This window comes from Gordonia lacunae (genome assembly GCF_002149015.1).
GTDB lineage: Bacteria > Actinomycetota > Actinomycetes > Mycobacteriales > Mycobacteriaceae > Gordonia > Gordonia lacunae.
In genome coordinates, this window is record NZ_NGFO01000003.1 from 57,672 (window position 1) to 114,177 (window position 56,506).

The following is a 56,506-nucleotide window of genomic DNA, read 5'->3' on the forward strand; positions in this document are numbered from 1 at the left end:
GGGACGGCACGGTCGCCATCAGATAGCCGACGTCGAGCAGCGGATCGCCGACCGTGGCGAGCTCCCAGTCCAGAACCGCGGCGACGCGTCCCGGCGCATCCGGCGCGATGACGACGTTGCCGATCCGGAAGTCGCAATGGATGAGGGTGCCACCCGATTCCGGCGGCGTGTTCTCCTGCAGCCAGCTGTCGACATCAGCGAATGCCTCGGGTACGAGACCGTCATCATCGGCCACCAGCCGGCGCATCCGCAGGAGGTGACGGGCGTTGAAACCCTCTGGGCGTCCCATCTTCTCCAGCCCGGCCGCGCGCCAGTCGACCGCGTGCAGCTCCGCGAGGGTGTCGATCATGCTGTGCCCGATGGCGCGCCGGCACTCCGGGGTGTCCAGCGGCGACGGTGTCGCGGTCGTCACCACGTGGCCGTCGGCGAAGCTCATGACGTAAAACGGGACGTCGAGCACATCACCCGCCTGGGCGACGGCGAGCACCTCGGGAACCGGAACAGGACTCGAGGACAACGCGGACAGCAGCTTCGCTTCCCGGAGCATGTCGTGCGCTCCCGGCGGGATCGGCGGGGGCGGCGGGCGGCGGACCACCACGCTGCGCGTCGCGTCGCTGACGAGAAACGTCAGATTCGAATGCCCGTCGCCGATGGGCTTGGTCGTGATGTCACCGCTCAGCACCTCGCGCTCCTCGAGGAACAACCGTAATGATGCGAGGGTCTCGTCGGTCCAGTCCCAGGCCATCCCGGTCACCGCCCGATGAATTCGGGAGCCCGCTTCTCCTTGAAGGCGGCCAACGCCTCAGGCATGTCCTCGGAGCGGGTGAGCAGCGCCTGGCCGCGGTTCTCCAGCTCCAGAGCGGCCTCGTAGGAACTGATCTCGGTGTTGCGCTGGATAGCGCGCTTCGACATCCGCACACCGCCGGGCGAGTTCTGCGCGATCTGCCGAGCCATCGCCATCGCCTCGTCGAGCAGCGACTCCGTCGGATGGACATGATTGACGAGGCCGATGGCGAGGGCCTCCTCGGCCTCGACGATCCTGGCCGTGTAACCGATCTGGGCGGCACGCGCGGGATTGACCAGGCGGGCGAGGTTATACGAGGTACCGAGTTCGCCCATCGAGAGGCCGACCTTGACGAAAGCCGCGCTCATCTTCAGCGTCGGTGCGGCCAACCGGATGTCGGCGGCGAGGGCGAGCGCCATTCCCCCGCCGGTCGCCGGTCCGTGAATGGCGGCGATGACCGGGAACGGCAGGTGCCTGATGGACTGGATACCACCGGTCGCGGTCTCCTGGAATTTCAGGAACTCGCGCACACCCATCTCGGTGATCACGTGGATCTCGTCGAGATCGAATCCGGCGCAGAAGGCACGCTCGCCGGCACCGGTGACGATGAGCGCACGCAACCCGCTGTCGCGCAGTGCACGACCGGCGACGAGGTACTCGCGGAACATCGTCACCGTCTGAGAGTTCAGCCGATCAGGCCGATTGATCCGGAGCACCCCGACACGGGGTTCGGGTTCGTCGAAAGTCAGGGTCTCCAGCGATGGGAACTCACATGCCATGATCGTCTACCTCGGTCGTGTTGGAACGGTGGATGCTCATCGGCCCTGGAAGACCGGCGCGCGCTTCTCCTTGAAGGCGTTGAGCGCCTCGGCCATGTCCGGACTCCGCGTCAGCAGAGCCTGTCCCCGGTTCTCGAGTTCGAGTGCAGCGGCGTACGACCCGACTTCGAGGTTCGCCTGCAGTGCGCGCTTCGACAGCTGGACCCCACCGGGGGAATTCGACACGATCTTCTCGGCCAGGGCGATCGCATCGTCGACGACGTCGCCGGCACTCACGGAGTTGGCGATACCGAGCTGCGCGGCTTCCTCGGCATCGACGATGCGCCCGGTGAAGCAGATCTCGCTGGTCTTCGCCGGGCCGATCAGGCGGGTCAGCAGCCAGGAGGTCCCGAGATCGCCTGCAGACAGGCCGATCCGGACGAACGCGGCGTTGAACTTGGCAGCGGCGCCGGCCAACCGGATGTCGGCGGCGAGTGCCAACGCGAGTCCGCCCCCGGCGGCCGGGCCGTTGATCGCGGCGATCACCGGCACCCGCAATGATCGGATCGCGGTCAATGCCCGGGCGGCGCGCTCCTGCTGATCCAGCATGCCCAATGCCCCGAGGTGGGGCAGGTCGTCGGCGTCGGCGAGGTCGTAGCCCGAGCAGAACGCCTTCCCGGCGCCGGTCAGGATGACGACACGACAGGCATCCTCGGTCTCGAGACCCCATGCAAGTCGCTCGAGCTCCAGGAACATCGTGTTGGTCATCGCGTTGTAGCGATCCGGCCGGTTGAGCGTGACGACCACGATCCCCGGCTTCACCTCCTCGACGAGGAAGGTCTCGAAGGTCTCGTCCAGAGTTTTCATCGCCTGGCTCCTTGTCGGTTGACGGTCGATGGCGGGTGTCGGTCTCAGGGGGCGTCAGCGGAACTGCGGTGCGCGCTTGGCGACGAACGCCGAGATCCCCTCGGCCGCCTCCCCGCGCTCGAAGAGCGACTGGATCTCGGAGACCTCGAATCGCGCGCCCTCGTCGAGAGGAAGGTCGAAGGCGGCGTCGACAGTGCGGACGACGGACAGCTGGGCCGGCAGCGAGGGACCGACGAGTTCGTCGGCGAAGGCGAGCGCGGCTTCGAGTACGTCCCCGTCGGTCACGCGGTCCACCAGACCGATGCGGTACGCCTCCTCCGCGCCGACCTGACGGGCGGTGAGCATGATGTCGAGCGCCCGGCCCCTGCCGACGAGCCGTGGCAGCCGTTGCGTCCCACCGGCACCCGGGATCAGACCCAGTTTCACCTCGGGCAGACCGAACTTCCCGCCGCTACCGGCGACCCGGAGTGTGCAGGCCATCGCGAGTTCGAGGCCACCACCGAGGGCCACACCGTCCACCGCGGCGATCGAGATCCACCCCGCTGCGGCCAGGCGATCGTTGACCTCACGCATCTTGTCGCCGTAGGCGGTGAACGTCTCCGCATCGATCGAGGAGAGGTGCTTGATGTCAGCCCCGGCGGCGAAGAACTTCGGCTGGGCCGACGAGATCACCATGACCTTGACGTCCCCGGCCTTCTCGGCGGCATCGATGGCGAGATGCATGCCGTCCAGCAACGGGATTCCCAGGGCGTTGGCGGGCGGACGGTCCAGGACGACCGAACTGATACCCGGCTTCGCCGTCGTCCAGGTGACAATGTCCTCGGCTCGCTCGGCCATCGATGATCCCTCACATCCGTCGCAGTGGTCGACCATCGACCGCGGTTCCTCCTGCAACGTAGCTATTGGCCACGCAGCAAGTCAACCATTATTTTGGTATGACCAAAATACCATGACCACACCTTCGCAGCTAGAGGTCGCGTACGCCCGTCGAGTGCTGTTACATTAGGTACGACCAAATGCACAGGAAGAAGGTCTCATGCCCGAGTCATCCTCGTCGAGCACGGTTGCGCGCCACCCCGTTCAACTCCAGCCGATGCAGGTACCCAAGGCATCCGATGTTCTCGCCAACGACCTCCGCGAACGCATTCTCCGGGGGGATTTCCCGTCGGGTACCGCGCTGCCGCCAGAACGAGAACTGGTCACCCAGACCCGGATGAGTCGGACGACCGTGCGCGAAGCGCTGCGAATCCTCGAGGTCCAGGGTCTCGTCGTCATCAAGACCGGCCGGTCGGGCGGCGCATTCGTGCAGCAACCGGGAGGTGACTCGGTCGCCACCTCGGTCAACCTCCTCATCCGCGGCCAGCAGCTGCGGTTGACCGCGCTCCTGGAGACTCGGGAGGCCATCGAGCCGGCGTGCGCCAGTCTGGCGGCCAAGTACCGCACCGACGACGACTTGGCCGCTCTCGACGCCGCCAACACCGCCCTGGGCGACACTTCCCTGCCGCTCGAGGCGTTCCTGCAGGCCAACGTCGACTGGCATCTCGCGGTTGCGGTGGCCAGCCACAACGAATTGCTCACCGGTTTCATGACGGCGTTGTCGACGGCGATCTACAGCTCCACCGAGAACACCGCATTCGTCGACGACGACGTCCGCAAGACCACACACCGCGCGCACAAGAACATCACCGACGCCATCCGCGCCGGCGATTCCGCAGCAGCGATGAGGCGCATGACCAAGCATGTCCACGGCTACGCCGAGGCAGTCGTGCAGGTCGAACAGCGAACCGAGATCGACCTCACCGACGCCTGAGCGGACCTGCGTCAGGACTGTTCGGTCGACAGGTGCACCCGCAGCCCGTCGAGGATCGCCGAGGTCGTCGCCCGGGTCTCCTCGTCGGACAGGCCCCACGGCGGCGCGATCAGGTCGAGGTGATCGAAGCCGTCGGGGATGCGGGCCAGGGCGTCCGCGAACTCAACCGGCTTGCACGCGATGGTGATCGTGTCGATCATGTCGTCGGTGACCGCCCGCACCAGTGCTTCCTCGTCGCGGTCCCGAGCGGCTTGTCGGATGACAGCCTGGTCCTTGCTCCAGCCGTGTAGCTCGAACAGCCGATCGTAGACCCGGGAAGCCGCGTATTGGCCGATGGCGAAAGCTGCTTGGCGACGCGCGAGTTCGACATCGTCGTTGATCGCGCACATTCGGATCCCCATGATGGTCACCTCGGCGGGATCTCGTTCGACGCCTCGCGCGCCGAGCGAGATCTCTTCCTGCACGGGCCCCCGGACGTACTCGGCAGTGAACATGGGATGACCCACGAGCCCGTCCGCGTGCCGGCCCGCGGTGCGCAACATGTACTTGTTCACGCCCGCGATCCAGATCGGGATCTCGGGCCGGATCGGCACCGGGACATCGGCAGTCGGCGCGACGTGAACGGAGTAGAAGCGCCCGTCGTGGTGCACGGGGCCTTCGTGCAGACGCCACAGGGCTTTCAGTACCGACAGCAGCTCCGCCATCCGCGCCGCGGGCGCCTCTCCGCTCACGCCGTGCCAGGCTTCCATCATCTTCGGGGTTCCGTTGCCCAGTCCGAGGATGATCCTTCCGCCCGACATCTCGTCGAGATCACGCGCCTCGGCAGCCCACATCAGCGGACTACGCCCGACGCCATAGGCGATGTTCGACCCGATCTGGATGGAACTCGTGCCGCCGGCGAGCGCGGCCATCGGAATCGTCGCCGAACGGCTGTAGAGTTCGCTCGTCCAGATCGCCGAGCAACCGGCCTCCTCGGCCTTCCGGGCGAGCTCGACCATCGTCGAGAACCGGCCCGGACCCGAGCCGGTACCGAAGGCGTTGATGCCGAACGTCGTCATGAGTGAGTGCCTTTCGCTGTCGGTCAGGAACGCCGGGGGAACTGATCGAAGTCCGGAGTCCGTTTTGCCTTGAAGGCCTCGCGACCTTCCTTGGCCTCGTCGGTCGAATAGAACAGGAGGTTGGTGTCGTGCGCGAGCTGCTGGATTCCCGCCAGTCCGTCCTCGGCGGCGTGGAAGCCGGCCTTCATCAGGCGCAGCGCCATCGGTGACAGTTCCAGCATCCGGCGGCACCACGCGACCGTTTCCGATTCCAGATCCGCCAGCGGCACAACGGTGTTGACGAGGTTCATCTCGAGTGCCTGCGCGGCGTCGTACTGCCGGCACAGGAACCAGATCTCCTTGGCCTTGCGGGCACCGACGATGTTCGACAGCAGACCAGCACCGAATCCGCCGTCGAACGAGCCGACCTGCGGGCCGACCTGTCCGAGTCGGGCGTTGTCGGCGGCGATCGTGAGATCGCAGACGATCTGCAGTACGTGTCCCCCACCGATGGCGTATCCGGCGACCATGGCCACGACCGGTTTGGGCAGTCGCCGGATCTGCACCTGGAGATCGGTGACGTGGAAGCGCCCGACCGCGCCCGGCCTGTCGGGTTCGGTCAGGTAGCCGGTGTCGCCGCGCACGCGTTGATCGCCACCCGAGCAGAACGCTTTGTCGCCTTCGCCGGTCAGCACGACCACGCCGATCGTGGGGTCCTCACGCGCATGGGTGAGCGCGTCGGAGATCTCGATCAGCGTCTGCGGTCGGAAAGCGTTGTGCACCTCCGGCCGGCAGATGGTGATCTTCGCGATCCCGTCCGCCGTGCGCGAGTAGTCGACGTCCTCGTAGCGACGAACCGTCGACCACTCCACAGCCACGTTGTCCACTCCCTTACGCCATCGTCAGGCCGCCGCTGACAGACAGGGTCTGCCCGGTGATGTAACCGGCCTCATCGGATGCGAAGAAGGCGACCGCGGCGGCGATGTCGGCGGGAGTCGCGAGCCGCTTCATCGGCACTGCCTTGGTCATGCCGCCGAGAACCTTGTCGGCGTCCTGGCCGGAGTTGTCGGCGAACTTGCGGAGAGCAGGGGTGTCGGTGGGCCCGGGGCACACGCTGTTGGCGGTCACTCCCTTGGTGGCGACCTCACGGGCGAGTGTCTTCGTGAAGGCGATGGTGCCGCCCTTGGCCCCCGAGTACACCGCTTCGAGGGACGAACCGACCCGTCCGGCGTCGGAGCCGATGTTGATGATCCGACCGAAACCGCGCTCGATCATTCCCGGGACCACAGCGTGGTTGACGCGGAGCGAACCCTTGAAGTTGATCTCGAGGATCTTGTCCCAGAAGTCCTCGTCGGTGTCGACGAACTTCATGAAGTCGTCCCAGCCGGCGTTGTTCACCGCGATCTCGATCGGACCGAGTTCGGCGGTCACCTGCTCGACGGCCGATGTGACCGAGGCGGTGTCGGTGACGTCGATCGGCACCGCGATGGCCTCTCCACCCGCGGCGACGATCTCCTTGGCCGTCTGCTGCGCGACCTCGAGGTTGAGGTCGGCGATCGCGACGCGGAACCCTTCGGTGCCGAGCTTGCGCGAGATCCCCTCGCCGATGCCCTGCGCGCCGCCGGTGACGAGTGCTACTCGGTTGCTCATGGTGTGTCCTTTCGGGATTGATGGGTGGTTGTTCGGTGACTGGCTAGCCGGTCGCGGACTGCACCGCTCGGGCGAGCGCATCGCGGAACTCCGGGGCCGCGACGTCGATGAGACGGCGGCGCCGCTCGGCGAGTGGTTGCCCCCGAAGATGCGCGACACCGTGCTCGGTGACCACGCAGTCGACGTCGGCGCGGGCGGTCGTGACCACGCCTTCGTCGAGGGCGAACTTGATGGAGGACTGGCCGCGCATCGTCGATCGGAGTGCGACGATGGATCGCTTGCCCGTCAACGCCGCGGCACGCGCGAAGTCGACCTGTCCGCCGACGGCACCCAGATAGGTCCCGCGACTCATCTCGGCTCCGACCTGGCCGGTGAGATCGACCTCGATCGCGAAGTTGACCGCGACGAGCGAGCTCAATCGCGACAGCACCGGCGGGGTGTGGGTGTAGCTGGTCGGCCGGAAGGACACCGGCAGTTCGGATATCCGCTCATAGAGTTCCGCGGACCCCAGCGCCGTACCCGCGACGGCCATTCCGACGTCGATCTGCTTGCGGGCGCCGGTGACGACGCCCTTCTCGATCAGGCGGAGCACTCCGTCGGTGACCATACCCGTGTGAATCCCGAGGTCCTTGTGACCGGAGAGCGCGTCGAACACGGCCGCCCCGGTCGACCCGATGCCCACCTGGATGGTGTCCCCGTCGTCGATGAGCGTCGCGATGTGGCCGGCGATCGCACGGTCGAGGTCACCGGCTGGTCTCCGATCCTCTTCCTGCAGTGGACGATCGGTCTCGATGGTGGCGGTGAAACGGCTCAGCGGGACCCGGGGCGACCCGGGGACCACCGGCATCTGCCGGTTGATCTCGGCGAAAAGCAGCGACGTGTGCTCGATCGCGTCGGCCATGTAGTCCACCCCGATCCCGAGGGAACACATCCCGTCGCGGTCGGGCGGCGCGACCTGCAGCAGACCGGCGTCGCAGGGCAGCCGGTGCTCGGCGAACATCCGTGGCAGCGCCGAATAGTGACAGGGCACGACGTCGAGCTGGTCGGTGGCGCCGAGCTCGCGGAGGGCGCCGAGACCGCCGTAGGACACCATCATGTCGGCCGGTGAGATCGAATGCGCGAGCTGGTCGTTCCAACTCAGACCGGTGAACAGGCGCAGCGGGCCCAACCCCGGCGCCTGCTCCAGCAGCCGGTCGACCAGGGGACGGGGTTCGGCGGCCGCCTGGCTCCACCACACCCCCATCCCCGGCCGCAGCCACTCGTCGAAGGGGATCATCAATCCACTCGCTCGATCAGCGTTCCGGTGCCCAGACCGCCGCCGCAGCACATCGTCACAAGTCCGAGCCGACTGTCCCGGCGCTCCATCTCGTGCAAGATGCTCGCGATCAACCGGGCACCCGTTGCACCGACCGCGTGGCCCAGCGCGATCGCGCCTCCGTTCACGTTGACCCGGTCCTCATCGGGCTTCAGCTCGCGCTGCCAGGCCAGGACCACCGACGAGAACGCTTCGTTGACCTCGAAGAGATCGATGTCATCGATCGTGAGTTCGTTGCGCTCGAGCAGTTTCCGGGTCGCCGGGATGGGCCCGGTCAGCATGATGATCGGGTCCACGCCGACCGTCGTCTGGTCCGCGATGCGCGCGCGGATTCGCAGCCCGTGACGCTCGGCGGCCTCGCGAGTGCACAGCAGGACCGCGGCCGCGCTGTCGCAGATGGGGCTCGACGTCCCCGCGGTGATCCGTCCGTTCTCGGAGCGGAACACGGTCTTCAGACCGGCCAGCGACTCCATCGAGGTTCCGGGACGAACGGTCTGGTCCCCCGTGCGCACCTCGCCGTCGAGTTCCATCGGGACCATCTCGTCGACGAAACGGCCCGCCTCGATGGCGGCGACGGCGAGTTCGTGCGAACGCACCGCGAACCGATCCATCTCCTCGCGGGACAGCTCCCACCGCTCGGCGATGAGTTCGGCGCTCTCGCCCTGCGTCACGAAGTCGTAGCGCTCACGCAACTCGGCCGGCCACGGTTCGCCATAGAGCTCGCTGATCTTGGCCGGCGAGTTCATCGGCACATGCCCCATGTGTTCGACGCCGCCGGCGATGACGATGTCGTGGACTCCGGACGCCACGAGCGACGCCGCGAAGTTCACTGCCGTCTGGGCCGACCCGCAGCGACGGTCCAGGGTGGTGGCGGGCACCTCGGCGGGATAGCCCGCCTGCAACCACGCGTTACGCCCGATGTTGCGGGACTGCTCACCGAACGGTGCGGTGCAACCGATCACGAGATCCTCGACTGCGCTCGGGTCGAGCCCTGATCGCCCGATCAGATCCTGATAGCAGGCCGCCAGCATGGCGTTGGGATGGATGTCGCGGAACCAACCCTTCTCGGGATGCGACTTGCCGATCGGCGTCCGTACCGCCTCGGCGATCACCACTTCCCGCCCCGAGGAGACGAACGGTCCTGTCACACGCGCCATCTCAGATCACCGTCCCGCCGTCGACCGGCAGGATCTGACCGGTGATGTACCCGGCCGCATCCGACGCCAGAAAGACGAAAGTCGGTGCGATCTCCTCCGGAAACGCCCAGCGCGCCAACGGGATACGGGCGAGGGTCTTGGCCGCCAGTTTCTCGTTCGAGCGGATGTTCTCGGTCATGGCGGTGGCGGCGAGTGGTGCGACCGCGTTCACCGTCACCGATTGCTTCGCGAGCTCGCGAGCCAGCGACTTCGTCAGCCCGATGATCGCCGCCTTGGCCGCACCGTAGTTCGCCTGTCCGATCGTCCCGGTGAGGCCGGCCGCCGAGGTCACGTTGATGATTCGGCCGGTGCCGTCATCGGGCAGGTGATCGAGGGCGGCATGGCTGCAGTGGTAGCTGCCCATGAGATGGGTGTCGAGGACCTTGCGGAACCTCGCCTCGTCCATCTTCGGGAACATCGCGGGAGCGATCACGCCCGCATTGTTCACGACGATGTTCAGCGTCCCGTTCCCGAGCCGGGCGGCGGCCGCCGCGGCATCGCGGGCACTGTCGCCGTCGCACACGTCGAGCGCGAACGGCTCGGCGACGCCGCCACGCGCGGTGATGCGCTGGCTGACCGTCGCCGCGGCGTCCTTGTCGATGTCGGTCACCAGGACTGCGGCACCCGCCGCCGCGTACGCCTCGGCCACCGCCGCGCCGACACCGCCGCCGGCGCCGGTGACGAGGGCGGTCCGGCCCGACAGGCCGAACACACCGGTGGCCACCGGGTAAGCAGTACTCAGGTCGTTCTTGTCGACTGCGCTCATCAGTAGCTCCTGGGAAGGCCGAGGACGTGAGATCCGAGGTAGTTCAGGATCATCTCCTGGCTGATCGGGGCGATACGCGTGAGGCGCGCCTCACGGAAGTAGCGGGAAACGTTGTACTCCTCGGAGTAGCCCATCCCGCCGTGGGTCTGCAACGCTCGGTCAGCCGCGTCGAATCCGGCGTCCGCACACAGGTACTTCGCGGTGTTCGCTTCCCGGCCACATGGTTTGCCGTTGTCGTAGAGCCACGTGGCCTTGCGCAGCATCAGTTCCGCGGCGTCAAGACGTGCGAGTGAGTCCGCCAGGGGGAACTGGATGCCCTGGTTCTTGCCGATCGGACGGCCGAAGACCTCGCGATCGTTGCCGTAGCGCACCGCGGCGCGCATCGCCGCGCGACCGATACCCAACGCTTCGGCGGCGACCAGCATCCGTTCCGGGTTCAGGCCGTCGAGGATGTACTTGAAGCCCTCGCCCTCCTCGCCGACCCGGTCCTCGACCGGGATCTCGAGGCCGTCGATGAACAACTCGTTCGACGTGACCGCGTTACGACCCATCTTCTTGATCGGCCGGATGTCGACCTTGTCTCGATCGAGGTCGGTGAGGAACAGGGTCATCCCATCCGTCTTGCGGGGCGACTCGTCGAATTTCTGCGTCCGCGTGAGCAGCAGGATCTTCTCGGACTCGACCGCCTTGGAAATCCACACCTTGCGGCCGTTGACGACGTACTTGTCCCCGTCCCGCTTGGCGAACGTCGTGATCTTGGTGGTGTCCAGCCCGGCGCCGGGCTCGGTGACTCCGAAACACACGTGCAGATCGCCACTGACGATGCGCGGCAACGTGCGCTGCTTGAGCTCCTCACTGCCGTGGACGATCACCGGGTGCATCCCGAAGATCGACAAGTGCATCGAGCTGGCTCCGTTCATCCCGGCGCCGGACGCGGCGACCTGCTCCAGCAGGATCGACGCCTCGGTGATCCCGTAGCCGTGGCCGCCGTACTCCTCAGGCGTGGTGATCCCCAACCAGCCACCCTCGGCAAACGCGTCGTAGAACTCACGAGGGAACTCGTGCGCCTCGTCCTTCTCAGCCCAGTACTGGTCATCGAACTTGGCGGCCAGCTCGGCAACCGCGTCCCGGATCGTGGCCTGATCGTCTGTCAGCTCGAAATCCACGTCGGTCCTCCGTCTCTCACTTATTCGCAACTATATCAATGGACTGACCAAATACAAGTGTGGTGTTCACGACGCCGGTACGCCGTCCAACAGCGCCGCGGCGATCCGCTCGTTCCATGCCTTGGGACTACCGAAGAGCGTCCGATCGAGCTTGGCCCGCTTGTAGAACAGGTGGAGATCGTGCTCCCACGTGTACCCGATCGCGCCGTGCACGGTGAGCGCCGTGTCGGCGAGGTCCGCGACCGATTTGGTGGTCTGGGCCTTGGCGACCGCCGCGATCGGTTCGACGTCCTCGAGGCGGGCGTCGACAGCTGCCGCGGCATAGAGGACGGTCGAGAAGGACGCTTCCACGGTGACCAGCATCTGCGCCGCAGCATGTTTGACCGCCTGGAACGAGCCGATGAACTGTCCGAACTGCTTGCGCTGCTTGCTGTAGTCGACGGCGAGTTCGAGCATCCGCTCCGCGCTGCCGAGTGCGTCGGCGGCCACCAGCACCGCCGCGAGGTTCGCGGTCTCGGCGAGACCGTCGACACCGCCGACGATCTCGGCGATCGATGCGCCGGCGAAGTCGACGAGGCCCGTCGCACGGGACCGATCGAGCAGATCATCCGCGGACACCGTGGTCTGCGATGCCTCGACTCGTGCGAATCCCGGGCCGTCGGGACCGTCGACCGGGACAAGGAACACGTCGGTTTCGGTGGCGCCCAGGACGTGCGCGATCGATCCGGTCAGGTTCGAACCCTTCGTCGCCACCGGATTCCAGCTGGGCACGCGGTCGGCCGGGATCGCCACCGTGAACCGGCGGTCGCCCGCCACCTGGGCGGCTAGTTCGTCGGCGGTCAGGAGCGGAGCTGCCAGCGCCGCGGCCAGCCACCGCGAGTTCGCGACGGCAGCGCGGCCGAACTCACGCGACGCCAGGGCCAGTTCGAGGACACCGCCGCCCTCACCGCCGGCCTCTTCGGCATATCCGACGCCCCACCAGCCCTCACCGAGCAGTGCGGCACCGAAGCTCGTTGCGTCACCCCCGGACTGCAGTTCCCGCACCGTGTCGGTCGGGAACTTCGCCCCGATCCACTCACGAAGGGACGAGGCGAACATCTCCTGTTCGTCGGACAACTCCCAGTGCATGCGCTCCTCCTCAGTTCACCGACGTGCCGTGCACGACGTCTCGAATCGCGTCCACCGCGTCGGGGTTCTCGGCGCTCGACAGATCGCCGGGGTCGGTGTCCGTGGCAGCCGCTCGGATCGCCCGGCGGAGGATCTTCGCCGACCGTGTCTTCGGCAGCGCGTCGACGATCCAGACCTGCGATGGCGCAAAGGGTTTGCCCAGGCCGTCGGCGACCAGTCGACGGAGCTCGTCGGACACGCTGTCGGTGTCGGCGCCGGCGCGGGGAACCCAGAAGGCCCACACCGTCTCACCCTTCTGCGGGTCCGGAATCCCCACCGCGGCCGCCTCGGCCACCGCCGGATGTGTGGTGAGCACCGACTCGACCTCCGCGGGTGCGAGTCGTTTGCCCGCCACGTTCATCACGTCGTCGGAACGACCGAGGATGTACCACCGGCCGTCGTCGTCCACCAGGGCGAAGTCCCCGTGGCACCACATGCCCTCGAAGGTCGACCAGTAGGACTCCAGGTACCGTTCACGATCACGCCAGACCCCACGGGTCATCGCCGGCCACGGCTGACGACACACGAGTTCGCCGATCGCGCCACGCAGCGGCGTCCCGTCGTCGCTCACGACGTCGACGTCCATGCCGAGTGACGGGCCGCCCAGCGAGCAGCTCGGGATCGGTTCCACGGGATAAGGCGCCAGGAACGAGCCGCCCACCTCGGTACCGCCGGAGAAGTTGATGACGGGGACCCGCCCGCCGAAGACCTCGGCCGCCAGCCAGTCGTAGGAGTCGGGGTCCCAGGGCTCGCCGGTCGAGCCCAGCACCCGGACCGAACTCAGGTCGTGCCGGCCGATCTCGTCCAGCGGCGTCGACTTCAGCGCCCGGATCAGGGTCGGCGAGACGCCGAGCATGGTCACCCGGTGGCGTGCCACGAGATCCCACAGCCGGGCCGTGTCGGGCACATCCGGCGAGCCCTCGTACAACACCAGGGTGGCGCCGTTGGCGTGCGTGCCGAAAGCCGCGAGCGGGCCCATCACCCACCCCATGTCGGTGATCCAGCAGAACGAATCACCTTCGGAGATGTCGAACGAGTACGCCACCTCGGTCGCCACCTTGATGGTGAAACCCGCGTGGGTGTGAACCGCACCCTTCGGTTTGCCAGTGGTACCCGAGGTGTATCCGAGCATCATGGTCTGCATGGCCGGGAACGGCCGGAATTCGTGGCCCGGCTTGCCGTCGGCGACCAGCGACGTCCACTCGGTGACGGTGATGTCTCGACCGTCGATGCCGAGATCTACTGCGGCGCCGATGTTGTCCACGGTGATCACCGATCGGACCGACGGGGTCTGCGCGAGCGCCTTGCCCAACTCACCGGACATCCCGACCGTCCGACCTCGCCGGACCGTGCCGTCGGCCACGACCACCGCGGCGACCTCGGCGTCGTTCAACCGGGACGCGATCGCCGGGGCGGCGAAGCCGGAGAACAGCGGCACGATGATCGCGCCGATCCCGACCGCCGCGTAGCAGGCGACGACTGCCTCGGGCACCATCGGCATGTAGATCGCGACCGCGTCGCCCTCGCCGACACCCAACTCGATGAGACCGGCTGCGACACGTCCCACCTGTTCGGCCAGCTCGGCGTAGGTCAGGGTGGTGACCGCACCGTCCTCACGCTCGTGCACGATGGCCGGGCGCTGCGCGCTCTCGGCCAGCCATCGATCGATACAGGCGTGCACCGCGTTGAAGGTGCCGCCGACGAACCATTCGGGGAACTGGATGCCCTGGGAGGTGTCGAGCACGGCCTCGTAAGGCGTTGCGAAGGGGATGCCGAGATCCCTCACCGCCGCGTCCCAGTACCAGGACACGTCCTTCGTCGATCGCCGGCGCAACTCGTCGATCGAGTCGATGCCGTGCTGTCGGGCCAACCGCAGGACGTTCGCGCGCTCGAGATGCTCGGCGGTGGGATTCCAGACGTAGGAACTCATGTCGCGACCTCTCTCAGCTGCGGGGCATCCCGAGCACACGCTCGGACGCGATGTTGCGTTGGATGTATGTCGAGCCGCCGGCGATAGCGGTACCGCGCGCTTGGTACGCGAGACGAAGCCACCGTTGCTGGACCGGATCAGCGGAACTGTCGGAGAGTCCGAACTGACCACCCATCTCACCCAGCGACAGTCCGAAATCGGCGATGTCCTCCACCAGGGGACAGAAGTAGAGCTTCCCGATCGATGCGACGGGGCCGGGCGGTTCGCCCGACGCCGCACCGGTGATGACCCGCTGGCCGATCAGGTAGTGGGTGAGCGCACGACCGTACAGATCGGCAATCGTCTGCCGGACAGTGGGATCCGACGAGAGCGGCGCACCGTTCTCGTCGGACGTCGAGGAGACCTGCGCCACGAGGTCCTTGACCGCTCGAGTCGTGTTCACCCGGCCGGTGGCGATCCCGACGCGCTCGAAGGCGAGCGTGCCCATCGCCACCTTCCAGCCACCGTCGACCTCGCCGACGACGGCCGAGTCGGGGACGAAGACGTCATCGAGGAACACCTCGTTGAACTCCGCCTCACCGAGCATGTGCTCGAGCGGACGCACCGTCACACCCGCGGAGTCCATGCGCAGCAGGAAGTAGGTGATGCCCTTGTGCCGATCGCCACCACCGGTGCGTGCCAGCAGGATCGCGTTGTCCGCGATCTGCGCGCGCGACGTCCAGATCTTCTGGCCCTGGATGCTCCAGCCGCCGTCGACCTTCGTGGCCTTCGTCCGCAGCGACGCGAGATCCGAACCGGACTCGGGCTCGGAGAAGAGCTGGCACCAGATCTCCTCGCCCTTCAGGATGGGCCCGAGGTAACGCTGCTTCTGCTCGCCGTTCCCGAAGGCGACGATGGTCGGACCGGCGAAATCCTCGCCGATGATGTTGAGCCGCTCCGGCGCACCCGCGCGGTCCATCTCCTCGTTGAAGATGGCCTTGATCTTGGCGTCGGCTCCGGCGCCACCGAACTCCTCGGGCCAGGACAGGCCTGCGAAGCCCGCGTCGTAGAGCTGTCGTTGCCACACGGACCAGAACTCGCGCTTGTCCTCGAGCCGGGAGGGCTCCGGCCACGGCAGGCTGGGCAGCACCTCGGTCAGCCAGTCGCGGACGCGGGTCCGGAAGCGGGCTTCGTCGGGCGAATCGCTCAGATCCATTCGAACCTCCACATCGTTACGGACCAACGCTACAATAGGTCAGACCAAAAAACCAAGGGAGGAACCCGATGGGACTCGCGGTGCCGGAACACGACGTCCTCGACGTCGTCTCGTTCGACGTCGAGACGGGCAAGATCAGGGAGTTCGCTCGCGCGACCCATGCCGAGGACGCGGTGCACGTCGACCCCGCGGCCGCCGCGGCAGCCGGGTTCGAGCACATTCCGGCGACCCCGACTCATGTGGTCGTCGCCGGCCACCATCGCAACCAGACCGAGTTCGTGGCCGCACTCGGACTGGCCATCGACCGAGTGGTCGTCGGATCGGTCGAGTGGGAGTTCCGGCGACCGCTGCTCGCCGGGGATCACCTCACGGGCGCCCGGCGGATCGTCGACGACACGACCCGGGAAGGCAAGCGGGGCGGGACGATGCGCCTTGTCACCCTGGAGACCACATGGGTGGACGCATCAGGCGAACCCGCGGTCGTACAACGTGAGGTCCTAATCGAGAGAGGCGCCTGAGCGATGCGCGAACCCGTCCTACTCGCCTCCGGCCAGGACCTCGAACCCCGGTCGATCGGCCCGGTGACCCAGACCGACATCGTCAAATTCGCCGGCGCCGGTGGGGATTTCAATCCGCTGCACCATGATCCGGGGTACGCCGTGCGCGCGGGACTGCCCGGAGTCATCTCGATGGGTCAGATGCAGGCGGGGATGCTCGCCGCGTGGGTGGCCGATCTGGTGCACGTCGAACACCTGCTCGGCTTCTCCGTTCGCTTCGTCTCGCCGCTGCAGATCGGCGAGACGCTCACTCTCACCGGCGAGGTCGACAACGTCCGGGATACCGGGGAGTCCTCGGTCGCCGAACTCTCCCTGTCCGCCACCGCAGGCGACCGGGTTGTCGTGTCCGGACGCGCACGCGTCCGGGTGTCCTCGAGCTGATCAGGCACGACGACGCAGCTCGCATCACGAATCCGAATGACGCTGTGCCCACGACGATGTCGTGGGCACAGCGTCGTCGGGCCGGATCGCCGGTCTGGTCAGGACCCCTGCTGCAGAGTCACGGTCGCGATGGCACAGGGCTTACCGACCGCGGTGGAGACGAGCACTCGAACCACTGCGGTCGATCTCCCCCGGTGCACGACGTCGGCCGCGAAGGCCGTGGCGTCGAGAGCCGACACGGGTCGAAGATAGTTGATGTCCACGCTGGTGGTCCGCCAGTCACCGCGAGCATCGATAGCTGACATCGCAGCGAATTCTGCTCCGCAGAGCAGGATTCCACCGTGCACGTTGTTCATCCCGTTGGCCGCGAGCGAGACGGGTGGCATGGCCACGAGACCAGGCGCTGATTCGACGACTCCGAGCGCTTCGCGGAGGGACACCGATTCGGGCGGACAGGCGGGCCGGTGCACTCGACTCGTCGGGCGGGTGGCCACCGAGACCAGGTGCGACCGCTGTACGACGATCGCGATCCGCGCGCCATCCGCGTCGAACACGTCTCCCCTGGTGGTACCACCGCGACCATCTCTGTCGATGAGATCGCCGGTGATCGTCATGGGCCGCCCCTGCGACGGCGGGTCGCGCAGGAAGTCGACACGAATCCCCAGGCTCACCGGCCAGCGACCCTCCGGGGCCCCGGCGGCGACGACGTAACCGGTCACGTCGTCGAGCGGAACCGCCAGAGCACTCCGCAGGGTGCCGGCGCGCTCGTCGGACAGCCGCGGGCCGGTGTCCATCCACAGCGACGCGCGTTCCGCCGACAGGAACTCGGCCCGCACGCCGAGGAGGATCTCAGGACCGCTGACGACGAAGTCGCCGGTGCTGATCCGGTCCACGCTCAGAGTGCACCCGCGGCGGACGGCTGATCCAGCTCCTTCGCAATCCGCTTGCGCAGGACATGCTTCTGGATCTTTCCTGTTGCGGTCATCGGCAATTCGTCGATCGCGATGACCCGCTCCGGGGTCTTCTGGATCGCCACGCCACGACTGGTGAGGTATTCGCGGAGCTCCTCGACGGCCGGCGCGGCGTGTCCGGGCTTCGCGACGACGTAGCAGCAGACCTTCTCACCCAACTTCTCGTCGGGCATCCCGACCACGGCCAGTGCCGACAGATCCGGGTGGTCGGCAAGTTTGTCCTCGACCTCGCGAACACTGATGTTCATGCCGCCTCGGATCACGATGTCCTTGGTCCTTCCGGTCACCCGGACGTATCCGTCGTCGGTCATCACGCCGACGTCGCCGGACCGCGAAAACCCCTCGGGCGTGAACAGGCCCGCGGTGTCCTCAGGTCTGTTGACGTACTCGATCATGTGCGAGGGTCCGCGATAGGCGATATCGCCTTCGCTACCGCGCGGGACCTCGTAGCCGTCCTCGCCGACGACCCTGACCTCGGCACCCGGAAGAGCCGCACCATCCGACGTGACCGCGCGCAGCGGATCATCCTCGATCGTGCACGTGGTGGTCGACAGATTCTCGCTACGCCCATACAGGGAGAGAATGCTGGCGCCCGGAAGTTTGGCCTTCGCGTTTTCCACCACGGACGATGGGATGGGCGAACCGGCGCAGGTCCACACCCGCAAGGACGAGAGGTCCGCTTCGGGATGTTCGTCGGAGGCAGCCATCAGCGTCTGCAGAAACGTCGTGGCCGTGACCGCGGCGGTGCAGCCGAACTTCTCGATCTCCGCAAGGCCTTGAACAGGGTTCCACTCCGCCATGACGTGGGTGGACGCGCCGGCGAGGAGGGGGATGAGCACACTGGTCACCAGTCCGGTGGTGTGCGTGATGGGCGACGGCCCGAACTGCACGTCGGACTCGGTGTGCCCGAACGCCACGGTCAGCGCACGCGCCCCGGAGGCGTAGGTGTTGAACGTGTGCAGGCACCCCTTCGGACGCGACGTCGTCCCCGAGGTGTAGACGATGACGAACGGATCATCCGGATGCACGCGGACATCGAGCGCATCGTCGATGCTCCCAGCGGGAACGTCTTGGACGACCAGATCCTCGAGCACGTGGACATCGCGATCGGCGAGCGCTTCGTGGACACCTGCGGGCGCGCGCACCGCCACGATGGAGGTCAGGGAGTCCGAGTTTCGACGGATCTCGTCGAACATGGTCACGTAGTCGAATCCCTTGAATTCGACCGGCGCAATGGCCATCGTCACCGATGCATCCGAGATGACGTGTGAGACCTCGTCTTTGCGATAGATGGGCATGATCGGAACCATGACCGCCCCGAGCCGGGACAACGCGGCGGCGACCACCACGAACGCAGCCCAGTTCGGCAACTGGACGGCGACCCGGTCGCCGGATTCGAGCCCCTGGCGGCGAAGTCCGAGAGCGAGTCGTTGCGAACTGTCGTACAGGTCTGCGTACGTCAGCGCGTGGACCCCGTCGGTGACGAACACCTTGTCGGGCTTGGCCTCCGCACGGGATCTGAGCAACTCCGTGAAGTTCTCATCGGTCCACTGACCACTCGCGTAGAAGTGCTCGACCTGCTCCGCGGTATATCGGCCGAGGTCGTGTTCGCTCGTCATGACGCCATCCTCCGTTGGTCCATCGCGCAATCACCCAAAGGCTAGAATGGTTGGACCAAACACGCAAGCCTCTCTGTCGGGAATGAAAGCGGAAACGGGAACCGCCGATCCCGAACTCCGCCGAAGATCACCCGAACGGGGTAGGCGCAGACCCCGGCGAGGGATCTTTTTGGTCGTACCAAAGAAACCATTGCCTTGCCTGGGTGCTTCGACGAAGCTATGGTGACGCCGTTCACACCGACAGCACGTCGTCATGGCAGCAAGCCGTCATGGAACTGACCTAGGAGCGAGATGACCACGATCGACTACCGCGAGTTCTACATCGACGGAGGCTGGCAGACTCCAGTCGGGTCTGACGTCATCGATGTGCACTCGCCCACCACCGAGAGTTCGATCGGCAGCGTGCCCTCGGCGTCCACCGCCGACATCGACCGGGCGGTGGCGGCCGCCCGCTCGGCCTTCGACGCCCCCGACGGCTGGGCGACGCTGCATCCGAGACAACGCGCAGAGATCCTCGAACGGTTTGCCACCGAACTCGAGGCGCGGGCCGCCGAGACCTCCCGTCGGGTCACGATCCAGAACGGCATGCCGATCTGGCTCGCCGAACAGTTCGAAGGCGGCTTCCCGGCCGTGCTACTCCGCTACTTCAGTCAGATGATGGTCGAGTCCCCCGAGGTCGACGAACGTCCGGGCATGCTCGGCGGAACCGCACGGGTGACCCGGCAACCGATCGGCGTGGTGGCCGCGATCGTCCCGTGGAACGTCCCCCAGGCCATCACCTTCTTGAAGCTTGCGCCCGCGCTGGCGGCGGGATGCACTGTCGTACTGAAGCCTGCGGAAGAGACGGTCCTGGACGCCTTTCTGATGGCCGAGGCCGCGGTCGCCGCCGGTCTGCCATCCGGCGTTCTCAACGTCATTCCCGGTGGACGCGAAATCGGCGCCTATCTCGTCGGACACCCCGACGTCGACAAGGTCTCGTTCACCGGATCGACCGCCGCGGGTCGCTCGATCGCCGAGACCTGCGGTCGGTTGTTGCGCCCGGTCACCCTGGAGCTGGGCGGCAAATCAGCGGCCATCCTCCTCGACGACGTGGACCTCGATGCATCGATGGAGTCTCTGTTCGGTGCAACATTTTTGAACAACGGCCAGATCTGCTGGCTCAACACGCGTGTACTCGCGCCGAGATCGAGGTACGGCGAGGTGGTCGATGCGTTGACCGGGCTTGCGGAGTCCCTCAAGGTCGGCGATCCGCTCGACCCGGAGACGAAGGTCGGGCCCCTCGTCTCGGCGCGCCAGCGGGAGCGGGTCGAGGGCTACATCGCCAAGGGCAAGAGCGAGGGAGCACGTCTGACCACCGGCGGCGGACGCCCGACCGGACTCGACAGCGGCTACTTCGTCCAGCCGACGGTGTTCGCCGATCTCGACAACACCGCGACCATCGCGCGTGAAGAGATCTTCGGCCCGGTCCTGAGCGTGATCCCCTTCGGCGACGAGGCCGAGGCGCTCGCCATTGCGAACGACAGCGAGTACGGGCTCGGCGGGTCGGTGTGGTCATCGGACCTCGAACGAGCCGCCGCAGTCGCCGGCCGGGTCAAGTCCGGCACCGTCGGCGTGAACCATTACTCGAACGACCCGGTCGCGCCCTTCGGCGGCATCAAGAACAGCGGCATGGGACGCGAGCTGGGACCGGAGGGGCTGCACGCCTTCCAGCATCTGCACACCGTCTACCTCCCCCCGGCCGGCTGACCACGGCGTCGACGCAGAGCACCCTGGTAAGGTGTGCTCTGCGTCACAAGCCGAACCATCCCGAAAGACCTCATCATGACGACGGCGGAATCACCACCTGCAACAACGAACGCACAGCGACTACGCCGCTTCCTGTTCGAGCTGCAGAGGGCCGACGACTCCACGGCGGGTGCCGTTGCCTGCCGGGAGGCCTGCAATTCCCTGGGCTTCTCGAAAGCGATGTTCTCCTGGGTCCGTGGCGCGTCGTGGGCCCCTGAGCACGTCCACGTCGCCGAGGGTGTCCGTGACGAGTACGACGAACTCCGCAATGCGGTCGACGGAACACCGGTGCCGCTGCTACATGCACCCCGCGAGGCCGATCTCATCCGCCATCGGCGAGCTTATGTACTCGACCGCACTTCCTTTCATCGAGAGGCCTACCGCCCCCTCATCGATCTGTCCGATCCCGCCGCATACGCGGCCGCGCCGATCGTGGTCGGCGGCCGAACTGTCGCGACGTTGCATGTCGATCGAAACCGCGAAGGGATCTCCGACGACGACGTCCGGCTGCTGCTCCTTGCGGCGCGGATCTCCGGCACCGTCGTCGCCGCGCGGGACAACCGTCGGCGAGTCCGTCGGGAGACGCAAGAACTGACCGCGCTCGTCGACGACTTCGTCCGGCCTACGACGGCACGTCAGGCGGAAGCCTTGTTCGGGAACACGACACGTGCCCGCCGCAGGGCAGGCGAGTTGTCCCCGCAGCCGGCGATCGAGTTCACCGAACGCGAAGACGAGGTACTCCGGCTGCTCGCCTCCGGCGCGAGCAACCAACAGATCGCCGAACGGCTCTTCATCTCCGACGGCACCGTCAAATGCCATGTGCGACGAATCTTCCGCAAGATCGGCGTGAGCTCCCGCGCCCAGGCCGCGGCATACCACCGGGAAGTCCGGGTCGCCGCCGCCTCGATGCGATGAGTCCACATCCGGCTGCCGGGTCGGCATTCGATCTGGCCGCGGCCGGGGTGCTGGACGCCCCCGACCGGACTCGCCTGGCGATCGCACTCTGCGAGGGTGTCGCCATGAGCGTCGCAGCTCCGCTCGTCACCCTCGCGGAGGCCCGTTCAACAGGTATGAGCGAGATCGCGAGATCCGGATCAGAGGGCTCGTCGGCGGCGGCCACGACCACGACCTTCAGTGTCCACACGGCAGATCCCGAGATCGTCCTCGTCGTCCACGGAACCCTCGACGACGATGACCGCGAGACCTGCCGCTTCCTGATCGATCTCACCATCGCAACACTGAGCCGATTGCAGAGTGAAGAGCTCGTCGCCGATCATGAGGACCGGTTCCGCCGACTCAGTGACACGTTACGCCGGCTCCAGTCCGACACCGGCCCAGGCATTTCCGAGGGACCGGCGGTCTCCGATCTCGCGGTCGCGGCTTCGTTGCTGACCCGGCGGGAACGCGAGGTTCTCGAACAGATCGTCGCCGGAGCGTCCAACGCGGCGATCGCCGAGAAGTACACGTTGTCGGTCGAGACGGTCAAGACACACGTCAAACACATCCTGCGCAAGATGGGGGCGACAAACCGTGCGGAGTTGATCGCGCGCTCGATGTGACCGCCGGGATCAGAGCGACGAATCAGCCACCTCGACGTGCACCTCGTCCTGGTCGGAGATGATCAGCTGACACGACAGTCGCGAACTGGGCCGCGCACCCTCGAGGAATTCGACGAGCTCCGCCTCCTCGTCAGAGGGCGGATCGAACTGTCCCGCTCCCGGGTCCTCGACGAACACGTGACACGTTGCGCACGAGCAACTCCCGCCACACTCGGCAACGATTCCGGGGAGGTTGTTGCGCACGGATCCGTCCATGACGCTCTGGCCCGCCGGGACGTCGACGGCCTGCTCGGTACCGTCCGGCAGGTGATAAACGACTCGTGCCATCTGCGACTCCTTGTGACGCGGTTGAGCTGTCAGGGCCACCGGCCCCGGCACCCATCCTGCGGGTGGCTCGAGTCACCCACATCCCTCCTGAAGACGTAATCCACTGTCCAACAGGGGTAGACGGTTCGAGTCGGAGCGTCGTCCGGGACCCGGATCACTCTTCGGGCCGATGTTTTTACCCTGCCGGGGTGATGTGGGTGATGTGATGTGGACAACACACTGAAGGGGTCCAGCCCAACCCCGAAGGAGACCCATGACCTCCACCACGCAACCGTCGCCGACCGTGACCATCCCGGACCACATCGCGCAGCAGATCGTCCTCCCCGAAGGCCACCGTGACGACGCCCGACTGTTCGAGGCGTACCGGTGGTTGCGCGACAACAATCCGCTCGGTGTCGCCGAGGTCGAGGGGTACGACCCGGTCTACCTGGTGAGCAAGCACGCCGACATCATGGAGATCGAACGCCAGCCGCACATCTTCTCCAGTGCAGGCGGCGAGGACAAGGGCAGGTTCAATCCGATTCTCGCGAACAGAGCCGGCGACGAGTTCACGAAGTCCATCAACAACGGAAGCCTGCGCATCCTGGAGACCCTGACCTACCTCGATCCTCCGGAGCACACCGTGGTCAAGGACATCGCCGCCGACTGGTTCCGACCTGCGAACCTGAAGCAGTGGGAGGACACCATTCGCGGCTTGGCTGCCGAGTCGGTCGATCGGCTCCTCGCCGGCGACGGAAAGATAGACTTCGTCAAGGATTTCGCGCTCCAGTACCCACTGCACGTGATCATGAGCCTGTTCGGGGTACCCGAGTCCGACGAACCCCGGATGATGACACTCACCCAGGAGTTCTTCGGCACGGCGGATCCCGATGCGGCTCGCGATGACGTCGAACCGCTGACCCCTGATGCGGCGGCCAAACAGTGGGTTGCGACGATCCAGGACTTCTACGCCTACTTCGACGCTCTCCTGATGGATCGCCGCAACAATCCCACCGACGATCTCGCGTCGATCATCGCCATCGCGAAAACCCCCGACGGTGAGTACTTTCCGAAAGAAGTGGCCTACGGGTACTTCATCGCCATCGCCACCGCGGGACACGACACGACGTCATCGACGATGGCCGGCGCGATCCATGCTCTCGCCCAGCGCCCGGAATTGCTGTCGCGGATCAAGTCCGACCTCTCGTTGGTGCCCAACCTCGTCAACGAGGCGCTGCGGTGGGCATCCCCGGTGAAGCACTTCATGCGAACCGCGCTCGAGGCCTACGAGTTGCGGGGGCGAGCGATCCAGCCCGGAGACCGCTTCATGCTCCTGTACCAGTCGGGCAACCGCGATGCCGAGGTCTTCGACGAGCCCGACGTGTTCGACATCGACCGCCGGCCGAACAAGCACATCGCCTTCGGCTACGGGCCCCACATGTGCATCGGGCAGCACCTGGCCAAGATCGAACTCCGCATCATGTTCGAGACACTGCTCCCCCGCCTGGAAGCCGTCCACCTCACCGGTGACACGAAGTTCATCCAGACGAACTTCGTCGGCGGCCTGAAGAACATGCCGGTCGAACTCGAGTTCGCCGGCCGATGAGCCCGGTTTCCGGTGCAGTCGTCATCGTGGGGGCCGGTCACGGCGGTGCCACGCTCGCCGCGCTGCTCCGCCAGTCCGGTTTCGACGAACCCGTGGTGATGATCGGGTCAGAGCCCCACCTCCCCTATCACCGGCCGCCGCTGTCGAAGAAGTTCGGTGATCCGGGCTTCCAGCAGCCCATTCGACCGCCGGAGTTCTACGCCGACAACGACATCGTGGTCCGTACGGGGGTATCGGTGACCGCATTCGACCGGCCCTCACGGACGGTGCAGATATCGACAGGTGAGCGGATCGGATACGCCCATCTCGTGCTCGCCACCGGATCGTCACCGCGACGGTTGGCAGTCCGCGGTTCCGACGCCGCGGGCGTGCTCACCCTGCGCACGATCGAGGACGCCGCCGCGCTGGGCCGATCTCTCGAGGCCCAGGGAGCTCTCGCCATCATCGGCGGCGGTTACGTGGGCATGGAGGTCGCAGCAGTCGCACGGTCGCACGATGTGCCGGTCACCGTCGTCGAGCGCGAGAACCGCATCCTGGCGAGAGTGGCGAGTTCCGAACTCTCGCAACGGTTGACCGACTATCACCGTGCACGCGGGACCGACATCCGGGTCGGCGCGATCGTGACCGGGGTCGGTGAGCAGGGCGGCCGGGCGACCGGTGTCGAACTGGCGGACGGTTCGACGATCTCCGCCGACACGGTTCTGGCGGGGATAGGGGCGGTCCCCGACGACGGTATCGCCCACGCCGCCGGCCTGGCCTGCGACGGCGGCGTACTCGTCGACTCGTGCGGACGGACAAGCGACCCATCGGTGTTCGCGATCGGTGACGTCGCCCGTCGGCCGATCGACGACACCGGCGCCCTGTTTCGGCTCGAGTCGATTCCGAACGTGACCGAACAGGCCAAGCAGGTCGTGGCCGCGCTGACCGGGCGGCCGCAACCGGAGCCCGAGGTCCCCTGGTTCTGGTCGGATCAGTTCGACATCAAACTGAAAATCGCGGGCCTGGTCCGGCCCGGCGCGCGGATCGTGCATCGACCCGGCAAGAAGGAGGGCTCCTTCGCGCTCTACCACCTCGGGGCCGATGAGACGGTCCACGCAGTGGAGACAGCCAACGCTCCATCCGACTTCATCGCCGCGAAGAAGTTCATCTCGCAACGCATCCCGTTGTCGCCCAACGCCTTGGGCGACCCGTCGGTGTCGCTACACGAGGTCGCCGGAGCGACCCCGGTCGGTTCCTGACACCCGCATCACCACATCACAGGAGAGAGATCATGAAAACACAAGCGGCACTGCTCACCGAACAAGGCAGCGACTTCAGTGTCGAGGAGATCGAGATCGAGGGACCGCGCGCAGGCGAGGTACTGGTCCAGGTCGAGGCGGTCGGCATCTGCCATACCGACCTGGCCGCGCGGGACGGGGTCCTCCCGATCGAGTTCCCCGGCGTCGTCGGTCACGAGGGAGCGGGAGTCGTACTCGAAATCGGCGCCGGTGTCACGAAAGTGACGGTCGGCGACAAGGTCGGGGTCACCTTCAACAGCTGCGGCGAATGTGTCACCTGCACGACGGGACGACAGTCGTACTGCGAGCGCTTCAATGAGATGAACTACGGCGGCGTGCGCTCGGACGGCAGCAAGCCGCTCAGCAAGGACGGCGCGCCCGTCGGGGGTCTGTTCTTCGGTCAGTCATCCTTCGCCCGGGTCGCACTGGCCAACGAACGAAACGTGGTGAAGGTCGACGCCGACATCCCCTTCGCGTTGCTCGCGCCGCTGGGGTGCGGCGTGCAGACAGGTTTCGGCGCGGTGACCCGGTCGCTGGGGGCCGAGAAGGGCTCGGCCATCGTGGTCACCGGAGGAGGGTCGGTGGGCTTGGCCGCGGTCCTCGGCGCTGCCGTCGCCGAGTGCGCCACCGTCATCGTCGTGGAGCCCAACCAGAAACGTCGGGATCTCGCGCTCGAGCTCGGCGCCACGCATGCCGTCGACCCGGCCGCCGGCGATGTCGCCGGGCAGATCCGCGGCATCGTCGCGCGAGGTGTGGACTACGCCGTCGACACCACCGGTATCCCTGGTGTGATCCAAACACTCATCGGCGCCATGGCCGTACGGGGCACGATAGGCCTCATCGGGGTTCCCTCGGACCCGGCGGCGGGTGTCGACCTGAGCATCATCGCCGCGTTGACCCTCGGCCTGACGGTCACTGGCATCATCGAAGGTGACAGTGTGCCGGACGAGTTCATCCCGGAGCTCGTCGGCCTGTACCGCGACGGTCGGCTGCCCCTGGACAAGTTGGTCACCACTTTTCCGTTCGCCGACATCAATCGAGCCGTGACCGCACAGCACGACGGCGATGTGGTCAAACCAGTTCTGGTCTTCGACCAGCTCTGAGCGTGTTCTGAGCCAGTCCTGGTCCCGCGGTGTCCTCAGTCCGCGGGACCAGGTGTTCGGCCCTCGTGTGCGCGTGATTCCGTGTGCCCGATCCTCGTCGTCAACCCGACTCACCGGGTCTGCGTACCTCGAAAGAGGTAACTCGATGAGCACGAGCCGACCGCATCCGGCACGGACCTACGGTGGGTCACAACTGTACGAAGGAGACCCCATGAACCGATCGTGGCCGCGCGGGAGGGATGCGGCGCAGTCATGCCCGAAAGGCCGTCCTCGCGGTGAACACCAGCCCGTCCTGGCGCACTGAACCGATGGCCCATCGAGCGGCGCCAGACATCGGCGGTGTCGAAATCCCACGGCCCGCCGACGCATACGCCGACCTCATCCGGGACAAGATCGTGAAGGGGGAGTTGGCGATCGGGACACAACTGCCCCCCGAACGCGTCCTGGTCGAGGAGAGCGGCCTCACCCGATCCATCATTCGCGAGGCGCTCGCACGTCTACAGCGCCAAGGTCTCATCGTCACCAGGCCAGGTCGCGGGGGCGGGTCGGTCGTGTCCCGACCGACTCCCTCCGCCTTCATGAGTTCAGTGGATCTACAACTGCAGGGCTGGGCCCCGGGGACCCAGATGCTGTACGAGTCCCGTCAGGTCATCGAGCCGTGGTGCGCCTACTTCGCAGCCGAGCGAAGAACTCACAGCGACCTGAAACGTCTGCAGGCGATCAATGACGAGGCAGCGGCGAGCACATCCGACCTCCCCGCATTCATCGATTGCAAGATCCGTTGGCATACTACGATCGCAACGGCGAGCCGCAATGATCTGCTGTCTACGTTCATGGAAGCGGTGTCGCGCGCGATCCTTCGGCAGACCGACGTGGCGGCGCACCGGGATCCTGTTGCGCTGCAGCGGTCACTGAGTGAGCATCGCGCTGTCACCCAAGCGATCGAAGCGCGCGACTCTGCGTCGGCCTACCGGCTCATGACCCACCACTCCGCGGCGGCGCCGCAGGCAGGGGAGGACTCCGACACCCCTTCCGCGCTCGACCACTGCTCGTCGGCGCCCCGGCGTCCTGCTTGATGAGGGGTCCGCGGTTGTCGGCCGCCTGATCCAGGTCGGGTGAGTTACCACCGCCCCGGATCAGGCACCGCGACAAACACGTTCGACTGCCTTCAGAGGGACTGTCCGGCTCTTCACCCTCTTGCGATTTTGGTCACACCATTCTATGGTCGATATTTAAAGTGATCCAGAGCACCTCATGTCGGCCACCATCCGCACCGCCGGCATCCGCAGAAGCCTTCAGTCGATCGGAAACGTCATGTTGCATCTTGCCGAAACCGCTTCTGAAGCGAGCACATTCGCCTGGCCTATCCATTCGGCTTCGATACGTCCGCTGTACGGTTCCGAGCGCCTCACCGACGACGTGGTCGTTCAAGCTCTCGATACATTGCGAATGGTGCGCTCACGAGTCGCCGGCCACGTGAGCCCCGCTCGGGTGGACGCCTGGCTGAGCTCGCAGCACCTCAGCGACGTCACCGGAGTCGAACGCTTCGTCGCGAGGTCATGGCTCGAGACCACCAGCGTGTTGAACTCGGCGCACGACCTCTCCCCCGCGGAGGTCACCGATCTCGTCACAGTTCTCAACAGACTCCGCGACCTGGAGGCCGCGACCATCTCCCACCGCCGGTCCAGTGCAGCGTCGCTTCATCAACGAAGTGTCAACGCGTTGTTCGCAGTCTCCTGCGCCTCCTCGCGACCGGCCCTCATACGTTCGATTCCCGAACAAGCGGCCACTCTCGGGTTCGACCGAGTGCTGTTCTCGACGGTCGCATCGGGCAGCTGGCGTCCGCGATCGGCATTCAACCGCGATGATTCGGATTGGGCCTCCCGATACCTCACCGAGCGAGCTGCCGCCTACCGGATTCCCTCCGCGGCCGCGAAACGCCACACCGTGCGGGTGGACGCCGCCACCATGCTCGAGCACCAGCAACGCGAGTTCGGGTACGCATTGTGGAAGCGATCCAAGTCCAAGAACTTCTGGATGATCCCGCTCATCCACAGCCATCGGGTCGTCGGGATGATTCATGCGGATTGCCACCTGTCCGACAGGCTTCCGACGCAGACTGAGATCGCTGCCCTGCAGGACTTCTGTCGGCAGGTAGCACCCCTCGTGGCTCAGATGACGATCGAGGGGACGACCGTGACCTCATTCCCGCGCGGGCTCGCGGAGCGTGAGTCGACGTCGGACTCCCAGCGACTTCATGTCGTCGACCCCGGCGGGCCCAGCTCGCGAAGCACCCTGTCGCTGAGGGAGATCGAGGTCGTCACCTTGATGGCAGAGGGTTTGACCAACCTGCAGATCGGACGCCGACTGACCATCACCGAGGGTACCGTCAAGTCTCATGTCAAGCGAATCCTGAAGAAGACCGGTTCCGCCAATCGTGCAGAGGCAGTGGCCTATTGGCTGAAATCCCCGCCGGGCAGACAGGCATGAGAAGCTGACACCATGACTGTTGAGTTGCTGATGATCAGGCACGCACGACCGCACCGGGTCACACACGATCCCGTCGGGGCAGACCCCGGTTTGACCGACGAGGGAGTCGTGCAGGCGCACACCCTCGCCGACCGTCTCGCCGGCGAGCCGTACGGTGAGATCACCCGCATCGTCAGCAGCTCGATGCGCCGCGCACGCGAGACAGCGGAACCACTGGCCACCGCGCTCGGTGTGACGCTCGAGATCGAGGATCGCATCGTCGAAGTCGATTCCGGGTGGAAGAACTACGGCACTGCCATCGCCTCCTATCCCAGTCGACGAGCCGGGTGGGCGGATCTGAACTCCGGGTCGTTCGGCGGGAACACTTTCGATATCAGCGCTTTCCGCGCGCGCGTGCTTGCCGGCTTCGACCACATCATCAAGACATCGACCCCCGGATCAACTGTCGCGGTGGTCTGCCACGGAGGCGTGATCAGCACCTATCTCTCGCACGTGCTGGGCACGGCGAAGTCGTTCTTCGTCGATGTCGCGTACACGTCGGTGTCGCGAATCATCGCCGAAGCAGATTGCTACCGCGAGCTCGTATCCGTGAACGAGACCAGCCACCTCGAGCGCTCGCACAGTTCGTGATCCCGAAAGACCCTTGTGCACCGCACCTCCGAAGAGATGCGGTGCACGACGAGCCGCTCAGACGATGGTCACCTTGCCGCTACTGCCGTCGACCGTGATGATGGTGCCGTCTGTGATTCTGGTGGTGCAATCCTGCACCGACACAGCAGCGGGGATACCGAGTTCGCGCGCGACGATGGCCGCGTGCGAGATAGCCGCGCCGGTTTGACACACCACCGCCCCGGCGGACAGAAACAACGGGCCCCACGACGAGTCCGTGGTCATCGCGACCAGGACGTCACCCGGCTCGATGTCGACGTCGTCGATCAGCGATCGCACCACGCGTGCCGGGCCGGTGTGGACGCCGGGCGCCACTCCCAGACCGCCGAGGATCTCGCCACTGGTGACCGCGTTGACGATGGTCTCGTCGCGATCGGCGAAATCGTCGATCGCCGGCGGCTGCCCCTCCAAGATGAAGGGCGGCCACTTCCGTTCGAGCACTTCGAGAGTGGCCTTGCGCTCGGCAACGGTCGTGGCGAATGGGGCCGCATCCGCCACGAATGCATCGACCTCCTCGTCCATGAGTAGCAGGATGTCCTCCCAGCGGGCCAGGTTTCCGCGCTCGACGTGCCGTCCGCCGAGTTCTCGCATGGTCATCCGCGCCTCTTCGCACAGCCGGGTGCACTGCACCTTTGTCGCCTCGCGCGCCGGCAAGAAGATGGTCGCGGCCTGCGCTGCCGCCAGGAATTGTGCCTTCGTCTCGGCGTCCAGCTTGGCGGCTATCGCTTCGACCGCTGCTTCACGATCGGCTTCGGCGTGCGCCGTGCGGGCCGACGGTGAGCCCGCGTCCGGCACCCGACGCGCGTGGTCGAGCATGCGAAGCGGGATAGCGGGGTGCGACCGGTAGGTCGGCGACCTGCCCTCCCACACGCTCGGTCCCAGGAACCCCCAGGCCTCCAGGAAGTCGCGCCAGCCTGAGATGAAGGTGCCCGCTTCCGGGCTTTCGAGACCGGCGATCCGCTCGAGGACTCCCTCGACACCCGCATCGAACTCCGTCGACAGCTCCGGAGAATTGCGGACAACCCGGGACAGACGCCACAGGTCGAACGATTGCTGGGCCGAATCAACCTCTCCCAGACCGGAAGTCGTCTTCGCCACAAGCTGCCCCTCGCCGACCGCGTCACCGACCTGGGCGAGCAGGCCCGTGATGATGTTGCTCGCGTACAGATGGACGATGTGAGTCGCGAACACCGGACGCATCTCCGGGACGAGGGCTCGGTAGCGCTCGATCAGCTCCTTGTCGCTCAAAGCGGACAGATCCGGCCGCTCGGCGATCACCTGGTCGATCCGGACGCGGTGTTCGGCGACCTCTGGTACCCCGGTGGCGCCGAACAGCGACTCCATCCATGCGACCATCCTCTCGGTGCAACGCTCGTTCTCGTCGTCGGGGTGCGGAGCGTATGGCCGGACGTCGGGGTGTTCGCCGAACAACGACCGATCGATCGCTTCCGCGGTCATACCTGGTGTCCGTACCGCAAGTACGCGAGAGATCGAGACGTTGATGTACACGTAGCCGCCGAAGCAGCCGACTACCTCGCACTCGCCCTCCGGACGAAAATCGTCCGGGCTGAACACCCCGATCTGGTACAGACCGTCTCGGTAACCCGCGTCGTAGACCCCGCGCCCGAAAGTGCTCCAGGTGAGCGGCGTGGCGGCATCGCTGAACACCTCTCCGGTGTTGGCGCGCGTAAAGATCGGAAATCGCTCGCTCGGCTTGTCATCACAAGGCCAGGTGATGGTCATGTGCGCTCCTCTGTCAATCGATGGTGACTGGAGCGTAGGGACGAGCCACGTTTCCGAGACCGACCGACGTCCGGAATACCCCATAAGAGGTAACGCGCCTCGGACCGGTGTCGGACAAGGCATTCGACGAACACACTGGGGACATGATCACCCCTGAGGATGCGCAGTTCCACCCGCCAAACGACGATCGCATGTGGACGGAGACCAACTACTTCGGTTTCGAGGTCCCCGAGGTCCCGCTGCATGTCGGCCTGTATGCGTTGTTCCGCCCGAATCTCGGAGTCGTCAACTCCGTCATCTTCGTCAACTCTCGTCGGGTCACCTCCGCCTGGGAGATCGACTACTGGGACAGCCGCGCCTACCTTCCGCTTCCCGAGTCGGGGAGCCTACTCGACTATCGGCTCGAGAACGGCCTGTCGGTCACCTGCCTCGAACCGAACAAGGTGTGGGATCTGTCCTATGACAACGATGAATCACTGACGATCAACGTCCGGTTCGAAGCGCTGATGAACGGTTTCGACATCCACGATCCCGGCATGGATCCGCGCGCGAAGACCTCGGTCGACGACCTCTCCGGCAGCGCCGCCTACGCCGGCCACTTCGACATGACCGGTAAGATCACCGGTGAAATGACGCTGAACGGTGTGACACACCAGGTCGATTCGATGTCGACGATGGACCACAGCTGGGGTGTGCGCACCGAGAAGCAGCTCGGCACCATGACCTGGTTACAGGCGCATTTCGACCACGATCTCGCGGTCCACTCGATGTTCGCCTTCGATCCGACCATCGGTCCCGACGCCGAGGTGGTCGCCGACATCACCCACGGTTACATCATGAACAAGGGCCGGGGCATCGGACTCAAAGACGGCAAGGCCACCATCCAGCGTCGCGGAATGTACGCGGAGACAATCGATCTACACCTCGTCGACGCAGACGACCGCGTGTGGGAACTCTCCGGCGAGGCACAGACGCAGTTTCCCTGTCAGTTCTGGCCCGGCTCCATGGCGTTCATGGTGTTGCCGAAGTGGACCATGGGAGACAAGACGGCGTACGGCACCAGCACCGACTTTCTCGACTTCTACCACTTCACCAAGCTCTACAACTGAGCACCGGGACACCACGACACCGAACTGTCCCGCCTGGGAAACAGGACGGGGCAGTTCGCTGTTCGAGTCCGATCCGGTCGTCATGGCACGCCGCGACAGACAGCCGCGGCGCGCACTCACAACGAGACCGACACCGAGCCCGTCTTCGCCGTCGTGCGGGTCATGTACGCGGGATCCCACGACATGTCGACATACGCCACCGCGTCATCCCCGTCGATGCGAGCGGCCATCGCGGTGTCGCGGAGGGTGAAGTTCGCGCTCACGTCCCACACGAAATGTGGTCCACCGTCGGCAAAATCTACTCTCGCCACTCGTCCTTCCTCGTCCGTCCAGGTCGCCTGCATGCGCGTGTGCAGCAGCTCCGAGTCCAGGTCGTACCGCAACTCGAGATCGCGCACGGGCACGCACCGGCCGGCGCGGTAGAGGTAGCCACGCAGGTATCGCTGACCGTAGGCGAGTAATTCGACCGCGTGCACCGCCGTCGATCGGTTCAGCGCATTCACCCACTTCATGTGATGCATTGCCTCCCAGTCCCGTTCACCCCACGAGTGGTCTCGCTGGCACATCTCGTCGAACTCGAGCACCCGACCGTCGACGCGCAGGACTCCGCGCGCGATGCCAGTCTGTTCCAGTCGGTCGTCGGCGAAGAAGCCCGGGCAACCGTCGATGTGCTCGCCGTATCGGAATGGCGCATGGAGACCCTCGAACTCGACCGACATCGACACCCGGTCACCCGCGAACTGCACAGTCGATGACATTCCGCTGTCGGCAAGCGACAGGGACAGAGGTCCGACACGATAGTCGTCGAAACCGGCCGAGTCCGGCACCGCGATCCCGTCGACCTTCTCGAAGATCTGCTCGCCGAGCACATCCCCGAACACGCTCAGGGCAGCGCCTGCTTCACCCCTGGAGTTGACCCAGGTGTAGACGAAGGCGGTCACCCCATCGGCGACGCGCGGAATCACCCAGACGATCGACTCCCGGTGCCGCGGCCTCGCTGGATCCAGCACGTGGCGACCCTCGGTGAACGCCCGACCCCCTCCCGCCACGCCGTCAGCCGGCATGGACCGCTCGACCCTGATCGATTCCCGCGCGGTCTTCACGCGCCAGGAGATGGTCCAGATAGGCGCGCGGCCAAGTGTATTCGACGTAGGCCCGCACCTCGTGGCCGGCGAGACGGCCGGTGAACATCGTGTCGGAGAAGTTGAAGGTCGGGCTCACGTCCCACCGAGCGAGCGTGTGCCGGGTGTCGAGGTCGAGGGCCGTGCTCCGCCCCGCCTCGTCGACGATCTCGGCCCGGACCACATCCTGCACGAACGCGTCGCCGTAGTCGGTCGTTATCGAGGCCCGCGCCACCGGCGACTGGAGACCGTCGACGAACAGGTAACCGTTGACGTCCACCTCGCCCTCGGCCATCGTCCACATGAGGTTGGCGGAACAGTCCTCGCCGGACGCCGCGATCCACTTGTAGTGATGGATCGCGTCCCAATCCCGGGTTCCCCATGAATGATCCCGGTGGCCGGGCCCGTCGAACGCATACGTTTCGCCGCCCCAGCGCAACTCGCCGGCGATCCGTCCCGTCTGTTCGTATCGGTTCTGCGCGAGATAGCCGGGTGTGCCCCCGGCGTTGGACCCGTAGTCGAACGCCGGGTGGATCCCCTCGAAGGTGAACTCGACCGCCAGATCGGTTGATTCGAACCGAGCCTGCGCGGTCCGGAGCGGTTCACCGACCCGGAGCACCGCTCCGTCGAGGTTCCAGTCGTCGAAGTCCTGCGAACCGACCGTCAGCCCGTCGCGGTGGTCGAAGAAGATCGGATCAGGGCCCGCGCCGTGCAGCACAAAGGCGCGTCCGCCGACCCCGGCTTCGTTCACCCAGGTGTACCAGTGGCCCATCAGTCCGTGCTCGGGGAGTATCAGACAGTACGCGACACTCTCACGGGCGAACTGTCCGTCGATGTCGTGGCGGAGATGGTCCGCAGCTGTCAAAGGCATGGTGCCTCCGTTCGTTGGTTGGTTCGTCGTCGGTCGATGCGACGGGCCGTGCTCGTGGCGCTGTTCACCAGGTGGCGCTGTGCCCGACGGGAATGAAAGCCTCACCCATGACGAAAGCGGGCGGCAGGAGATCCTGAGCCTGTCCATCGGTCAGCGGGAAGTAGGCCTGTGCGGTCAGCGGATCGAGCTCGTCGAACTGCTCTTCGTTCACGAACGAATCCCACAATCCGACAGGTCGGGCGAACGGCGCCAACATTTCCCGGGTGTACACCAGGACCCCGGCCATGATCCGGTCGCGTCGGCTCATGCCCGCGATACGTCGGTACAGGCGAGCAACGCCCCGGCGTGACCGGTCGGCGATCTCCCGTTGCTCCTCGGCGTCGATCCGCGTGAGTTCGGTGCTGTCCCAACGGTCCTTGCGATACACCGAGAAGTGCGTCAACGATTGCCAGTAGTCGGCATGATCGACCGTGAAGGTCGTGCCGATGTCATTGATGTTGAACTCGGGGGCAGTCGAGTCGAAGATCATCGCCTGGGTCACGCAATACGGAAGGTCGCCCGCTGCGTCGTCGATCCAAGGATAGAGAGGCTCGCGGAGGAAGTGGTCGCGGACGAGCATCACGCTTCCGTCAGGTAGTTCGTAGGGCCCGCTGGTGTTCGTCGCCGACCGGGTGTCGAACATCAGCAGAAATCCGAACACCTCGGTGGCCGCGTTGAACTTTCGACAGAAGTCGCGGGCTTCGACATCACCGACCTCCTGTCGTTCGTCGACGAACCGGTCGATCCACTCTTGGTCGAGGATGCGAGGCTTATAGTCCCGCCCGGAGATGAACCCGCGCCCGGAACCATAGACCCCGTGCTGGATACGTCGCTGGAACTGGATGGCCGAATTGAGTTCGTGGAGCCGTTCATGTGGTTTGGCGAGGCCCAGAGAGATCAGCAGACCGCGCCCCATCAAGGTGCAGATGTTCACCCACGCGCGCGTGTTGTTCAGTTTGTCGGCCGGCCGCGACGAATGCGACCGGGCCAGTTCCACCAGCCCATCAGCGCCGCCGGCGGCCTCGGTGATGAGATCGTAGAGGTGCGGGAACTTGAGCCATTGCTGGACGAAGGCCACCGTCTCGTACTCCTGACGGGGGATCAGCCCCGACTCCCCTTCGGTCGAACGGCGCGCGAGCAGATCCCATAGATTCCAGCCCGAGTACGCCAGGTAGTCGTCGATCTCGGCGACCGTCAATCGGTTCGGCTTCACGTTCGCATCCGTCGTGTCGACGATGTCCGACATCAGGGTGGCAAGGATGCTCCTGTCCCCGTCACCGCCCAGTGGGTGGACCCCACGGTACTTCTGGAGCATCAGCTCGAAATCGATGTCCGCCATGTCGCTCTCCAATCCGTATGCATCGGGGCCCGAACGGTCCGCCTGCGTTTCTGATGCCGATGAAACACCGGTGGCGGAGCCTCGGCCGGGAACGCGTTGTCACGCAATGGAGAGATTTACATCCACCCGGCCCACCACTGGAGTGACGAACCCCGGGAAGACCGCAAATCTGTGATGCGAGGCACACCTGAAAGTGGGTTTCTCCACTCTGGGTTCCGGCCGGGCGTTGCGGCATCGGGCGCATCCGCGCATGGTCTGGACACCTGCACGGTGCGGGCGCACGGTCGCCATGACCGTCGTCTGCCGGAACAAGGAGCACATGATGGCAATCCAGGTGTCCGCCACGTCTTCCGTGGCCGACGATCCCCCCTCGACCACACGGCCTTCGGCGCGCGAGGCACGCCCCAGGACCTCTCCGCTGACGGACGACATGGAACCGTCGATCGCCGCGATGCTCGATCGCAAACGGGCGACCATCCAGGATTGGGGCGACTACCACCCGGTCGGAGTCGACGCGGTCCGCCTCGGGCTCAACCGCTTCCTCGCGGACCGCGGCAGTGAAAGTTGGGACAGCGACACCACCGATCACACCTCCCCTCGCGACCACGCCACCGTACGCGCCGTACGTCCACTGGGCGGCGGGGCGTCCAACGAGCAGTACATCGTCGAACTCGAGCGCCCGGACGGACCCCGGGAGCGCGTGGTCCTCCGGATCGACGCGGTGGCGGGCGTGATGGAGACTGATCGCCAGCGCGAGTTCGATGTGTTGACCTTCCTCTCATCCAGGTTCCCGGTCCCCAGCCCGCGGTGGGTCGAACCGCGGGGCGAGGTCCTCGGGCGTCCCTTCCTGGCAACGGGTTTTGTCGACGGGGTCACCGCACCGTCGCAGGACGCCGGTGAGAGCGTCTCCGGAATGCAGACAACCCTGTCCGGCGAGCTGCGCGATGACCTCGCCGACCAGTTCGTCCGCAATCTCGTCCTCCTGCACAGCCTTCCGGTCGATGACGCCGCGGTCGGGACGCTGCAGGTTCCCGACCGCGATCCGTACCAGGCCGCACGCTGGCAGGTGAACTGGTGGTCACGTGTGTGGCGGGACGACTCGGTCATCCCCTTCCCACTGGTTGCGGGCATCCAGGCCTGGCTCCGTTCACACCTCCCGCGACAACGGCGCCTGGCTCTCGTGCACGGCGACTATCGGACCGGAAACTACCTGTTCGACGAGGACACTCATCGCGTAACCGCCGTTCTCGATTGGGAACTCGCGCACATCGGGGATCCCCACGAGGACCTCGCCTGGTGTGTCCAACGCATGTACAGCACTGTCGGCGAGAACGGCGAGCGGCTCGTGACCGGTCTGATGACCCGTGAGGATCTGATCGCCCGATACGAGCATCTCTCCGGTCATCCCGTCGACTCCGAGACGCTGCACTTCTACGAGGTGTTGTGTGCCTTCAAGAGTCTGGTGGCGACATTGGCGTCGTCCGTGCGGGCGGCGCGGGATCGCCAGAGCCACCAGGACGTGCTGCTCGCGTGGCTGGCCTCCTGCGGCTACCTGTTCGCGGCAGACATCATCACCATGATCGAGAGAGGTCCCCGATGAATCCTTCCATCCATCTCCGTATCGATTCGGTCATCCGGGCACTGCAGGAGGTCGTCCTGCCCGCGGTCCACGCCGACGACCGAGCAGTCGAACAACTGCAGATGTCACTTGCGCATCTCGGCGTGGTCCGGGCGCACATCGACGCCGCGGTGCCGTTCGAGCGCTTCGAGCTGAACGGTTACGAGCAACTCGCCGTCACCCTTCTCGAGGCCGCAGGACGGGACCGCGTCGCGCCCGACCCGCAAGTCGATGACGCCCGCCGTGAACTCGCCGACATTCTTCGTGCGCACCACACGCTCGACCCCGCCGGCGTCCGCGAACGCAGCGCCGAACTGGGATGGGCCATCGAGAAGATCGTCGCGGCGTCAGCCGACCACGAAGACGACGACTTCCGAAGCGCTGTGATGGCGGAACTGTTGCGGTCCGAGCGCTTACGCGTCGATGCGAACCGGGCGATGTTCCTCGGTATGGGCTGGGAGCCGGGAGACGACCTGCCCGACATCGCCTCGATCGTGGGGACCTCAGCCGAGGGGATCACGGTCGACGGACTCGACGTCGTGGCGCAACCGGTCGAGGCGCAGTAGTCCGCGGGCGCGCGGATCCCACAGCGGATGTGCACGATTGCGGAGGGCGATGATCGCGAGCGCGGTGTGTACGGACAGCTGTGCGAACGGGTCGTTGAGGACGTCGAGGCCGGTTTGCTTGCGCACTCGGGCCAGGCGTTGCCTCACGGTGTTCTCGTGGACAGAAAGCGCTGCAGCGGTCCGTCGTACGTTGTGTCCGTCTCGGGAGAACTGAGCCAGGGTCGTCATCAGCGTCTCCATGTCGCTGTCGGACTTCTCGGTCCACAGCGGCCCGAAGACGTGCTCGACATACCGGCGGATCGCCGCGATGTTCCCGTTCGCGACCAGGATGCGCGCGGGCCCGAGGTCCCGCACGCTCAGAATTCGCGTGTGCTCGGCAGTGAATCTGTCGAGGCACGCGACCACCTCCAGAGCTTCCTCGTAACCGTCGCTGATGGCCGCGGCGGAGACGACGCCCGAGACCCCGCACTGGACTCCATCGGGAGGCAGCGTCGCACTCAACGCGCGACACACGTCCTCGATCAGACGGGAGTCGTCCACGCGCTCGGACACACCCGCATCGACGATGAGTGCGGGGCCGCGAGCCGTACGGGCACCGAAGATCTGACCGTCGACCAGTCGCCCGAGTTCGGCGATCAGCGCGTCGATGTCACCGAAGCCGGCGGAGAGGACCGAGTCGTCCATGGCCACGACGATGCACGTGCTCTCTGCCCGAATGCCGATCCGGGTGGCATGGTCGACCGGGTCACGATCGACCCCGGAGCGTCGCAGGAGGCGCTCGACGAGACCACGTTGGATCTCGGCCGCGGACCGGCGGATGGCGCGATGTAGCGTGCGGTGCCGAGCCAGGTAGGTCCGCCCGCGGTCAAGGAGACACCGGTCGTATCCACCGATATTCCGCGCGCCCTCCGCGAGCATCAGCCAGTCGGTGATCTCACCGGATTCGGCGTCGTGGACGGGCGTCAACAGGCACCGACGAGCGACCCCGGCCCGGGTGCGGGCGATACCCAACCGAACCGGGGCTGTGCGGTCTGCGAACTCCGCACACAGCGCACGTATGTCGGGAGTCTCGCACTGCGGCAACTCCACCGAGCACATCACCGGTTGACCCGCAGGATCGAAGAGCCACAGGGCGCGGTCGGTGAGTGCCGAGATGGCGGCGAACAGTTCAGCGAAGTCGCACCCGGACCCCAGGCTCTCGGCGAGTCGGACCTCGATGTCGTACCGGCGCTGCAGGCGGGCGTATCGATCGGCCAGGGACACCTGCGTGTCCCTGTCCGCCCCGTGCGCGGGTCCAGTCGTGGTCACCGGCTTCATCTCCTGCCCGACTCGTGTGTGTCGAGACCTACCACCGCCCTCAGTCGGTGAGCAGCGCCCGCCTCAAGTCCTCGACGATCTCATCGTCGACCCCGGCTCGCTTCGCGAGATAGCCTCGTACCCCGCCGTATTCGGCGTCAAGGTGTGCCAGTAGCGCCCTCATCGACTCGGGTGGTGACTCGAACAGCACCCGAGCGATCTCGGGATCGCGGTCCTTCGCCACGAACAGGTGGGCGTAGGTGTCGATCCGGTTGGGGCGCAGGATGCCGGTCAGCGCGAAGTCGGCGACCACGTCGTCATCGGCGACGTCGAGAGCCCCCAGCAGAAGAGCGATCAGCACTCCGGTACGGTCCTTTCCGGCCGCGCAGTGAACGAGCGCCGGCAACCGAGTGGCGTCGGCAAGAACCCGGATCGCCTGTCCCAGAGCCTCACCGCGACGCTCGACGAGTCCGATGTAGAACCGCGTCATGTCCTCGATCTCGAAGCGCTTCATGTCGCCACCGAGAAGCATGCGCATGTAGTTGGTGTCGGCACCCTCGCCACCTTCGGCGATCGGGATCTCCACGAGGGCGGCCCCCGACACGTCCGCCCACGCTGTCGGTGCGCGCACCATCTCGTCATCGGCGCGTAGGTCGATCACGGTGGAGAGAGCCAGGTTTCGGTAGTCCTCGGCAGCGGTCTCGTCATAGATGGCGTAGGAGTTGCTGCCGCCCGGCATGACCAGGGCCTCTGACCGGAAGACCCGATTCGTCGCGATCGATCGCCCCTCACGGGTTCGATACCCGCCGATATCACGCAGATTCGAGGTCCCCGGGATTCGGAGTCGCCGGGCGGTGTCGGTCATCGGGCGTGCGCGTCCGCGGCGATCCCGGCCTTGCGGACGCAGTAGGCAATCAGCTTGTCGACGTCGTGGGCGACGACCAACGAAGGGTCCACACGCAGACTGTGGACGAGGCGCGAGTAGAACACCGAGGGGCTGACGCCGAAGGTCGTGAAGATCTCGTCATCTCCCCCGCCGAACGGCGCCCATTGCTCGAGGTACCGCGCCATCTCCCGTGCAACGTCATTTCGGGTGTCGTGCAGTGCATTCGTCATGTCATCCCCACTAGCGATGGTGGTGTTCTGCCCAGTGTAACCAGTGATCCGCTATTTGGACAGACCAAATAGCGGATCGCTGGGAATGTCCATCAGTCCTCGATCTGCAGCGCCCGGACCGGGCAGCGCCGGACGGCCTGTTCGACCGCCTTGCGCTGGTCCTCGCCCGGCGTGTCGTCCAGAACCTCGAGATCGCCATCGTCGTCGATGGTGAAGACATCGGGCGCCGCATACTCGCACTGACCATGACCTTCACAGAGATCCCAATCAACGAGAACCTTCATCGCCTACTCCTTCTCGACACGCACGTTCAACCGCTTGAACGCGTGGAATTGATTCGTGTGCAACCGATCCGGTGACGACAGCGGACGGATTCGCAAGCCACGGTCCAGCAGCTTCGTCAGGAACGCGATCGCTTCCGCGCGCGCGAGGTGCGATCCCATGCACGCGTGTATGCCCCAGCCGAAACCGACATGCTCGTTGTCCTCCCGATCGATCCGGACCGAGTCGGGGTCGGCGAACACCGCCGGATCGCGGTTCGCCGCCTGAAACCAGCAGACCACCTTGTCGCCGGCCTTGATCGTCTTGTCACCCCACACCACATCCGTCGTCGCGGTGCGCCGCATGGCACGGATCGGCGTGATGTAGCGCAGCATCTCCTCGATCGCGGGTCGCAGCAGCGAACGATCCTCGACGAGCCTGTCCCACTGATCGGGGAACTCGTCGAACGCCAGCACCATCCCTGTCAACAGATTGCGGGTGGTCTCGTTTCCGGCACCCACGAGAACGAAGTAGTACGCCGCCAGGTCATCCCAGGGAAGCGGCTCACCGTCCAGTTCGGCCTGCACCAGCTTGGACACGATGTCGTTCCGCGGATCGCGCCGCCGTTGCTCGCTCAATTCCTTGAAATAGGCGAACATCTCGGTGCGCGCTCGCTCCTTCTCGTCCGGCCGCACCATGTACTCCGGGTCGTCGGAGACGACACGGTTCGTCCAGTCGAGGAGCAGGCCGCAGTCCTCCAGTGGGACTCCCAGGACCTGCCCGAGCGCCTGGATGGGGAGCAGCGCCGACGCTGAGTGCACGAACTCGACCTCACCCCGGGCCTCGATGTCGTCCAGGATGGCATCGACCGCGCGGTCGATGACGTCCTGCCACTCCTTGATCTTGACCGCACGAAGGTGGGGCGCCGCGAGCTTGCGCAGTTTGCCGTGACGCGGCGGATCGGTGTTGTGGACGGTGCTGGTACCGCCCTCGACCTTCCGGCTGAGGATCTGGGTTCCCTCGCCGTTGATGAAGGTCGCGGGATCGTTGACGACGCGGATGACGTCCGCGTACCGGGTGACCGACCAGAACCCGGGCCCGTCGGCCTCGTCGTTCCAGTGCAGCGGTTCGTGCTCGCGGAGATGGGCGAGCATGGCATTCTCGGAGCCGTCGATGAACGGCTCGAGGTCCATCAGGTCGATGGACTGCTGTTCGACAGTCATTCGGTCCTCACCGTCAGTTCGAGGAAACATGGGGAAAGCCGTTACCGAAGAGAAGTACCGGCGTGAGTATTTCGGCCGCGCGGGGACTCGTGAGCGTCGGCCACGCCGCCTCGGCGCTCGGATGCATCTCGTCGAAGCCCTCGGCCACGAACTTGTCCCAGAGGCCGACACGCGACGCATGCGGAAGCAGGAACTCGCGCGTGTAGACCATCACGCCATCGCGGATCTTCTCCTCGGTCGACTTCTTCGCGAGGGTCTTGTACATCTCCAGGGTGCCCTTCTGGCACCGGGTGGAGATCCGTTCCATCTCGGTTGCGTCGAGCACCCGGATCTCTCCCATCGGAGTCGTCATGGTGTCCCGCGCGAAAACCACTCCGCTCTCGAGGAACTCGAGATAGTTCGACGGCTTGGTGAAGGTGGTCTGGATCTCGTTCACGGTCGCTGAGACCTTGTCTGCGGAGAACACCATCACCTGCGTGACGCAGTAGGGAAGATCGTCGGCGACGCCCGCCCACGGGTAGGCGGTCTCGTTCAGGAAGTGGTCCCGGACGATGGCGAACTTGTTGTCGGGCAGCGGATATGGCCCGGTGTCGGCCATCCCGGCACGGCAGTCGTAGTGGAGCATGAAGCCGAAGAGCTCCGTGCGGGCGTTGAACTGCCGGAACGCCTGGAGCGCGGCGGGGTCGTCGAGCGGCCGCGCCTGGCCGACGAGGGAGTGCAGTACGTCCTCGGCGAGGACGGCGACGTCGTACTGCCGACCCGAGACGAAACCCGGTCCGTCGCCCCAGGTTCCGTGCTGCAGGCGGCGACCGAACTGGATGAGCGTCTCGACGTCCTCACGGCGGCTCTCCGGGGTGTCCTGCTCGAGCTCGATCCCTATCCCGCGGCCGAGGATCGGGCACACCGATGCGGCCCAGTTCCTCGTCACGTTGATCTTCGTGCCGACTTCGCGGCTCGAGGTCTTGGCCAGTTCCAGGATTCCGTCGATCCCGACCTCGTCGGTGAGCATCCGGATGAACTTCGGGTAGTTGTTCCACTGCTGGACGAACGAGACGGTCTCGTATTCCTGGCGTGGGATCAAGCCGGATTCGCCTTCGGAGGCACGACCGAGGATGAAGTCCCAGAGGTTCCACGCCGCGTAGTCGAGCCAGCTGTTGATCTGCTCGTCCTCGAGTGCGGTCAGCCGGACGTCCGTCGAGGTCGTGTCCATGAACGGGAGTTCGACCCGGGAACGCATCTGTCGATCACCCTCGATGCCCTGCGGCACCTCGGCCTTGAACGCCCGCAGGAACGGCGTCGGGTCGAACGCTGCCTCGGGCTCTGTCGTCGACATGGCTGCTCCTCGCCTCAGGCTGTTTCGTCGACCAGGAAGACGAGCCCGGTGTCGCCCGAGGTGTCGAGCCGGACCGTGACCCCGTCCGCCGGGATCGTCTCGTCACGTGCGGTCTTGACGCCCTCGGAGAACTGAGTGGACATCACGCACGGGATACCGAACTCGCGCGAGAGGATGCCGAGGTGACTCTCCGGCGCGCCCTGCAGGGTGATGAGCCCCGCGACCCCGGCCATGAGCGCCGGCGACATGAACGTCGTCGTCCCGCCCCGCGAGATCACCACGGTCGACTCGACATCCGGCCCGTCGATGAAGTCCAGGACCTCCTCCGGCGAGTCCAGGAACCGGATCTTGCCGGTGGCGCCGGTCGCGGAGGTGAAGGCCTTGATGCCGGTTCCGATCTGCTTGCCGGTCACGGTGTCGCTGCTGGTCATTCTCGTTCCTCCTGCTATCGAGGCTTGACGCCAATTGTCAGACCAATTCAGGTGATCATGTAGCGGACGTCACAATGGCGTCAACCCTGTTCGGCGGGACCCGACGACTTTCCCCCTTTCGGGGTAGGCGCCGACGCCACGTCGAGCCAAGCGAGCCCGTCATCCGGCAGTGCCATCCCCCGAAAGGGGGAAGTGTGCCTGTCGTCACTCTCCAGCCTTTCGGCGAGGACCCGTGGCGCGCTAAGTTACCGCCACCCCGTAAACGGTCTGACCAAACCAGATGGAGGCGATGGTGACTGGTGTCTACCCCTTCGACCATGCCCATGAAGTGCCCGCCCGCGACCTCGGCCACCTCCTCGGCGGGAAAGGCGCCGGACTGGCGGAGATGACGGCTGCGCTCGGATTCAACGTGCCCCCGGGATTCACAATCGCGGTCCCGGTATGTCGTCAGTACCTCGCCAACGGTTGGCCCGCCGAGCTGGACACCGAGCTGACCACCCACATCGATCGGCTCGGCGAGCTGATGGGACGCCACCTGGGCGACCCTGCCGACCCGCTCCTGGTCGCCGTCCGAAGCGGCGCCCCCGTCTCGATGCCGGGCATGCTCGACACTGTCCTGAACCTCGGCATCAACGACGAGACAGTGGTCGGCCTGGCGCGATGCTCGGCTGACGATCACTTCGCCTGGGACAGCTACCGACGATTCCTCGAGATGTTCGCCGGCACGGTGATGGGCGTCGGACACGAAGCGCTGACCGAAACCCCCGCGGGGGCAACCACCGAACAATTGAAGACGCACGTCGCCCTGTTGAAAGACGAGATCCAGGCAGCGGCTGGACGTCCGGTCCCGAGCGACCCGGCCCAGCAGCTACGCGAGGCGATCGAAGCCGTGTTCCGTTCGTGGGGATCCGATCGGGCTCGCGCCTACCGCAGGCACGAGGGGATCGACGAGGACATGGGCACCGGCTGCAACGTGCAGGCGATGGTCTTCGGCAACCGTGGCACCGACTCCGGAACCGGGGTCGTCTTCACACGCGACCCGTCCACCGGCGCGGCCACGCCGTTCGGCGACTACCTACCGTGTGCTCAGGGTGAGGACGTGGTTGCCGGCAACTCGCGGACCAAGCCGCTGGTCTTCCTGTCCGAGCACCAGCCCGATGCCTACGACGAGCTCATCACCGCGCTACGCAAGCTCGAGCTGCACTACCGCGACATCTGCGACGTGGAGTTCACGGTCGAGAACGGGAAACTCTGGCTGCTCCAGACCCGTATCGGCAAGCGCGGGGCGGTCGCCGCCACGCGGATCGCGGTCGATCTCGCCGACGACCCGGAGATCGCGCTCAGTCCCGCCGAGGTGCTCGCCCGAGTGCCAGAATCCCTCCGCGCCCGCGCGCGCGCCGAAGTAGCCGCCCAGGCGCACCACCCCGAGGAGGGGGTCACGCTGCTGACCGCGGGACTCGGCGCATCTCCCGGACGGGTCTCCGGGCGGGTCGTGCTGACCGCGGACGACGCGATGTGCGCCGACGACGAGGTCATCCTCGTTCGCACCACCACGAGTCCCGAGGATGTTGCGGGCATGTCGGCGTCGGTGGGAATCCTCACCACGCGTGGCGGACTGGTCAGCCACGCCGCCGTCGTGGCCCGCGGATGGGGTGTCCCGGCGGTCGTCGGGGCCGACGCGCTCACGATCTCCGGTGACGAGGTGCGCTCCGAAGACGGACTCGTCGTGCGCGCCGGCGAGGTGATCACCATCGACGGCACCGCGGGGTGCGTCTGGATCGGCACCGTGTCCGGCTCGTCGCAGGCGGCCGAAACCGCTGTCGCGGAGCGTCTGCCACAGCTCCTTCGTATCGAGGGCTGGGCACGCGAACGGGAGGTGTCCCCCGCATGAGCGCCGCGGCTCCCGAACATGTCGTCGTCGTCGGCGCCTCCCTCGCCGGTCTCCGTGCGGTGCAGACGGCCCGAGAGGTCGGGTTCACCGGCAGACTCACCCTGATCGGCGACGAGATCCACCTGCCCTACGATCGACCCCCGCTGTCGAAGGAATACCTCGCGGCCGGACCATTGACCACCGCGCACGAATTCCCGGGCACCGCGGATCTCACCGAGGTGCTGGCCATCGACCTCAAGATCAACACTTGTGCAACGGGTCTCGATCCGATGAGCCGTGAGGTCCACACGAGGGATGGCAGCATCGGCTTCGATTCCCTGCTGATCGCCACCGGCGTCCGTGCCCGACGGCTCCCGGGAACCGAGCACCTGGCAGGCGTACACGTCCTGCGCGACCTGGACGACGCACACGCCATCCGGAACGGATTGGACGCCGGCGCTCGCGTGGTCATCATCGGCGCGGGCTTCATCGGCGCAGAGGTCGCCTCGGCTGCGGTGAAACGCGGTCTGGAACCGATCATTCTCGAGGCCGCACCCACGCCGCTGGTGCGGGCGGTCGGTGAGGCCGGCGGCACCGGCCTGGCGAGACTGCACGCGCGCCACGGGGTGGACCTCCGGTGTGGGGTCGCTGTCTCCGAACTGCTCGGAGACGAGCGGGTCGAGGCCGTGCGGCTCGCGGACGGTACCGAGATCCCGGCCGACCTGGTCGTCGTCGGCATCGGCGCCGACCCAGCGACGGACTGGCTGACCGATTCCGGACTCCGGCTCGACAACGGGGTGGTGTGCGACGAGACGCTTCGCGCCCACGAGAAGGTCTGGGCGGCAGGAGATGTGGCACGGTGGACCAACCCTTTGTTCGACTCGCCGATGCGACTCGAGCACTGGACGAACGCGGGCGAACAGGCGGTCCATGCCATGGAGAATCTCCTGGCCCCGGCGGACGCCACCCCATATCAACACGTGCCGTACTTCTGGTCGGATTGGTACGGACATCGGATCCAGTTCGCCGGGCTGCCCGTCGGCGAACCCCACATCGTCAGCGGTGATTGGGATTCCGACGAAGTCGTCGCGCTGTACCGCGACGGAGATCGGTTGATCGGAGCCCTCGCCGTGAACCGCCGAGGCGACATCATGAAGTACCGGGTGCAGATCTCTCGACGCGGAAGCTGTTACGCAGCAATGGCTTTCGCCGCAAAACGCAACGCCGCGGCCGCGACGAGCGCCTGACATCCAGACGGAGGAGTTGAGAACGTGCACGTTCATGACGATGTTTTCATCGGTGGTCGTTGGGTTCGGTCCGCTTCGTCCGCCCGCATCGAGGTCCTCAACCCGGCCACCGAAGAGGCGTGGGCATCGGTCCCCGACGGGGACGAGCACGACATCGATCAGGCGGTCCGGGCCGCCCGGAGCGCTTTCCCCGCCTGGTCTGCCACCAGCCCGGCCGACCGGGCTGCCGTGCTGCATCGGCTGGCCGACGAGCTCGACGCCCGTGCGGCCGCGATGTCGCGGATCATCACCACCGAGAACGGCACCCCGATCGCGGAGAGTGGCGCCGCGCCCGGTCACAGCGCTGCCCACCTGCGATTGACCGCCGACCTTGCTGGTCTCCTCGACTCCGTCGACGACCGACCGAATCCGATGGCACCGGGACACACGGTCGTACGTCGGGTCCCGGTCGGCGTCGCCGGGCTGATCACGCCCTGGAACTTCCCCCTGGGCCTGATCATCATCAAACTCGGACCGGCCTTGCTTGCCGGCTGCACCGTGGTGATCAAACCGGCCCCGGAGACACCCATGGCCATGCGCGCACTCATGGATGCGGTCGCGGCAGCCGGTGTTCCGGACGGCGTCGTCAATCTCGTCACCGGCGCCACCGACGCGGGCACGGCGCTGGTGGGTCATCCTGACGTCGACAAGATCTCGTTCACCGGGTCGACGAACGTCGGCCGCATCATTGCTCGCACATGCGGCGAGCGCCTGCGACCGGTGACCCTCGAACTCGGCGGCAAGTCACCGGCGATCGTCCTCGACGACTTCGACCGAGAGATGTTCACCCGCAACCTGTTGCGAGTGTCGATGCGCAACACCGGCCAGACCTGCAAGGCGTGTACCCGTCTGCTGGTTCCCGCACACCGGCACGACGAGATCGCGACCCTGGCCGGCGAGATCGTGTCCGCCGCCCCCATGGGCGACCCCTTCGACCCGGCCACGTTCTTCGGCCCCGTGGTGTCGGCCCGCCAGCGCGACCGCGTCGCCGGCTATCTGAACGCCGGACACGCCGAGGGCGCCACATCGGTGACCGGCGGCGACGTCTCCACCCGCTTCGACCGGGGCTTCTACATCGAGCCCACTGTCTTCTCCCATGTCACCCCGCAGATGACGATCGCGCGCGAAGAGATCTTCGGCCCGGTCCTGTCGGTGATTCCCTACCACGACATCGACGACGCCGTGGCGATCGCCAACGACTCGCCGTATGGATTGGCCGCCACGGTGTTCGGGACCGACGAAACACGGGCGACAGCGGTCGCCGAGCGTCTCGCCACCGGAAACGTCGGCATCAACCACTACGGGTCGAACGCGGCCGCCCCGTTCGGTGGTCACAAGGACAGCGGGTTGGGTACCGAATTCGCCGCCGAGGGCCTGGACGCATATCTCCAATTCACCTCGATCCACTACCAATCCTGAACTTACCGAGAAAGAGAGACGCCATGAGAGCAGCGGTCATGTGGGGCCCGGGCAAGCCCTTCGAGGTCCAGGAGATCGAGGTCGCCGATCCCGCCCCTGGCCAGGTCGCGGTCGACCTCCACAGCTGCGGGGTGTGTGCATCGGATCTCTCCCTGACGACCGCGTTCGGGCAGCCCACCCCCGTCGTACTCGGGCACGAGGGCTCCGGGATCGTGACAGCGGTAGGCGATGGGGTCGACTCGGTCGAGGTGGGCACTCATGTTGTGCTCGTCTGGGTTCCGCCGTGCGGCAAGTGTGCGCCGTGTCGCCGCGGCGACGACTATTTGTGCGCCAACCGACGCTCGTCGGCGGACAAACGTGCGGGCAAGGGCGCGGCCTGGGCGTCTCCGCTCAGCGTCGGCGGCACCGAGATCCATCAGGGCATGGCCACCTCCACTTTTGCCCAGCGGACCGTCGTACCGGCGAACGCCGTCGTCCGCATCGACGATGACGTACCGTTCCCCGTCGCCGCGATGATGGGTTGCGCCGTTCCGACCGGCGTGGGCGCCGCGCTCCGCAGCGCCCACGTCCAACCGGGTGACAACGTTGCCGTGATCGGTTGTGGTGCAGTAGGACTCAACGCTGTCATGGGAGCTGTGGTCGCCGGCGCGGCGCGTGTGATCGCCATCGACCCGATGCCGGAGCGGCAGGCTCTGGCGAAGGAGGTGGGGGCCACCGAGGGGATCGACCCCGGCCAACTCGACGGGCTCAGCGGCCTCGACGTGGTCATCGACGCCGTCGGCGCCCCGGCAACGGTGAGCAGCGCATGGAAGGCGGTGCGTCGTGGCGGCACCGTGACCGTGGTGGGTGCCGGGCGCCCACATCAGGTCGTGGAGATCAACGCCTACGAACTCTTCCACGACGACAAGAAGCTCACCGGGAGTTTTCACGGCGGCATCAGTATGCACCGGGACCTGCCCATGCTCGTGGGGCTGTGGCGCACCGGCCGCCTGCCGGTGGAGAAGCTGATCACCACCACGGCGGATCTGTCCGAGATCAACGAGGCGGTCGACGCTCAGCAGAGCGGCCGGGCACTACGGGTCGTGTTGAGGCCACAGCCCCGATGAACTCGAGTCTGCTGATCGTCCCGGCGTACACATCGCCTCACCACACGGACGACGTCGGCGAGCGTGCTCCGTTCACCCACTCCCCGACTGACCACCACCGAACATCGACGTGCACATCCGGAGAGGAAACTCCATGAGTTACACCGAGAAGGACGAGTTCGAGGTCCTGCACGGACTTCGCATCAAGGGCATGACGCAGCCCGAGGAGGTCGCCGAGTCGACCGGTCTCGACAAGGGGCTCGTCACCGAGATCCTCGACGGAGCTGTGGAGTGCGAGCGCGCCCGCCATCGAACCGGCGGAAAGGTGCAGGGTTACATGCTCACCGCCGCCGGCCGTGAGCGCCATCAAGCGCTGCGCACAGCCGGCGTTCCTGAGAGTCTCACCGAGCTCACGGCCGCCTACGTGGCATTTCTCGGTCCCAACCGTGGTTTCAAGGCACTCACCACCAAGTGGCAGACGGAGGCGGACGGAGACACCTCAGTGGTACTGCCCGACCTGAGAGCCCTGAACGCCGACGTCGGCGAGGTCGTGGACCTGGCAGCCGAGTCGCTCCCTCGGATGACGACGTACAAAACCCGGTTCGCAAGGGCGCTGGGCGCTTTCGAGACCGGTGACGCGGCGGCGCTCGCTCGACCGATGTCGGGCTCCTACCACGACGTGTGGATGGAACTTCACGAAGATCTCATCCAGGTCCTGGGCCGGGAACGCACCGACGCCGACGAGTGACCGCCGACGGCGTCCATCCCTGATCGGTAGATCGGTGGGTGGACGCCGTCGGTGCCGCGTGGATGTCCACCGTGATCGCCCCTTCTCCCGCACGGGGTGTTCCGATCAGGGCAACAGGATGATCTTGCCGAACGACTCGCCGGCTTCCATTGCACGATGCGCCGCTGCCGCCTCCGAGAGCGGAAATGCGCGAGCGATGGGTGGCGGTCGCACCCCGCGCTCGACGACGAGATCGAGCAGTCCGCGAAAGTCCTGGGGTCCGCCCATGGTCGTACCGAGAAGGCTGAACTGACCGAAGTAGAAGCCGCGCACGTCCATTCGGGCCTCTTCTGCGACGTTCGCACCGAGCACGACCACTCGGCCTCCTGGCCGAAGTGCCTCGACAGATCGTTCCCACAGGCCAACGGGATCCAGCACCACATCGAATCCGCGACCGTCGGGCGAGAGTCGCTTCGCCTGCGCAGGCCAGTCGTCATCGCTGTGGAGCACTCCGGATTCGGCACCGGCCTGCTGGGCCAGCCCGATCTTGGACGGGGTCGAGCCCGCCACGACCACGTGCGCGCCCACGGCCACCGCAATGTGTACGGCCATCGTCGCAACACCTCCGCCGGCACCCACGATCAGCAGCGACTCTCCGTCTGTCAGACCAGCGCGCGTGACCAGCGCCCGGAAGCACGTCACCCCCACCAGGGGCAGGGCGGCTGCCTGCTCCCATGAGTAGGACTCGGGTCTGGGCGCCAGACATTCCTCGGGAACGCTGACGCATTCGGCGTAGGTCCCCCGCGTCGTGTCGCCAAGGATCTCCCATTCGTCGCCGGGCGCCTGAGAACGGTCGCCCCAGAACAGCGATGGCAGAATGAGGACCTCCTCGCCGGTGTCGGTTCGGACACCGGCACCGTCGGCACCCGGAACGTGAGGGAGCGGCGAGTTGTAGCGTCCCCGCCGGACGAGGACGTCGTGCCAGTTCAGGGCGCTGGCCCGCAACTCGACATCGACCCAGCCCGGGCGTGCCCCGGGGGACTCGATTTCTTGGCACACGAGCGACTCGGGCCCGCCGAACCCGGTCATCACCGCGGCACGCATCGGCACCTCCAGCTCCGTGACACGACCAGTCCCTACGCGTCGGTCGCGGACTGCAGCGCCAGAACGCGCTGCGCTTGCTTCAGATGGGGCAGATCGAGCATCCGGCCATCGAGTGCCACGGCGCCGACACCTGCTGCGAAGGCCTCGACCACGCGGGTCGCGTACTCCACTTCGGCAGCGGTCGGCGTAAACGCTGCGTTGATGATGTCCACCTGCGCCGGGTGTATCGCGATCCGTCCGCTGAACCCTTCCGCACGAGCTCGACGCGACGACTCGGCGAGCCCCTCGCCATCCCGGATGTCGACGTACAGGGTTTCGACCGCCTCGACCTCGGCGGCCCGCGCACCCATCAGGGTCAAGGACCGAACGAGTTGATAGGTGTTCGCCCACTGACCATCCGGCGCCAGGTTCGTCGTCGCACCGAGTGCGGCACTCAGGTCCTCGGCCCCCCAGGTGAGCCCGTACAGCCGGGACAGTCCTGCATCCGCGAAGTCTCCCAACCGGAACGGCGCGATGGCCGTCTCCGTTGCTACCGGGAGCACCCGGATCGCCCCTGCGGCAATCCCGCTCGCCGATTCCAGGGCCTCTAGGTAGTGATGGACCCGGACAACATCGGACGGTCCGTCGATCTTCGGGATCACCAGGCCGGCCGGCATCGACGGCACGACCGCCGCGAGATCAGACAGAGCCAACCCGGAATCGAGCGGATTGATCCGAACCCACAGCTGCGGGGCTCCGCCTTCGGATGCGTGAGACCGGATGAACTCTGTAACCAATTCCCGGGCCAGGTCTTTCCGACTGCTGGTGACCGCGTCCTCGAGGTCGAGGATCACCGCGTCGGCAGTCGAATGGCCGACCTTCGAGAGCTTCTTCTCGCTGTCACCGGGTACGAACAGGAACGAACGGATCGGACGGCTCATGCCGGCTTCTTCCGCTGGAGACCACTCCGCTTGCAGGAGGCCACCAACTCGTCATTCTGGTTGAACGCCCGATGGAAGAACGTCACGATTCCCTGGTCGGGACGCGACTTCGAGTCCCGCAGTTCGATCACCTCGGTGACGACCCGAAGCGTGTCACCGTGAAAGACCGGCTTCGGGAAGCGCACCTCGTCCCACCCCAGGTTCGCGACGGCCGTCCCGAGTGTGGTGTCGCCCACCGAGATCCCCACCATCAGCCCGAGCGTGAACGCACTGTTCACGATCCGCTGACTGAAGGGGGTGCCCTTCATGTACTCCTCATCGAGATGGAGTAGCGCCGGATTGTGCGTCATCGCCGTGAACATCACATTGTCGGTCTCCGTGACCGTCCGCCGGATCGGATGATCAAATGTCTGCCCTACCGACAACTCGTCGAACCACACTCCGGCCACGTTTCAGTCCCTTCATCATCCCGCGAACTGTCTTATGGTAGGACCTTAAAACAGTCGGGTCAAACATCCGACGATAAGCGACGGGCCGCAGGCCGGCGTGCGGGTTTCACCCCGCAGGCGTGATGACGATCCCCACGCTGCCGTGCTTGCCGCGGCGGATCTTGCTGCCGAGGATGGTGATCTTGCCGAGGAGTCCGTACTTGCGGGCGATCGCGCGCTTCACGCGGTCGCTGCCGGCCTCGTCGAGGACCTCGGCGGTACCGCTGACGGGCGTGCCGAACGTCTTGTGACCCCGCACATCACAGGCCTGCACGACGACGCGGGGGTCGCGTCGCAGGCGCTTGACCTTCCACGAGTCGGCGACGGTCCACATGACGAGGCGGTCGCCGTCGAGCGCCGCCCACAGCGGTGAGGTCACCGCGGTGCCGTCCTTGCGGTAGGTCGTCAGGCTCACGTACTTGGCGGTGCCTGCTTCGCCGAATGCCGCCGCGCTCGAGGTCATGCGGCCATGCTACGGGCAAACAGCGTCTGCGCGTGGCCGCTCGATGAGCCCGCGGGCCCGGTGCTCTCACCGAGCACCCCGGCGTCGCAGAGTGTCGCCCAGGCGGTGACCTGATTCGCCGACAGGACCGGCTTGCCGAGCTCGGCTTCGAGGCCGGCGAGGATGTCGTAGGTCCAGAGGTTGGTGCAGGACACGAAGATCGCGTCGGCGTCGGGGTGGTCCGCGGCCCGGATGAGGTCCGCGGTCACGGGATATGGGATCGTCCAGATCTCGTGGTCACGACCGAGCCCCGCCTGCGCGACGACGCCCCGGCCGGATTCGGCGAGGAAGTCGCACAACAGTCCGGTGAGCGCGGCGGTGTACGGGGTCGCGACCGAGAGCGTACCGATGTCCAGCGCGTCGAGGGCACGGATCAGGGCCTCGGAGGTCGTCACCGCCCGGTCGGCGCCGGCCGCGAGCATGCAGTTCGAGATCTCGAGCGCCCCCGCCATCCCGTAGACGAAGCTTCCCGACGCGCAGGCATAGCCGAAGGAGCGGGGTCCGACAGACGACACGGCCCGCACCGCGGCGGCTATCTCGGCGTGATTGTTCAGATCGCGACACAGTTCGACGTCGACCGGTGCGTCGATGAACCCGGTGCGGGTGAAGTACAGCGACACCGAGTCCGGCATCCATCGCCACAGCTCACGATCGAGAGCCATGTCGAAAGGGCACACCATCCCGATGCCGATCTGGGCCGTCATGCAGGGATGATGACATATTGTCGGATTGTCTACAATCGCTGCGGATAGGCGGCGCGGAGTGCTGCGTCCACATCCGCCCGGATCACGCATCCGTAGGCGTGATCGTTGACCATTCCCGTCGCCTGCATGAGGGCGAACATCGTCGTCGGACCGACGAAGCGCCAGCCACGCTTCTTCAGGTCCTTCGACAGCGCGACCGACTCGGGCGAGGTCGTCATCGAGCCGGGCACATGCTCCCCGGCGGGGGCGTATCCCCAGAAATAGGACTCCAGCGAGCCGTGCTCGTCGATGAGCTCGACCGCTCGGCGCGCGTTGTTGATCGACGCCTCGATCTTGCCGCGGTGCCGAACGATGCCGGCATCGGCGAGCAACCGGGTGACGTCGGTATCGGCGAAGCGGGCCACCTGCTCGATGTCGAATCCGGCGAACGCGGCCCGGAAGTTCTCGCGCTTGGTCAGGATTGTCCGCCAGCTCAGCCCCGACTGGAAACCCTCGAGGCAGACGCGCTCGAACAGCGCCGTGTCGCCGGCGATCGGGAATCCCCACTCCGTGTCGTGGTAGGTGGTCTCCGGCTCACGCGCCGCCCACAGGCAGCGCGCCCGACCGTCGGCGATCGTTATGGTGTCGTCAGGCATGCCGCCCCTCTCGTCGCGAGGCAGGCTACTCCGCGATACCGACAGCCCTGTTCAACGCCGGTGTGCACCCCCTCGCGTCGTCGTTATCTCGCCGTTATCAAGTATTGCGAAACCATCCCGTTGTGTCTCGCGATGATCACTTCGCAGGGTCAGCCGCCTAGCGTTGGACACATCGCATCGCAGGACACCCCGGACGTCACCGCCGACCCGGACCCCGCGATCGTCACACATCACCTGCGGCTAGGAGCTTCGAGATGAAAGACACCGATCTGAGCGCCCTCCTCGCCCGGGTGGCAACCGGCGACATGGACGCCTTCGCCCAGTTCTACGACGCGACCTGCGATCGGGTGTACGGCATGACGCTGCGCGTGCTCCGCGACCCGGGCTACAGCGAAGAAGCGACACAGGAGACCTTCCTCGCGGTGTGGCGCAACGCCGATGCCTACGACCCGGCATCCGGTTCGGCACTCTCCTGGATTCTGACGCTCGCCCATCGTCGCGCCGTCGACCGTGTCCGCTCGGAGTCCGCCGCGACCCGACGCACCGTCGCCTACGGCATCGCCGACACCGGTCGGGAGGTCGACGAGGTCAGCGAGTCGGTGGAGCGACGCGAGATCGCCCGACTCATCCACACCGGCCTGGAGACCCTCACCCCGCTGCAGCGACAGGCCATCGAGCTCGCCTACTTCCACGGGCTCACCTACCGCGAGGTCGCCGAACATCTCGACGTGGCCCTGCCCACCGTCAAGTCCCGCATCCGCGACGGCCTGATCCGGTTGCGTCAGACCGTGCCCGGCCGCGCCGCCTGACACCGGCTCCGCCCCCGCGACCCACCCGTTCCACGACCCCGCTCGACGGCGACACAGCGCCGCCCGAGCGGGGTCGACTCATGTCGGCACCCCGGGGATTCACTGTGTCGTCGGCCACACAAATTTTGAGACACAGGCCAGGTCACAGCCGTTACCACCCCGAGTTCTGTCCGATTCCACCCACCACGTCTCCCGCCGTTCGCGGTGGACAGGCAAAATCATGGGTGGATGTCACACGAGTCCATCCCCGTCGTGATATCGGTAAAGCCGGACCCACAAGGCCGCACACTGAAGCGTCAACCAAGACAGAATCGAGAACACATCGCATGAGTGCCGAACAGCCGACCATCATCTATACGCTGACCGACGAGGCACCCATGCTCGCCACTCACGCGTTTCTGCCGGTGGTGCGCACGTTCGCCGGAGCGGCCGGGATCGCCGTCGAGACGAGTGACATCTCGGTCGCGGCTCGCATCCTCGCCGAGTTCTCCGACCTCCTGCCCGACGACCAGAAGGTCACCGACAATCTCGGTGAGCTCGGCAAGCTGACCCAGCGCTCCGACACGAACATCATCAAACTCCCGAACATCAGCGCGTCGGTCCCCCAGCTCCTCGCCGCCATCAAGGAACTGCAGGAGAAGGGATACGACCTCCCCGAGTTCCCGGGCAATCCGAAGAACGACGACGAGCGCGAGATTCGCGACCGGTACACCAAGTGCCTGGGCAGCGCGGTCAATCCCGTTCTGCGCGAGGGAAATTCGGACCGCCGCGCACCCCGGGCGGTCAAGGAGTACGCCCGGAAGCACCCGCACAGCATGGGCGAGTGGTCGATGGCGTCGCGCACCCACGTCGCCCACATGCGCGAAGGCGATTTCTACCACGGCGAGAAGTCGATGACCGTCTCCGGCGACCGAAAGGTCAAGATGG

56 protein-coding genes (2 of these 56 only partly in view) are annotated in these 56,506 nt (G+C 66.1%); 22 read left to right on the forward strand and 34 right to left on the reverse strand.

Annotated features, from left to right (window positions below; translation table 11 throughout):
* The 4 genes in view from CA982_RS03420 to CA982_RS03435 are tightly spaced (at most 54 nt apart) and all read right to left on the reverse strand, a layout consistent with a single transcriptional unit that may run on beyond the window.
* A protein-coding gene (locus CA982_RS03420; RefSeq protein WP_086534134.1) for a phosphotransferase family protein crosses the window boundary here: on the reverse strand, positions 1-745 show its 5' portion. 278 nt of this gene lie to the left of the window's left edge; 745 of the gene's 1,023 nt are visible here — the first part of the coding sequence; its start codon is at positions 743-745; its stop codon lies beyond the left edge, outside the window.
* Positions 746-750: 5 nt separating this feature from the next.
* Positions 751-1,563 (reverse strand): enoyl-CoA hydratase/isomerase family protein, encoded by an 813-nt coding sequence (locus CA982_RS03425; protein ID WP_086533956.1) that lies wholly within the window; start codon positions 1,561-1,563, stop codon positions 751-753.
* A gap of 36 nt (positions 1,564-1,599) precedes the next feature.
* A complete protein-coding gene (locus tag CA982_RS03430; RefSeq protein ID WP_086533957.1) occupies positions 1,600-2,409 on the reverse strand; it encodes an enoyl-CoA hydratase/isomerase family protein in 810 nt (269 codons plus the stop codon).
* A gap of 54 nt (positions 2,410-2,463) precedes the next feature.
* Positions 2,464-3,246 carry an enoyl-CoA hydratase/isomerase family protein gene (locus CA982_RS03435; RefSeq protein ID WP_086533958.1) on the reverse strand — a complete coding sequence of 261 codons (783 nt, stop codon included), beginning with the start codon at positions 3,244-3,246 and terminating at the stop codon, positions 2,464-2,466.
* Between the two features lie 199 nt (positions 3,247-3,445).
* Here CA982_RS03435 and CA982_RS03440 point away from each other — a divergent pair, with 199 nt between their 5' ends.
* A complete protein-coding gene (locus CA982_RS03440; protein ID WP_086533959.1) occupies positions 3,446-4,219 on the forward strand; it encodes a FadR/GntR family transcriptional regulator in 774 nt (257 codons plus the stop codon).
* 11 nt (positions 4,220-4,230) lie between these two features.
* Here the strand turns inward: CA982_RS03440 and CA982_RS03445 are convergent, their stop codons facing one another.
* The 10 genes from CA982_RS03445 to CA982_RS03490 form a co-directional block, all read right to left on the reverse strand.
* Positions 4,231-5,277, reverse strand: a complete 1,047-nt coding sequence (locus tag CA982_RS03445; protein WP_086533960.1) for an LLM class flavin-dependent oxidoreductase — start codon at positions 5,275-5,277, stop codon at positions 4,231-4,233.
* A 23-nt stretch (positions 5,278-5,300) separates the two neighbouring features.
* Positions 5,301-6,134, reverse strand: coding sequence for a 1,4-dihydroxy-2-naphthoyl-CoA synthase (gene menB / locus CA982_RS03450; protein WP_086534135.1), 834 nt, complete (start codon positions 6,132-6,134; stop codon positions 5,301-5,303).
* 13 nt (positions 6,135-6,147) lie between these two features.
* Positions 6,148-6,906, reverse strand: a complete 759-nt coding sequence (locus CA982_RS03455; RefSeq protein ID WP_086533961.1) for an SDR family NAD(P)-dependent oxidoreductase — start codon at positions 6,904-6,906, stop codon at positions 6,148-6,150.
* A gap of 43 nt (positions 6,907-6,949) precedes the next feature.
* On the reverse strand, positions 6,950-8,182 hold the full coding sequence (locus CA982_RS03460) for an acetyl-CoA hydrolase/transferase family protein (RefSeq protein ID WP_086533962.1): 1,233 nt from the start codon (positions 8,180-8,182) through the stop codon (positions 6,950-6,952).
* Positions 8,182-9,378, reverse strand: a complete 1,197-nt coding sequence (locus CA982_RS03465; protein WP_086533963.1) for a thiolase family protein — start codon at positions 9,376-9,378, stop codon at positions 8,182-8,184. Before CA982_RS03465 ends, CA982_RS03460 begins: the two co-directional genes overlap by 1 nt.
* Before the next feature lies 1 nt (position 9,379).
* Positions 9,380-10,183 carry an SDR family NAD(P)-dependent oxidoreductase gene (locus CA982_RS03470; RefSeq protein ID WP_086533964.1) on the reverse strand — a complete coding sequence of 268 codons (804 nt, stop codon included), beginning with the start codon at positions 10,181-10,183 and terminating at the stop codon, positions 9,380-9,382.
* A complete protein-coding gene (locus CA982_RS03475) occupies positions 10,183-11,349 on the reverse strand; it encodes an acyl-CoA dehydrogenase family protein (RefSeq protein ID WP_074853573.1) in 1,167 nt (388 codons plus the stop codon). The genes CA982_RS03470 and CA982_RS03475 overlap by 1 nt, the downstream gene beginning before the upstream one ends.
* Positions 11,350-11,415: 66 nt before the next feature.
* Entirely contained in the window at positions 11,416-12,477 is a 1,062-nt protein-coding gene (locus CA982_RS03480) for an acyl-CoA dehydrogenase family protein (RefSeq protein WP_086533965.1), read from the reverse strand.
* Positions 12,478-12,487: 10 nt separating this feature from the next.
* Positions 12,488-14,446, reverse strand: a complete 1,959-nt coding sequence (locus CA982_RS03485) for an AMP-binding protein (RefSeq protein WP_086533966.1) — start codon at positions 14,444-14,446, stop codon at positions 12,488-12,490.
* A 13-nt stretch (positions 14,447-14,459) separates the two neighbouring features.
* Positions 14,460-15,641 carry an acyl-CoA dehydrogenase family protein gene (locus CA982_RS03490; protein ID WP_086533967.1) on the reverse strand — a complete coding sequence of 394 codons (1,182 nt, stop codon included), beginning with the start codon at positions 15,639-15,641 and terminating at the stop codon, positions 14,460-14,462.
* Between the two features lie 68 nt (positions 15,642-15,709).
* Between CA982_RS03490 and CA982_RS03495 the strand changes: the two genes are divergently transcribed.
* Complete coding sequence (locus CA982_RS03495; RefSeq protein ID WP_086533968.1) at positions 15,710-16,159, forward strand: FAS1-like dehydratase domain-containing protein; 450 nt, start codon at positions 15,710-15,712, stop codon at positions 16,157-16,159.
* A 3-nt stretch (positions 16,160-16,162) separates the two neighbouring features.
* Complete coding sequence (locus CA982_RS03500; protein WP_086533969.1) at positions 16,163-16,579, forward strand: MaoC/PaaZ C-terminal domain-containing protein; 417 nt, start codon at positions 16,163-16,165, stop codon at positions 16,577-16,579.
* Between the two features lie 98 nt (positions 16,580-16,677).
* Here the strand turns inward: CA982_RS03500 and CA982_RS03505 are convergent, their stop codons facing one another.
* Both CA982_RS03505 and CA982_RS03510 read right to left on the reverse strand, forming a co-directional pair.
* The gene (locus tag CA982_RS03505; RefSeq protein ID WP_341865013.1) at positions 16,678-17,472 is read right to left on the reverse strand and encodes a hotdog fold thioesterase; all 795 of its coding nucleotides are present in this window, start codon (positions 17,470-17,472) and stop codon (positions 16,678-16,680) included.
* 2 nt (positions 17,473-17,474) lie between these two features.
* Positions 17,475-19,169 (reverse strand): AMP-binding protein, encoded by a 1,695-nt coding sequence (locus CA982_RS03510; protein WP_086533970.1) that lies wholly within the window; start codon positions 19,167-19,169, stop codon positions 17,475-17,477.
* 291 nt (positions 19,170-19,460) lie between these two features.
* On the opposite strand from CA982_RS03510, the gene CA982_RS03515 reads away from it, so the two are divergent.
* The 3 genes from CA982_RS03515 to CA982_RS03525 all read left to right on the forward strand — a co-directional run bounded on the left by CA982_RS03515 (position 19,461) and on the right by CA982_RS03525 (position 22,513).
* Entirely contained in the window at positions 19,461-20,915 is a 1,455-nt protein-coding gene (locus tag CA982_RS03515; RefSeq protein WP_086533971.1) for an aldehyde dehydrogenase, read from the forward strand.
* A 75-nt stretch (positions 20,916-20,990) separates the two neighbouring features.
* Positions 20,991-21,869 carry a helix-turn-helix transcriptional regulator gene (locus tag CA982_RS03520; RefSeq protein ID WP_143412519.1) on the forward strand — a complete coding sequence of 293 codons (879 nt, stop codon included), beginning with the start codon at positions 20,991-20,993 and terminating at the stop codon, positions 21,867-21,869.
* A complete protein-coding gene (locus CA982_RS03525) occupies positions 21,866-22,513 on the forward strand; it encodes a helix-turn-helix domain-containing protein (protein ID WP_244176111.1) in 648 nt (215 codons plus the stop codon). Before CA982_RS03520 ends, CA982_RS03525 begins: the two co-directional genes overlap by 4 nt.
* Positions 22,514-22,522: 9 nt before the next feature.
* Here CA982_RS03525 and CA982_RS03530 read toward each other — a convergent pair whose 3' ends face one another.
* Positions 22,523-22,840 carry a 2Fe-2S iron-sulfur cluster-binding protein gene (locus tag CA982_RS03530; RefSeq protein ID WP_086534138.1) on the reverse strand — a complete coding sequence of 106 codons (318 nt, stop codon included), beginning with the start codon at positions 22,838-22,840 and terminating at the stop codon, positions 22,523-22,525.
* Positions 22,841-23,093: 253 nt separating this feature from the next.
* Between CA982_RS03530 and CA982_RS03535 the strand changes: the two genes are divergently transcribed.
* The 6 genes from CA982_RS03535 (at position 23,094) to CA982_RS03560 (ending at position 29,925) form a co-directional block, all read left to right on the forward strand.
* Positions 23,094-24,425: a cytochrome P450 gene (locus CA982_RS03535; RefSeq protein WP_086533973.1), complete on the forward strand. Its 1,332-nt coding sequence runs from the start codon at positions 23,094-23,096 to the stop codon at positions 24,423-24,425.
* Positions 24,422-25,663, forward strand: a complete 1,242-nt coding sequence (locus CA982_RS03540) for an NAD(P)/FAD-dependent oxidoreductase (protein ID WP_086533974.1) — start codon at positions 24,422-24,424, stop codon at positions 25,661-25,663. The genes CA982_RS03535 and CA982_RS03540 overlap by 4 nt, the downstream gene beginning before the upstream one ends.
* 32 nt (positions 25,664-25,695) lie before the next feature.
* On the forward strand, positions 25,696-26,805 hold the full coding sequence (locus CA982_RS03545; RefSeq protein ID WP_086533975.1) for an NAD(P)-dependent alcohol dehydrogenase: 1,110 nt from the start codon (positions 25,696-25,698) through the stop codon (positions 26,803-26,805).
* 308 nt (positions 26,806-27,113) lie between these two features.
* Positions 27,114-27,881 (forward strand): FadR/GntR family transcriptional regulator, encoded by a 768-nt coding sequence (locus CA982_RS03550; protein ID WP_086534139.1) that lies wholly within the window; start codon positions 27,114-27,116, stop codon positions 27,879-27,881.
* Between the two features lie 376 nt (positions 27,882-28,257).
* Entirely contained in the window at positions 28,258-29,295 is a 1,038-nt protein-coding gene (locus tag CA982_RS03555) for a LuxR C-terminal-related transcriptional regulator (protein ID WP_208617875.1), read from the forward strand.
* Between the two features lie 12 nt (positions 29,296-29,307).
* Positions 29,308-29,925 carry a histidine phosphatase family protein gene (locus tag CA982_RS03560; protein ID WP_086533977.1) on the forward strand — a complete coding sequence of 206 codons (618 nt, stop codon included), beginning with the start codon at positions 29,308-29,310 and terminating at the stop codon, positions 29,923-29,925.
* A gap of 57 nt (positions 29,926-29,982) precedes the next feature.
* On the opposite strand, the gene CA982_RS03565 is transcribed toward CA982_RS03560, so the two are convergent.
* A complete protein-coding gene (locus CA982_RS03565; RefSeq protein ID WP_158097791.1) occupies positions 29,983-31,707 on the reverse strand; it encodes a PEP-utilizing enzyme in 1,725 nt (574 codons plus the stop codon).
* Positions 31,708-31,850: 143 nt separating this feature from the next.
* On the opposite strand from CA982_RS03565, the gene CA982_RS03570 reads away from it, so the two are divergent.
* Positions 31,851-32,816, forward strand: coding sequence for a DUF7065 domain-containing protein (locus CA982_RS03570; protein WP_086533979.1), 966 nt, complete (start codon positions 31,851-31,853; stop codon positions 32,814-32,816).
* A gap of 116 nt (positions 32,817-32,932) precedes the next feature.
* On the opposite strand, the gene CA982_RS03575 is transcribed toward CA982_RS03570, so the two are convergent.
* From CA982_RS03575 to CA982_RS03585, 3 genes are all read right to left on the reverse strand, one after another.
* Positions 32,933-33,826, reverse strand: a complete 894-nt coding sequence (locus CA982_RS03575; RefSeq protein WP_143412520.1) for a DUF7064 domain-containing protein — start codon at positions 33,824-33,826, stop codon at positions 32,933-32,935.
* A 43-nt stretch (positions 33,827-33,869) separates the two neighbouring features.
* Positions 33,870-34,808 (reverse strand): DUF7064 domain-containing protein, encoded by a 939-nt coding sequence (locus tag CA982_RS03580; RefSeq protein WP_086533981.1) that lies wholly within the window; start codon positions 34,806-34,808, stop codon positions 33,870-33,872.
* A 64-nt stretch (positions 34,809-34,872) separates the two neighbouring features.
* Positions 34,873-36,186 (reverse strand): hypothetical protein, encoded by a 1,314-nt coding sequence (locus tag CA982_RS03585; RefSeq protein WP_086533982.1) that lies wholly within the window; start codon positions 36,184-36,186, stop codon positions 34,873-34,875.
* A 430-nt stretch (positions 36,187-36,616) separates the two neighbouring features.
* Here CA982_RS03585 and CA982_RS03590 point away from each other — a divergent pair, with 430 nt between their 5' ends.
* Together CA982_RS03590 and CA982_RS03595 are read left to right on the forward strand one after the other, a co-directional pair.
* Positions 36,617-37,786, forward strand: a complete 1,170-nt coding sequence (locus CA982_RS03590) for a phosphotransferase family protein (protein ID WP_158097792.1) — start codon at positions 36,617-36,619, stop codon at positions 37,784-37,786.
* Complete coding sequence (locus tag CA982_RS03595; protein WP_086533984.1) at positions 37,783-38,370, forward strand: hypothetical protein; 588 nt, start codon at positions 37,783-37,785, stop codon at positions 38,368-38,370. The genes CA982_RS03590 and CA982_RS03595 overlap by 4 nt, the downstream gene beginning before the upstream one ends.
* Here CA982_RS03595 and CA982_RS03600 read toward each other — a convergent pair.
* The 7 genes from CA982_RS03600 to CA982_RS03630 form a co-directional block, all read right to left on the reverse strand.
* Positions 38,308-39,468, reverse strand: coding sequence for a PucR family transcriptional regulator (locus CA982_RS03600; RefSeq protein ID WP_425269029.1), 1,161 nt, complete (start codon positions 39,466-39,468; stop codon positions 38,308-38,310). The two genes, CA982_RS03595 and CA982_RS03600, sit on opposite strands and share 63 nt — an antisense overlap.
* A gap of 259 nt (positions 39,469-39,727) precedes the next feature.
* On the reverse strand, positions 39,728-40,531 hold the full coding sequence (locus CA982_RS03605) for a tyrosine-protein phosphatase (protein ID WP_086533986.1): 804 nt from the start codon (positions 40,529-40,531) through the stop codon (positions 39,728-39,730).
* Entirely contained in the window at positions 40,528-40,782 is a 255-nt protein-coding gene (locus CA982_RS03610) for a hypothetical protein (RefSeq protein ID WP_086533987.1), read from the reverse strand. Before CA982_RS03610 ends, CA982_RS03605 begins: the two co-directional genes overlap by 4 nt.
* A 92-nt stretch (positions 40,783-40,874) precedes the next feature.
* Entirely contained in the window at positions 40,875-41,066 is a 192-nt protein-coding gene (locus tag CA982_RS03615; RefSeq protein WP_086533988.1) for a ferredoxin, read from the reverse strand.
* A gap of 3 nt (positions 41,067-41,069) precedes the next feature.
* Positions 41,070-42,266 carry a cytochrome P450 gene (locus tag CA982_RS03620; protein WP_086533989.1) on the reverse strand — a complete coding sequence of 399 codons (1,197 nt, stop codon included), beginning with the start codon at positions 42,264-42,266 and terminating at the stop codon, positions 41,070-41,072.
* A 13-nt stretch (positions 42,267-42,279) separates the two neighbouring features.
* Complete coding sequence (locus CA982_RS03625) at positions 42,280-43,599, reverse strand: hypothetical protein (RefSeq protein WP_086533990.1); 1,320 nt, start codon at positions 43,597-43,599, stop codon at positions 42,280-42,282.
* 14 nt (positions 43,600-43,613) lie between these two features.
* The gene (locus tag CA982_RS03630; protein ID WP_086533991.1) at positions 43,614-44,030 is read right to left on the reverse strand and encodes a PEP-utilizing enzyme; all 417 of its coding nucleotides are present in this window, start codon (positions 44,028-44,030) and stop codon (positions 43,614-43,616) included.
* Positions 44,031-44,319: 289 nt separating this feature from the next.
* Here CA982_RS03630 and CA982_RS03635 point away from each other — a divergent pair, with 289 nt between their 5' ends.
* The 5 genes from CA982_RS03635 to CA982_RS03655 all read left to right on the forward strand — a co-directional run bounded on the left by CA982_RS03635 (position 44,320) and on the right by CA982_RS03655 (position 50,438).
* On the forward strand, positions 44,320-45,921 hold the full coding sequence (locus CA982_RS03635) for a pyruvate, phosphate dikinase (RefSeq protein ID WP_244176112.1): 1,602 nt from the start codon (positions 44,320-44,322) through the stop codon (positions 45,919-45,921).
* The gene (locus CA982_RS03640; protein ID WP_086533992.1) at positions 45,918-47,147 is read left to right on the forward strand and encodes an NAD(P)/FAD-dependent oxidoreductase; all 1,230 of its coding nucleotides are present in this window, start codon (positions 45,918-45,920) and stop codon (positions 47,145-47,147) included. Before CA982_RS03635 ends, CA982_RS03640 begins: the two co-directional genes overlap by 4 nt.
* 24 nt (positions 47,148-47,171) lie before the next feature.
* A complete protein-coding gene (locus CA982_RS03645) occupies positions 47,172-48,605 on the forward strand; it encodes an aldehyde dehydrogenase (RefSeq protein WP_086533993.1) in 1,434 nt (477 codons plus the stop codon).
* Between the two features lie 23 nt (positions 48,606-48,628).
* Positions 48,629-49,711 (forward strand): Zn-dependent alcohol dehydrogenase, encoded by a 1,083-nt coding sequence (locus CA982_RS03650; RefSeq protein ID WP_086533994.1) that lies wholly within the window; start codon positions 48,629-48,631, stop codon positions 49,709-49,711.
* A 133-nt stretch (positions 49,712-49,844) separates the two neighbouring features.
* The gene (locus tag CA982_RS03655) at positions 49,845-50,438 is read left to right on the forward strand and encodes a hypothetical protein (protein WP_086533995.1); all 594 of its coding nucleotides are present in this window, start codon (positions 49,845-49,847) and stop codon (positions 50,436-50,438) included.
* Positions 50,439-50,543: 105 nt separating this feature from the next.
* Here CA982_RS03655 and CA982_RS03660 read toward each other — a convergent pair whose 3' ends face one another.
* The 6 genes from CA982_RS03660 to CA982_RS03685 all read right to left on the reverse strand — a co-directional run bounded on the left by CA982_RS03660 (position 50,544) and on the right by CA982_RS03685 (position 54,770).
* A complete protein-coding gene (locus tag CA982_RS03660) occupies positions 50,544-51,521 on the reverse strand; it encodes a quinone oxidoreductase family protein (RefSeq protein ID WP_086534141.1) in 978 nt (325 codons plus the stop codon).
* Positions 51,522-51,553: 32 nt separating this feature from the next.
* A complete protein-coding gene (locus tag CA982_RS03665) occupies positions 51,554-52,441 on the reverse strand; it encodes an HpcH/HpaI aldolase/citrate lyase family protein (protein WP_086533996.1) in 888 nt (295 codons plus the stop codon).
* A complete protein-coding gene (locus CA982_RS03670; protein WP_086533997.1) occupies positions 52,438-52,890 on the reverse strand; it encodes a MaoC family dehydratase in 453 nt (150 codons plus the stop codon). Before CA982_RS03670 ends, CA982_RS03665 begins: the two co-directional genes overlap by 4 nt.
* Before the next feature lie 106 nt (positions 52,891-52,996).
* Positions 52,997-53,392, reverse strand: coding sequence for a PPOX class F420-dependent oxidoreductase (locus CA982_RS03675; RefSeq protein ID WP_086533998.1), 396 nt, complete (start codon positions 53,390-53,392; stop codon positions 52,997-52,999).
* Positions 53,389-54,135, reverse strand: a complete 747-nt coding sequence (locus CA982_RS03680) for a maleate cis-trans isomerase family protein (protein WP_086533999.1) — start codon at positions 54,133-54,135, stop codon at positions 53,389-53,391. The genes CA982_RS03675 and CA982_RS03680 overlap by 4 nt, the downstream gene beginning before the upstream one ends.
* Before the next feature lie 29 nt (positions 54,136-54,164).
* Entirely contained in the window at positions 54,165-54,770 is a 606-nt protein-coding gene (locus tag CA982_RS03685) for a DNA-3-methyladenine glycosylase I (protein WP_086534000.1), read from the reverse strand.
* 254 nt (positions 54,771-55,024) lie between these two features.
* Between CA982_RS03685 and sigK the strand changes: the two genes are divergently transcribed.
* Entirely contained in the window at positions 55,025-55,579 is a 555-nt protein-coding gene (sigK, locus tag CA982_RS03690; RefSeq protein ID WP_086534001.1) for an ECF RNA polymerase sigma factor SigK, read from the forward strand.
* 326 nt (positions 55,580-55,905) lie between these two features.
* Positions 55,906-56,506, forward strand: the 5' end (the start) of a protein-coding gene (locus CA982_RS03695; RefSeq protein ID WP_086534002.1) for an NADP-dependent isocitrate dehydrogenase. Its footprint extends 1,637 nt past the window's final position; the window shows 601 of its 2,238 coding nt (coding positions 1-601); the start codon lies at positions 55,906-55,908; its stop codon lies off the right edge, out of view.

What these genes read in the sequence shown, in the direction of transcription:
- CA982_RS03425 (WP_086533956.1), bottom strand. Translation starts at nt 1,563, where the DNA reads ATGGCATGTGAGTTCCCATCGCTGGAGACCCTGACTTTCGACGAACCC.
- CA982_RS03430 (WP_086533957.1), bottom strand. Translation starts at nt 2,409, where the DNA reads ATGAAAACTCTGGACGAGACCTTCGAGACCTTCCTCGTCGAGGAGGTG.
- CA982_RS03435 (WP_086533958.1), bottom strand. Translation starts at nt 3,246, where the DNA reads ATGGCCGAGCGAGCCGAGGACATTGTCACCTGGACGACGGCGAAGCCG.
- CA982_RS03440 (WP_086533959.1), top strand. Translation starts at nt 3,446, where the DNA reads ATGCCCGAGTCATCCTCGTCGAGCACGGTTGCGCGCCACCCCGTTCAA.
- CA982_RS03445 (WP_086533960.1), bottom strand. Translation starts at nt 5,277, where the DNA reads ATGACGACGTTCGGCATCAACGCCTTCGGTACCGGCTCGGGTCCGGGC.
- CA982_RS03455 (WP_086533961.1), bottom strand. Translation starts at nt 6,906, where the DNA reads ATGAGCAACCGAGTAGCACTCGTCACCGGCGGCGCGCAGGGCATCGGC.
- CA982_RS03460 (WP_086533962.1), bottom strand. Translation starts at nt 8,182, where the DNA reads ATGATCCCCTTCGACGAGTGGCTGCGGCCGGGGATGGGGGTGTGGTGG.
- CA982_RS03465 (WP_086533963.1), bottom strand. Translation starts at nt 9,378, where the DNA reads ATGGCGCGTGTGACAGGACCGTTCGTCTCCTCGGGGCGGGAAGTGGTG.
- CA982_RS03470 (WP_086533964.1), bottom strand. Translation starts at nt 10,183, where the DNA reads ATGAGCGCAGTCGACAAGAACGACCTGAGTACTGCTTACCCGGTGGCC.
- CA982_RS03480 (WP_086533965.1), bottom strand. Translation starts at nt 12,477, where the DNA reads ATGCACTGGGAGTTGTCCGACGAACAGGAGATGTTCGCCTCGTCCCTT.
- CA982_RS03485 (WP_086533966.1), bottom strand. Translation starts at nt 14,446, where the DNA reads ATGAGTTCCTACGTCTGGAATCCCACCGCCGAGCATCTCGAGCGCGCG.
- CA982_RS03490 (WP_086533967.1), bottom strand. Translation starts at nt 15,641, where the DNA reads ATGGATCTGAGCGATTCGCCCGACGAAGCCCGCTTCCGGACCCGCGTC.
- CA982_RS03495 (WP_086533968.1), top strand. Translation starts at nt 15,710, where the DNA reads ATGGGACTCGCGGTGCCGGAACACGACGTCCTCGACGTCGTCTCGTTC.
- CA982_RS03500 (WP_086533969.1), top strand. Translation starts at nt 16,163, where the DNA reads ATGCGCGAACCCGTCCTACTCGCCTCCGGCCAGGACCTCGAACCCCGG.
- CA982_RS03510 (WP_086533970.1), bottom strand. Translation starts at nt 19,169, where the DNA reads ATGACGAGCGAACACGACCTCGGCCGATATACCGCGGAGCAGGTCGAG.
- CA982_RS03515 (WP_086533971.1), top strand. Translation starts at nt 19,461, where the DNA reads ATGACCACGATCGACTACCGCGAGTTCTACATCGACGGAGGCTGGCAG.
- CA982_RS03520 (WP_143412519.1), top strand. Translation starts at nt 20,991, where the DNA reads ATGACGACGGCGGAATCACCACCTGCAACAACGAACGCACAGCGACTA.
- CA982_RS03525 (WP_244176111.1), top strand. Translation starts at nt 21,866, where the DNA reads ATGAGTCCACATCCGGCTGCCGGGTCGGCATTCGATCTGGCCGCGGCC.
- CA982_RS03530 (WP_086534138.1), bottom strand. Translation starts at nt 22,840, where the DNA reads ATGGCACGAGTCGTTTATCACCTGCCGGACGGTACCGAGCAGGCCGTC.
- CA982_RS03535 (WP_086533973.1), top strand. Translation starts at nt 23,094, where the DNA reads ATGACCTCCACCACGCAACCGTCGCCGACCGTGACCATCCCGGACCAC.
- CA982_RS03540 (WP_086533974.1), top strand. Translation starts at nt 24,422, where the DNA reads ATGAGCCCGGTTTCCGGTGCAGTCGTCATCGTGGGGGCCGGTCACGGC.
- CA982_RS03545 (WP_086533975.1), top strand. Translation starts at nt 25,696, where the DNA reads ATGAAAACACAAGCGGCACTGCTCACCGAACAAGGCAGCGACTTCAGT.
- CA982_RS03550 (WP_086534139.1), top strand. Translation starts at nt 27,114, where the DNA reads ATGGCCCATCGAGCGGCGCCAGACATCGGCGGTGTCGAAATCCCACGG.
- CA982_RS03560 (WP_086533977.1), top strand. Translation starts at nt 29,308, where the DNA reads ATGACTGTTGAGTTGCTGATGATCAGGCACGCACGACCGCACCGGGTC.
- CA982_RS03565 (WP_158097791.1), bottom strand. Translation starts at nt 31,707, where the DNA reads ATGACCATCACCTGGCCTTGTGATGACAAGCCGAGCGAGCGATTTCCG.
- CA982_RS03570 (WP_086533979.1), top strand. Translation starts at nt 31,851, where the DNA reads ATGATCACCCCTGAGGATGCGCAGTTCCACCCGCCAAACGACGATCGC.
- CA982_RS03580 (WP_086533981.1), bottom strand. Translation starts at nt 34,808, where the DNA reads ATGCCTTTGACAGCTGCGGACCATCTCCGCCACGACATCGACGGACAG.
- CA982_RS03585 (WP_086533982.1), bottom strand. Translation starts at nt 36,186, where the DNA reads ATGGCGGACATCGATTTCGAGCTGATGCTCCAGAAGTACCGTGGGGTC.
- CA982_RS03590 (WP_158097792.1), top strand. Translation starts at nt 36,617, where the DNA reads ATGGAACCGTCGATCGCCGCGATGCTCGATCGCAAACGGGCGACCATC.
- CA982_RS03595 (WP_086533984.1), top strand. Translation starts at nt 37,783, where the DNA reads ATGAATCCTTCCATCCATCTCCGTATCGATTCGGTCATCCGGGCACTG.
- CA982_RS03600 (WP_425269029.1), bottom strand. Translation starts at nt 39,468, where the DNA reads ATGTGCTCGGTGGAGTTGCCGCAGTGCGAGACTCCCGACATACGTGCG.
- CA982_RS03605 (WP_086533986.1), bottom strand. Translation starts at nt 40,531, where the DNA reads ATGACCGACACCGCCCGGCGACTCCGAATCCCGGGGACCTCGAATCTG.
- CA982_RS03610 (WP_086533987.1), bottom strand. Translation starts at nt 40,782, where the DNA reads ATGACGAATGCACTGCACGACACCCGAAATGACGTTGCACGGGAGATG.
- CA982_RS03615 (WP_086533988.1), bottom strand. Translation starts at nt 41,066, where the DNA reads ATGAAGGTTCTCGTTGATTGGGATCTCTGTGAAGGTCATGGTCAGTGC.
- CA982_RS03620 (WP_086533989.1), bottom strand. Translation starts at nt 42,266, where the DNA reads ATGACTGTCGAACAGCAGTCCATCGACCTGATGGACCTCGAGCCGTTC.
- CA982_RS03625 (WP_086533990.1), bottom strand. Translation starts at nt 43,599, where the DNA reads ATGTCGACGACAGAGCCCGAGGCAGCGTTCGACCCGACGCCGTTCCTG.
- CA982_RS03630 (WP_086533991.1), bottom strand. Translation starts at nt 44,030, where the DNA reads ATGACCAGCAGCGACACCGTGACCGGCAAGCAGATCGGAACCGGCATC.
- CA982_RS03635 (WP_244176112.1), top strand. Translation starts at nt 44,320, where the DNA reads ATGGTGACTGGTGTCTACCCCTTCGACCATGCCCATGAAGTGCCCGCC.
- CA982_RS03640 (WP_086533992.1), top strand. Translation starts at nt 45,918, where the DNA reads ATGAGCGCCGCGGCTCCCGAACATGTCGTCGTCGTCGGCGCCTCCCTC.
- CA982_RS03650 (WP_086533994.1), top strand. Translation starts at nt 48,629, where the DNA reads ATGAGAGCAGCGGTCATGTGGGGCCCGGGCAAGCCCTTCGAGGTCCAG.
- CA982_RS03655 (WP_086533995.1), top strand. Translation starts at nt 49,845, where the DNA reads ATGAGTTACACCGAGAAGGACGAGTTCGAGGTCCTGCACGGACTTCGC.
- CA982_RS03660 (WP_086534141.1), bottom strand. Translation starts at nt 51,521, where the DNA reads ATGCGTGCCGCGGTGATGACCGGGTTCGGCGGGCCCGAGTCGCTCGTG.
- CA982_RS03665 (WP_086533996.1), bottom strand. Translation starts at nt 52,441, where the DNA reads ATGAGCCGTCCGATCCGTTCGTTCCTGTTCGTACCCGGTGACAGCGAG.
- CA982_RS03675 (WP_086533998.1), bottom strand. Translation starts at nt 53,392, where the DNA reads ATGACCTCGAGCGCGGCGGCATTCGGCGAAGCAGGCACCGCCAAGTAC.
- CA982_RS03680 (WP_086533999.1), bottom strand. Translation starts at nt 54,135, where the DNA reads ATGACGGCCCAGATCGGCATCGGGATGGTGTGCCCTTTCGACATGGCT.
- CA982_RS03685 (WP_086534000.1), bottom strand. Translation starts at nt 54,770, where the DNA reads ATGCCTGACGACACCATAACGATCGCCGACGGTCGGGCGCGCTGCCTG.
- sigK (WP_086534001.1), top strand. Translation starts at nt 55,025, where the DNA reads ATGAAAGACACCGATCTGAGCGCCCTCCTCGCCCGGGTGGCAACCGGC.